The organism is Ruminococcus flavefaciens ND2009 (genome assembly GCF_000621785.1).
In the GTDB taxonomy this organism is placed as follows: domain Bacteria; phylum Bacillota; class Clostridia; order Oscillospirales; family Ruminococcaceae; genus Ruminococcus; species Ruminococcus flavefaciens_C.
Genome location: NZ_JHXI01000017.1, coordinates 1 through 57,671, shown reverse-complemented (window position 1 = coordinate 57,671; position 57,671 = coordinate 1). Strand labels below are relative to the sequence as shown.

The 57,671-nt window shown below is 48.4% G+C and carries 54 protein-coding genes, 2 tRNA genes and 1 rRNA gene (1 of these 57 running past the window's edge); 32 read left to right on the top strand and 25 right to left on the bottom strand.

Annotated elements, in window-relative coordinates:
- The 3 genes in view from T488_RS0105495 to T488_RS0105485 are tightly spaced (at most 26 nt apart) and all read right to left on the bottom strand, a layout consistent with a single transcriptional unit that may run on beyond the window.
- Positions 1–855, bottom strand: partial view of an AAA family ATPase gene (locus T488_RS0105495; RefSeq protein ID WP_028519933.1) — the 5' portion only. It extends 1,536 nt beyond the left edge of the window; only the first 855 of its 2,391 coding nucleotides appear in the window; the start codon lies at positions 853–855; its stop codon lies off the left edge, out of view.
- A gap of 26 nt (positions 856–881) precedes the next feature.
- Complete coding sequence (locus T488_RS0105490; RefSeq protein WP_028519932.1) at positions 882–1,283, bottom strand: (deoxy)nucleoside triphosphate pyrophosphohydrolase; 402 nt, start codon at positions 1,281–1,283, stop codon at positions 882–884.
- A gap of 1 nt (position 1,284) precedes the next feature.
- The gene (locus T488_RS0105485; protein ID WP_028519931.1) at positions 1,285–4,401 is read right to left on the bottom strand and encodes a DUF3427 domain-containing protein; all 3,117 of its coding nucleotides are present in this window, start codon (positions 4,399–4,401) and stop codon (positions 1,285–1,287) included.
- A 1,971-nt stretch (positions 4,402–6,372) separates the two neighbouring features.
- Here T488_RS0105485 and T488_RS0105480 point away from each other — a divergent pair.
- The 5 genes from T488_RS0105480 (at position 6,373) to T488_RS17065 (ending at position 10,806) form a co-directional block, all read left to right on the top strand.
- Positions 6,373–8,145, top strand: coding sequence for a DUF927 domain-containing protein (locus T488_RS0105480; RefSeq protein ID WP_028519930.1), 1,773 nt, complete (start codon positions 6,373–6,375; stop codon positions 8,143–8,145).
- A 144-nt stretch (positions 8,146–8,289) separates the two neighbouring features.
- Positions 8,290–8,763, top strand: a complete 474-nt coding sequence (locus tag T488_RS0105475; protein WP_082320442.1) for a hypothetical protein — start codon at positions 8,290–8,292, stop codon at positions 8,761–8,763.
- Positions 8,764–8,881: 118 nt separating this feature from the next.
- Entirely contained in the window at positions 8,882–9,160 is a 279-nt protein-coding gene (locus tag T488_RS0105470) for a DUF6809 family protein (protein WP_028519928.1), read from the top strand.
- A gap of 121 nt (positions 9,161–9,281) precedes the next feature.
- Positions 9,282–9,473, top strand: coding sequence for a helix-turn-helix domain-containing protein (locus T488_RS0105465; protein ID WP_028518030.1), 192 nt, complete (start codon positions 9,282–9,284; stop codon positions 9,471–9,473).
- A 103-nt stretch (positions 9,474–9,576) separates the two neighbouring features.
- Positions 9,577–10,806, top strand: coding sequence for a site-specific integrase (locus T488_RS17065; RefSeq protein WP_051536333.1), 1,230 nt, complete (start codon positions 9,577–9,579; stop codon positions 10,804–10,806).
- A 403-nt stretch (positions 10,807–11,209) separates the two neighbouring features.
- Here the strand turns inward: T488_RS17065 and T488_RS0105455 are convergent, their stop codons facing one another.
- From T488_RS0105455 to T488_RS0105445, 3 genes are all read right to left on the bottom strand, one after another.
- Entirely contained in the window at positions 11,210–12,181 is a 972-nt protein-coding gene (locus T488_RS0105455) for a hypothetical protein (protein WP_028519927.1), read from the bottom strand.
- Positions 12,178–15,336 (bottom strand): transglutaminase domain-containing protein, encoded by a 3,159-nt coding sequence (locus tag T488_RS0105450; RefSeq protein ID WP_028519926.1) that lies wholly within the window; start codon positions 15,334–15,336, stop codon positions 12,178–12,180. Before T488_RS0105450 ends, T488_RS0105455 begins: the two co-directional genes overlap by 4 nt.
- 374 nt (positions 15,337–15,710) lie before the next feature.
- Positions 15,711–16,712 (bottom strand): DUF6076 domain-containing protein, encoded by a 1,002-nt coding sequence (locus tag T488_RS0105445; protein WP_028519925.1) that lies wholly within the window; start codon positions 16,710–16,712, stop codon positions 15,711–15,713.
- Between the two features lie 948 nt (positions 16,713–17,660).
- On the opposite strand from T488_RS0105445, the gene T488_RS17060 reads away from it, so the two are divergent.
- The 6 genes from T488_RS17060 to T488_RS17045 all read left to right on the top strand — a co-directional run bounded on the left by T488_RS17060 (position 17,661) and on the right by T488_RS17045 (position 22,756).
- Positions 17,661–18,695 carry an AAA family ATPase gene (locus tag T488_RS17060; RefSeq protein WP_196243275.1) on the top strand — a complete coding sequence of 345 codons (1,035 nt, stop codon included), beginning with the start codon at positions 17,661–17,663 and terminating at the stop codon, positions 18,693–18,695.
- A gap of 331 nt (positions 18,696–19,026) precedes the next feature.
- Positions 19,027–19,338, top strand: coding sequence for a plasmid mobilization protein (locus tag T488_RS17055; protein ID WP_051536330.1), 312 nt, complete (start codon positions 19,027–19,029; stop codon positions 19,336–19,338).
- Complete coding sequence (locus T488_RS17050; protein ID WP_051536327.1) at positions 19,338–20,672, top strand: relaxase/mobilization nuclease domain-containing protein; 1,335 nt, start codon at positions 19,338–19,340, stop codon at positions 20,670–20,672. The genes T488_RS17055 and T488_RS17050 overlap by 1 nt, the downstream gene beginning before the upstream one ends.
- Positions 20,673–20,748: 76 nt before the next feature.
- Positions 20,749–21,057, top strand: a complete 309-nt coding sequence (locus T488_RS0105425; protein ID WP_242838302.1) for a DUF6809 family protein — start codon at positions 20,749–20,751, stop codon at positions 21,055–21,057.
- A 132-nt stretch (positions 21,058–21,189) separates the two neighbouring features.
- On the top strand, positions 21,190–21,384 hold the full coding sequence (locus T488_RS0105420; protein ID WP_028519923.1) for a helix-turn-helix domain-containing protein: 195 nt from the start codon (positions 21,190–21,192) through the stop codon (positions 21,382–21,384).
- A gap of 127 nt (positions 21,385–21,511) precedes the next feature.
- Positions 21,512–22,756, top strand: coding sequence for a site-specific integrase (locus tag T488_RS17045; protein WP_051536325.1), 1,245 nt, complete (start codon positions 21,512–21,514; stop codon positions 22,754–22,756).
- A gap of 148 nt (positions 22,757–22,904) precedes the next feature.
- Here the strand turns inward: T488_RS17045 and T488_RS0105410 are convergent.
- From T488_RS0105410 to T488_RS0105395, 4 genes are all read right to left on the bottom strand, one after another.
- Positions 22,905–22,979 (bottom strand) — tRNA-Glu (locus T488_RS0105410).
- Positions 22,980–22,982: 3 nt separating this feature from the next.
- A tRNA-Met gene (locus T488_RS0105405) sits at positions 22,983–23,059 on the bottom strand.
- Positions 23,060–23,251: 192 nt separating this feature from the next.
- Positions 23,252–23,614 (bottom strand): stage V sporulation protein AE, encoded by a 363-nt coding sequence (spoVAE, locus tag T488_RS0105400; RefSeq protein ID WP_028519922.1) that lies wholly within the window; start codon positions 23,612–23,614, stop codon positions 23,252–23,254.
- A gap of 4 nt (positions 23,615–23,618) precedes the next feature.
- Entirely contained in the window at positions 23,619–24,629 is a 1,011-nt protein-coding gene (locus tag T488_RS0105395; RefSeq protein ID WP_028519921.1) for a stage V sporulation protein AD, read from the bottom strand.
- A gap of 240 nt (positions 24,630–24,869) precedes the next feature.
- Here T488_RS0105395 and T488_RS0105390 point away from each other — a divergent pair, with 240 nt between their 5' ends.
- The gene (locus T488_RS0105390) at positions 24,870–25,583 is read left to right on the top strand and encodes a hypothetical protein (protein ID WP_028519920.1); all 714 of its coding nucleotides are present in this window, start codon (positions 24,870–24,872) and stop codon (positions 25,581–25,583) included.
- A gap of 94 nt (positions 25,584–25,677) precedes the next feature.
- On the opposite strand, the gene T488_RS19810 is transcribed toward T488_RS0105390, so the two are convergent.
- The 6 genes from T488_RS19810 to potA all read right to left on the bottom strand — a co-directional run bounded on the left by T488_RS19810 (position 25,678) and on the right by potA (position 31,416).
- Positions 25,678–26,409, bottom strand: a complete 732-nt coding sequence (locus T488_RS19810) for a hypothetical protein (protein ID WP_037297197.1) — start codon at positions 26,407–26,409, stop codon at positions 25,678–25,680.
- 73 nt (positions 26,410–26,482) lie between these two features.
- Positions 26,483–27,439, bottom strand: coding sequence for an AEC family transporter (locus T488_RS0105380; protein WP_028519919.1), 957 nt, complete (start codon positions 27,437–27,439; stop codon positions 26,483–26,485).
- Positions 27,440–27,476: 37 nt separating this feature from the next.
- Positions 27,477–28,748 (bottom strand): ABC transporter substrate-binding protein, encoded by a 1,272-nt coding sequence (locus T488_RS0105375; protein WP_028519918.1) that lies wholly within the window; start codon positions 28,746–28,748, stop codon positions 27,477–27,479.
- Positions 28,749–28,750: 2 nt separating this feature from the next.
- Entirely contained in the window at positions 28,751–29,551 is an 801-nt protein-coding gene (locus tag T488_RS0105370; RefSeq protein ID WP_028519917.1) for an ABC transporter permease, read from the bottom strand.
- A 12-nt stretch (positions 29,552–29,563) separates the two neighbouring features.
- Positions 29,564–30,367 carry an ABC transporter permease gene (locus tag T488_RS0105365; RefSeq protein WP_028519916.1) on the bottom strand — a complete coding sequence of 268 codons (804 nt, stop codon included), beginning with the start codon at positions 30,365–30,367 and terminating at the stop codon, positions 29,564–29,566.
- Positions 30,364–31,416, bottom strand: coding sequence for a spermidine/putrescine ABC transporter ATP-binding protein (gene potA / locus T488_RS0105360; protein ID WP_028519915.1), 1,053 nt, complete (start codon positions 31,414–31,416; stop codon positions 30,364–30,366). Before potA ends, T488_RS0105365 begins: the two co-directional genes overlap by 4 nt.
- Positions 31,417–31,642: 226 nt before the next feature.
- Here potA and T488_RS17035 point away from each other — a divergent pair, with 226 nt between their 5' ends.
- Positions 31,643–34,255 (top strand): cation-translocating P-type ATPase, encoded by a 2,613-nt coding sequence (locus T488_RS17035; protein WP_037297194.1) that lies wholly within the window; start codon positions 31,643–31,645, stop codon positions 34,253–34,255.
- 148 nt (positions 34,256–34,403) lie between these two features.
- On the opposite strand, the gene T488_RS0105350 is transcribed toward T488_RS17035, so the two are convergent.
- The 9 genes from T488_RS0105350 to T488_RS0105310 form a co-directional block, all read right to left on the bottom strand.
- Entirely contained in the window at positions 34,404–34,751 is a 348-nt protein-coding gene (locus tag T488_RS0105350) for a type II toxin-antitoxin system PemK/MazF family toxin (protein ID WP_028519914.1), read from the bottom strand.
- 108 nt (positions 34,752–34,859) lie between these two features.
- Positions 34,860–35,984, bottom strand: coding sequence for an acyltransferase family protein (locus T488_RS0105345; protein WP_028519913.1), 1,125 nt, complete (start codon positions 35,982–35,984; stop codon positions 34,860–34,862).
- Positions 35,985–36,016: 32 nt separating this feature from the next.
- The gene (locus T488_RS0105340; RefSeq protein WP_028519912.1) at positions 36,017–36,289 is read right to left on the bottom strand and encodes a hypothetical protein; all 273 of its coding nucleotides are present in this window, start codon (positions 36,287–36,289) and stop codon (positions 36,017–36,019) included.
- Position 36,290: 1 nt separating this feature from the next.
- The gene (locus T488_RS0105335) at positions 36,291–36,686 is read right to left on the bottom strand and encodes a DUF2809 domain-containing protein (RefSeq protein ID WP_028519911.1); all 396 of its coding nucleotides are present in this window, start codon (positions 36,684–36,686) and stop codon (positions 36,291–36,293) included.
- Entirely contained in the window at positions 36,683–37,882 is a 1,200-nt protein-coding gene (hydF, locus tag T488_RS0105330) for a [FeFe] hydrogenase H-cluster maturation GTPase HydF (protein WP_028519910.1), read from the bottom strand. The genes T488_RS0105335 and hydF overlap by 4 nt, the downstream gene beginning before the upstream one ends.
- Positions 37,883–37,897: 15 nt before the next feature.
- Positions 37,898–39,016: a suppressor of fused domain protein gene (locus tag T488_RS0105325; protein WP_028519909.1), complete on the bottom strand. Its 1,119-nt coding sequence runs from the start codon at positions 39,014–39,016 to the stop codon at positions 37,898–37,900.
- Positions 39,017–39,061: 45 nt separating this feature from the next.
- The gene (locus T488_RS0105320) at positions 39,062–40,141 is read right to left on the bottom strand and encodes a suppressor of fused domain protein (protein ID WP_028519908.1); all 1,080 of its coding nucleotides are present in this window, start codon (positions 40,139–40,141) and stop codon (positions 39,062–39,064) included.
- Between the two features lie 300 nt (positions 40,142–40,441).
- On the bottom strand, positions 40,442–41,617 hold the full coding sequence (locus T488_RS0105315; RefSeq protein WP_028519907.1) for an NAD(P)-dependent malic enzyme: 1,176 nt from the start codon (positions 41,615–41,617) through the stop codon (positions 40,442–40,444).
- A gap of 81 nt (positions 41,618–41,698) precedes the next feature.
- On the bottom strand, positions 41,699–42,643 hold the full coding sequence (locus tag T488_RS0105310; protein WP_037297191.1) for an L-lactate dehydrogenase: 945 nt from the start codon (positions 42,641–42,643) through the stop codon (positions 41,699–41,701).
- 393 nt (positions 42,644–43,036) lie between these two features.
- Between T488_RS0105310 and T488_RS0105305 the strand changes: the two genes are divergently transcribed.
- From T488_RS0105305 to T488_RS0105215, 19 genes are all read left to right on the top strand, one after another.
- Complete coding sequence (locus tag T488_RS0105305) at positions 43,037–44,272, top strand: argininosuccinate synthase (RefSeq protein ID WP_028519905.1); 1,236 nt, start codon at positions 43,037–43,039, stop codon at positions 44,270–44,272.
- 178 nt (positions 44,273–44,450) lie between these two features.
- Positions 44,451–44,873, top strand: a complete 423-nt coding sequence (locus T488_RS17030) for a GNAT family N-acetyltransferase (protein ID WP_155267166.1) — start codon at positions 44,451–44,453, stop codon at positions 44,871–44,873.
- Positions 44,874–44,899: 26 nt separating this feature from the next.
- Positions 44,900–46,279: an argininosuccinate lyase gene (gene argH, locus T488_RS0105295; protein WP_028519904.1), complete on the top strand. Its 1,380-nt coding sequence runs from the start codon at positions 44,900–44,902 to the stop codon at positions 46,277–46,279.
- Position 46,280: 1 nt separating this feature from the next.
- On the top strand, positions 46,281–46,529 hold the full coding sequence (locus tag T488_RS0105290) for a hypothetical protein (RefSeq protein ID WP_028519903.1): 249 nt from the start codon (positions 46,281–46,283) through the stop codon (positions 46,527–46,529).
- A gap of 193 nt (positions 46,530–46,722) precedes the next feature.
- Complete coding sequence (gene argC / locus T488_RS0105285; RefSeq protein ID WP_028519902.1) at positions 46,723–47,676, top strand: N-acetyl-gamma-glutamyl-phosphate reductase; 954 nt, start codon at positions 46,723–46,725, stop codon at positions 47,674–47,676.
- A 27-nt stretch (positions 47,677–47,703) separates the two neighbouring features.
- Positions 47,704–48,132, top strand: coding sequence for a contact-dependent growth inhibition system immunity protein (locus T488_RS0105280; protein WP_028519901.1), 429 nt, complete (start codon positions 47,704–47,706; stop codon positions 48,130–48,132).
- Entirely contained in the window at positions 48,119–49,414 is a 1,296-nt protein-coding gene (argJ, locus tag T488_RS0105275; RefSeq protein ID WP_028519900.1) for a bifunctional glutamate N-acetyltransferase/amino-acid acetyltransferase ArgJ, read from the top strand. The genes T488_RS0105280 and argJ overlap by 14 nt, the downstream gene beginning before the upstream one ends.
- Positions 49,415–49,446: 32 nt before the next feature.
- Positions 49,447–50,007, top strand: coding sequence for a hypothetical protein (locus tag T488_RS0105270; RefSeq protein WP_028519899.1), 561 nt, complete (start codon positions 49,447–49,449; stop codon positions 50,005–50,007).
- A 7-nt stretch (positions 50,008–50,014) separates the two neighbouring features.
- Positions 50,015–50,164, top strand: coding sequence for a hypothetical protein (locus T488_RS19540; RefSeq protein ID WP_155267165.1), 150 nt, complete (start codon positions 50,015–50,017; stop codon positions 50,162–50,164).
- A 12-nt stretch (positions 50,165–50,176) separates the two neighbouring features.
- Entirely contained in the window at positions 50,177–50,722 is a 546-nt protein-coding gene (locus tag T488_RS0105260) for a hypothetical protein (protein WP_028519898.1), read from the top strand.
- 141 nt (positions 50,723–50,863) lie between these two features.
- The gene (locus tag T488_RS0105255; protein WP_028519897.1) at positions 50,864–51,577 is read left to right on the top strand and encodes a hypothetical protein; all 714 of its coding nucleotides are present in this window, start codon (positions 50,864–50,866) and stop codon (positions 51,575–51,577) included.
- Positions 51,578–51,595: 18 nt separating this feature from the next.
- Entirely contained in the window at positions 51,596–52,306 is a 711-nt protein-coding gene (locus tag T488_RS0105250) for a PH domain-containing protein (protein WP_028519896.1), read from the top strand.
- A gap of 27 nt (positions 52,307–52,333) precedes the next feature.
- Entirely contained in the window at positions 52,334–53,200 is an 867-nt protein-coding gene (gene argB, locus T488_RS0105245) for an acetylglutamate kinase (protein WP_028519895.1), read from the top strand.
- 148 nt (positions 53,201–53,348) lie between these two features.
- Positions 53,349–54,518, top strand: a complete 1,170-nt coding sequence (locus T488_RS0105240; protein WP_028519894.1) for an aspartate aminotransferase family protein — start codon at positions 53,349–53,351, stop codon at positions 54,516–54,518.
- Between the two features lie 2 nt (positions 54,519–54,520).
- Positions 54,521–54,985, top strand: coding sequence for a hypothetical protein (locus tag T488_RS0105235; RefSeq protein WP_028519893.1), 465 nt, complete (start codon positions 54,521–54,523; stop codon positions 54,983–54,985).
- Positions 54,986–55,015: 30 nt separating this feature from the next.
- Positions 55,016–55,924 (top strand): ornithine carbamoyltransferase, encoded by a 909-nt coding sequence (gene argF / locus T488_RS0105230; RefSeq protein ID WP_028519892.1) that lies wholly within the window; start codon positions 55,016–55,018, stop codon positions 55,922–55,924.
- Positions 55,925–56,031: 107 nt separating this feature from the next.
- A complete protein-coding gene (locus T488_RS0105225; RefSeq protein ID WP_155267164.1) occupies positions 56,032–56,559 on the top strand; it encodes a hypothetical protein in 528 nt (175 codons plus the stop codon).
- A 15-nt stretch (positions 56,560–56,574) separates the two neighbouring features.
- Positions 56,575–56,997 (top strand): hypothetical protein, encoded by a 423-nt coding sequence (locus tag T488_RS0105220; RefSeq protein ID WP_028519890.1) that lies wholly within the window; start codon positions 56,575–56,577, stop codon positions 56,995–56,997.
- A 439-nt stretch (positions 56,998–57,436) separates the two neighbouring features.
- A 16S ribosomal RNA gene (locus T488_RS0105215) occupies positions 57,437–57,671 on the top strand; the annotation flags it as partial.

The following is a 57,671-nucleotide window of genomic DNA, read 5'->3' as shown; positions in this document are numbered from 1 at the left end:
TGCATTAGATTCCTTTAATACATTCCTTAAATCATTGGTATGATTTAAATTTTCTTGCAATTTTTCCAAAATGAATTGATCCTTGTCATCAACACTAATTTTTTGTAGTTTCTTACTTAATGCACTTATTAACAATTGTTCTTTTTCTCTACTATAATTAGAAATATTTTTAATTGTAGGATAGGAGACTTTTTGATCAGATAAGAGTTGATATTTATTAAATAATACATCAAATTGCTTTTGAAGTTCACTTATTGTTTGATTGCTATTTATAGAGTATATTTCATTTATTATTGCCTCATTAACAGATGAGTTTGCTTTGTTATGTTTGATGTTAGCATCTTTTGCTGCCCAATCACTTTTCAATGCTTTTTCAATTTCTTTTTTTGTTTTCATTAATTCCTTGTTATTTAATTCAATTGAAGTGTTAATTTGATTTCTTCTTTCTTTAATTTCATTGAGTTTTTCGTTAGTTATGTCTATTTCTTCTTCTAATTGATTCTGTTTATCGAATAAGACTATTGTTTCTAACCCATTATCTTTAAACCCAACTTTTTTCATCACGTATTCTTCATTAAAAACATAAATTCTTTCTCTTGAACCAAAATATGAATCACTGTTCGTTTTGCTTAACATTACGGAATTTCTATAATCTAACATATCCAAGCATAATTCTGTGGTTTCACTATACTCAGAATAATTTTTAAATGCTTTTGCAAAAGTGCTTTTTCCACTTCCGTTTTTACCATAAATAATCGAGACTCTTTGACTTTCGTTAGGAAATAACTCTAGCGGTGGATGGGTATCGCCAAAACACATTCCAGATATTTTTACGCTTTTTATCTTCTCAAACATATAATCACTCCATTATTATTTTCTTCTTATATCATTACTATTCGTATACTCTCCACCAGCTCCAAATCCGCCGGCAGCCATTCCACACTATCAAGCTCATCTTTGGTAAGCCACCGTGCCTCCTGAGCTTCAAGCAGAACCAAATCACCGCTGACCACCTCACACCAGAAGCAGTCCATCGACAGATGAAAGGCGGGATAATCATATTCTACCGTGTCAATAAGGTTGCCCACTTTTATTTCAGTAGCAAGCTCTTCACGTATCTCTCTTATCAAGGCTTGCTGTGGAGTTTCACCGGGTTCGATTTTACCGCCGGGAAATTCCCACAGTCCTTTGAACTCACCGTATCCTCTTGCGGTTGCAAAAATGCGTGTCTTTGCTTGAAGTGAGTCGCATATCACAGCCGCCACAACTCTTATCGTTTTCATATCATCCCACCGTCAGCTGATTAGTCTTTTTAAGATACTTCGCAGGGATAGGCTTGCGGAGCTTCCACACAACATTCATTGGCTTCGATCCCTCCGACTTCACATAGTCCGCAAGTCCGAGGAAAGTATACGGCGCAGCACCCAGTTTGTTGCTCTTGTATTCACGGACGAATATCATCACGCTTGTACCCATATCACGATGATGTATGTAGCGCTGACCTGTCTTGCTTTCTGGAGTTGTTGTGCTCTGGCTCTGCCAGTGGAACAGCTCGCTGTTGATGGAATAATCATTGTACATGGTGGTGGGCGAATAGTCCTTGTCCGACTTGTTGAGCGTTACGAACAGTAGGTCGGTCTTTTTATTTTCCAGATACTTCACGCCTTCACGGACGGTATCAGGCTTCATGAAGTCCAGCGCCACAAGTATCTGATCTCTCGTATAACTGCAATGCACATCCAGCGGACAGTCATAGTCCACCTGCACAGGCTCGTCGATGAAGTCTATCTTGTCGTACTTGTAGTACATCAGCTCAAGTATCTCACTGAGCATCACAGTCGACCTTGCTATCTTGCGGAAGCCCTCAAGCAGATCGCTGAAACCGCAGTCCTCATAGGACTTCTGCCAAATGGTGAACTGTAACATCTGCCACATTCTCTGCTGAACGCCGTCAAAATCATTGATGCTGTAATTGCCTATCTTCGGCAGATAATCTATCACAAGTTCAATAAGGCGATGTGAATCAATGTATGAAAGTCGGGGAAGTGCCTTAGTGACAACTTCCTCTATTTCTTCAGTGAAATTCTCTCTTACCTCAGCCTGCACACATAGCCTTGCAAAGCTGTTTTTCGTGCCGTAAATCGCACTGATATCAAGGTTGTAGTAATCAAGGAAATTGGTAAGAGTAAGAGCCTTTCCGCTGTCTTCTGTGAAGTTCGCAAGACGCTTGACAATAGCGCTCTTGTCGCCAACAGCCTGCCTGATGTTGTCGAGAATGTACTTCTGCGCCTGCTTTTCCAGCTTGATATAACAGCCCTTCGGCAGCAGGGGAAAGCCGTTCTCTATCTCGTCCCTGACACTGCGCTGAGTGTTGCCGAGAAGTGCCGCAAACTTGCTCTCGAAATTATACTTCATATGTGCCTGACCGATGAAATCCAGAACCGTCAGGCAGTCCTTGCCGTCGCTGAGACGCAGACCACGTCCAAACTGTTGCAGGAACACAGTCAGGCTTTCGGTAGGACGCAGGAACATTACCGTGTTGACCTCGGGAATATCCACGCCCTCGTTGTACAGGTCAACGGTGAAGATGAACTTTATCTCGCCCTCTGCCAGCTTATGCTGTGCCGAATCACGTTCGTCCTTTTTGCTGTCAGCGGTCAGCGCAATGGACGGGATATTGTTCTGATTGAAACGCTGAGCCATATACTCTGCGTGCTCCTTCGATACGCAGAAGCCCAGTCCTTTGACCTTGTCCATGTCCGCAACGTATTTGTTAAGCTCTTTCAGGATAAGCATCACACGCAGGTCGTAGCCGGTATACAGCTTCGACAGGGCAGTTTTATCATATCCGCCTCTTGACCATTTAACGTCATTCAGATCAACGTTGTCGGACACTCCGAAGTAGTGGAAGGGACACAGAAGCTTCCTGTCTATGGCTTCGGGCAGACGTATCTCCGCAGCGATACGGTCATCGAAATACGGCAGTATGCTCTTGCCGTCCATACGCTCGGGAGTAGCCGTCAGACCGAGAAGTATCTTCGGCTTGTAGTATTCAAGCAAGCGCTGATATGTAGGCGCAGCGGCGTGGTGGAACTCGTCAACGATGATGAAGTCATAGTAGTCGGGGGAGGTTATCCTGTCAAGCGCCTGAGAGTTGAAAGACTCAATGGAAATGAACAGGTTTTCAAGGCTCTCAGGCACGATGCCGCCAACGCAGAGATTGCCGAAATTCGCATCGTGAAGCACTCCACGGAAGCATTTTATACTCTGCCTGAGAATCTCTTTTCTGTGTGCCACAAAGAGAAGTCTTGCACGTCCGTTCTGCTGACGGAAACGCTTATAGTCGAAGGCGGAAATGACAGTTTTGCCCGTACCCGTTGCGGCGACAACAAGGTTCTTCCAGTGATGACGTATCTCACGCTCGGCAGTCAGCTTGTCAAGAATCTCCTGCTGATAGGAAAATGGACGGATATCAAAGCTGTAGTCAGTGCTGTCACCGTGATATTTCTCGGCTTTGAGAGCCTGCATCAGATGCACACGGTCATCGGGAGAATACAGCGAAAAATCGGTGCTGTTCCAGTAGTTTTCAAAGGTCGCATTTATCTTGCGGATAGTGTGGGGCTGGTCGTGGGCTGTTATTTTCAGGTTCCATTCAAGGCCGCTTGTCATGGCGGCGTTAGACATATTCGACGAGCCCACATAAGCCGTAGTGAATCCCGTGTCACGGTAGAAAACGTAAGACTTCGCATGAAGCCTTGTGCGTTCGGTATCGTAGGAGACCTTGATTTCTGTGTGAGGCAGTTTGCTCAACTCTTCGACTGCCTTGACATCGGTAGCACCCATGTAGGAAGTGGTGATAACTCGGAGCTGACCGCCACGAGCTGTGAACTCCTGCAATTCGTCAATGATAAGCACCAGTCCGCTCCACTTGATGAAGGACACAAGCATATCTATCCTGTCGGCGGAGACTATCTCCTTTTTCAGCTCGGTCATCATCTGCGGTTCGTGACCTGCGCCTGTGAACAGAGAGCTTGATGCGAGGGAAGTTTCGGGGCGTGTCATGGTAATGCGGCGCTTCATGGTGTCCGCATTGTTCTGCATATTCGCAACTGCGAGAAGCTGTTCCGCACGCTGGTCAACACTCAGACCATCGAACTCCTCGTCACCCGTAAGCTCGGTAACTGCCGATACTATCCTGTTGGCAAGTCCCAGCTGACCTTCGATATCATCACCTGCAAGCCGTGAAAGACCCTTCTCGATGACCTCGGAGAGATACCCTGCCAGCACCTGCGGAGCTTCGGCCTTGTCGATATTTCGCTTGTCGATAAGCTGACGGCTCTCGTCAAGCTCGCCTGACAGGTCTTTGTTGATGACTTGTTCGTATAGTCCTGGTCTGAGCATAGGGGGACACCTCCGGATAGTTGCATAAATTATGGTTGGATTTAACAGTTGTTATTTGTAATATTATAACACAATTGTATCGGATTTACAATGCTTTTAGGTAATATTTTCAAAACTTGTCACTTCCTTTGAGTGGGAGAAGATAAATGACAGTTGTTGTGCTTTTTGCAACAACTGCCACTGCCGAAAAAGAATAATTATTAGCGCAGCACCTGCAACATACACAATTGCAGGTGCTTTTTTTGTGCGTTTATCCAAAGATTTGAAAAATAGCTGTGCAAAACGGCTTTCCCAGTTCTTTATAAGTAGAGGGCATTGAAAGGCGTCCTCCTCATCGGCGACAATAAGGTGACGATAAAAACGCGAGTTATATTCAACCGGTTTTTATGCAGCTCTACAAATTAAAGTGAAAGTTGTGTGAAATAGGTTATCGAAATGCCTCTCCCATTCCCCTATAAGTAGGGGGCAAAATAATCGGCACATATTTGTCATGTTTTGTGCAGCTATCCAAACTTTTTTAGTCAGACTTCAAAAACACCTTCTCCCATTCCCTTATATATGGAGGCGATAAAAATGAGAACATTGATGAGCAGTCAATTATGCATCTCTACAAAATAATATGAAAAGGGTAGCATATCGGGTCCTTCCAGTTCTTTATGAGTAGAGGGCAAAATAAACAGCTGCCATATGCCTCGGCTTGTGCATAGTCACAAAGTTTTTGAAAACTGGGCTACAAAATGCCTCTCCCAGTTCTTTATAAGTAGAGGGGCATAGAATCTTGACAACTGAATATCCTGCGCAGGAGTGATACACAGCAGTTAAGTGCGCCGCAATAGCATGGAGAGTCTTAGCGCATCGAGCTGTGAAATACTTCTCTCTCGTCACGCAAGGCGGAATGAAAGGAATGGTACTGCGCAAGGGCTCCTGTAAAATAATTGCTAACTTGCTACCAAATGGGCTTAGGCGACGATATATCTTGATTTTCACTGATAGCAAAGTTGATAGTTGTTAGTTTTATGATTGGCAAAATACACGAAGCGGCAAACATGATTCTGTGCAAGCCTACAAAGTTTCAAAATCATGGCCCAAAAGAGCCTCTCTCAGCGGCTACTATATGAAGGACACAAAAGCGGCAGCAAAATAAGTGATCGAACTTGTGCAATCATACGAACTTTTAAAAAAGTTGCTCAAAACAGCCCTTCCCAACGGCTACTATATGAGGCGTTAAAAATAGGAACATTCATAAACCGGCAATTATGCATCTCTACAAAATAATATGAAATTATTATGAAAATGGTTGCCAAAAGGGCTCTCCCAGTTCCCTATAAGTAGAGGGACAAATAATACGGTGCTTGTGCAGTTGTACAAACTTTTACAAAAAGACTGTGCAAAACGCCCTTCCCATTCCCTTATAAGTAGAGGGCAATTTTCAGAAATGGAGAATTTTCTGAAAAATTTGCCGGAAAGGGTTATCAAAACGCCTCTCCCAGTTCTCTATAATTAGAGGGCATAGTATCTTGAAAATTAAATATCCTGCGCAGGAGTGATAACACAGCAGTTAAGTGCGCCGCAATGGCTTGGAGGGGCTTAGCGCATCGAGCTGTGAACTACTTCTCTCTCGTCACGCAAGACGGAATGAAAGGAACGGTACTGCGCAAGGGTCCAGACAAAACAATTGCTAACTTGCTACCAAGAGCGTCTAAACGCCGATATATCTTTACTTCTGCCGATAGCAAAATCGGTAGTTGTTAGTTCTGCGATAGTAAATTGCTAACGCCGGAAAAGCTCTGTATCACGTGCTTTGACCGTGTTTGGTAGTTTGTTAGTAAAATAATATGTGCAGGACGCCGTGTCGCGCGTTTGTGCGCGGTTTGTGCCGTCCTGCGGAGGAAGGAGGGATAACTACACCACACGAGCTCTCAAGGCAAATTTGAGGGCAAATAAAGCAAGTTTGAAAGAAAGGATGATAGGATGACCGAAAACTACGACAACAACATTTACAACGAGCCGTACTGTGTCAAAGACGGCTGCCTTTACGAAACGGTCGAACGGAAGGGGACGGTCACAATGGTCAGGCTGTGCGATTACGTTCCCGTACTAAAGTCGGAGATAACATTTGACGACGGAAGTGAGTGCCGCAAAGCATTTGAGATCGGAGCTGTACATTCCAACGGGACAACAATGCCGATGGTAACTGTCACCGCAGACGAGATGAGCAGCATGAAGTGGCTCATCGAGAAGTGGGGCTCGCTGGGTTCGTACTCTCCTGCGAACAACACGCTCGGCAAGATACGTCATGCGATAATGAGTACGAAAGCTGATGTCGAGTTCAGAACTGTGTACAGTCAGACAGGCTGGCGGCAGATCGGTGAGCGTTATGAGTTCCTGATGCCGTCTGCGGATAGTCAGTTCACTGTGGAGCTGCAAGGCAAGCTGAACGCATATAACTGGAGCGGAAGTGCAAGTTCGGACAAGCTGTTCTATCTCACAGCAATGCTTGAAAACGGTCTGCTGCCGCAGAGAGTTATACTTCCGCTGTTGGCGGTAACGTTTCTGTCTCCGCTGGAGCACTTCCTGAAAGCGGCGAGCTGTGAACCGAAATTCATAACTGCTCTTGTTGGTAAAACAGGTACGCGCAAATCCACCACAGCTGCGCTGATGTGTTCGTTCTTTGGAAACTTCACAGCCAGCACCCTGCCGATGTCGTTCCACGATACAGCGAACAGCATCCTCAGCAACATCTATTCGCTGAAGGACGTGCTGACCTGCGTCGATGACCTGCACCCCAATGGTTTGTACGGCGACTCGGAAATGAAAAGCACTGCACAAAATCTTGCGCGTTTCTACGGCGACCGTATTGGTCGTGCGAGGCTGAACAGTAAAATAGAATTGCAGCCGTCGCGTCCGCCGACGGGTATGTGTCTTGTCACTGCGGAGTACGTTCCCGAGATTTCTCAGAGCGGTCTCGCGCGCTACTTCATTGTCGAAATGAAATCTGACGACATAGATCTTGCATTGATGACTGAGTATCAGCAGCTCGCGGCAGACGGTGTGCTTGCGGCGATAATGCACAGCTACGTTGACTGGCTGCGCGAAACATATCTCTGCAATGATGAAAAGTTCGTACAGGGACTGTCAGATACATTCAAAAAATACCGCACCGAAGTGACGGCGGAACTGTCTGCAAGGTGCGATAACTTCCACACAAGAGTTCCTGATACGCTCGCGCATTTGATGATAGGTTTCGACTTCCTGCTTGCGTTCCTGAATGCAAAAGAAGAAATAGGTGTGCAGGACATGGTGAATTATAAAAGCGCATTCAAAAACATAATCGTCACAAGTTCCGTCAGAAACAATTCCATTATCGAGAATGAAAACTACTCCTATCAGTTCTGCGACAAGCTGAAAAGTCTGCTCGACAGCGGCAGGTGCAGTGTCAATTTCATCGGAAACGATTGCGATATGAACCGCAAAGGCTTCATCGGCTTCGAGGACGACAGTTATTACTACCTCATCATGAATGCGGCGTTCTCAGAGGTTGTGAAGCTGTCGAAGGAAATGGGCGAGAGCTTCCCCATTGGCAAAAACAGTCTGATACAACAGCTGGTCGATGACGGTATCATGGTTGTGAAAGGTAAGCGCAACACGACCACGGTCCGCGTCACCGATGACCGTCAAATGAGCGTTGCCGTGCTGGATAAGTCGAAGATGTTCCCTGATATGGAAGATGCCAAAAACAGCTGAAATCGCTGAGATTTTTTGGTTGCAGGATAAAGGCTGGCGTCAAAGCGCCCGCCGTTCCACATCGGACGGGCAAAGCCCGCCGATATTCCGCGGTTTGTGAGAATAAGCAAATGGAGTCAAAATCAAAACAGGAGGAAAAAGCTGATGTCAAAAAATGAAAAAAGCAAGAAGAACGCCGATACTTCGGCAAATTATGAAGGAGTCTATGCTACGAAAATACGATTTCCGCTTTACATTTATCCCGAGACGATGAAAACGGTTGAAAGTCTCTACAAGTCGGATAATTGCAGTACAAAAACTGAGTTTATGGAGAAGGCTATCCGCTTCTACTGCGCGCACCTTATGCAGAACAAGCCTGAGCTTATCGAGTACCTTGCGCCTCAGATAGCGCATATCGTTGAAGGATATATCATGGGAACTGAGCAAAGGTTGTCCCGTGCGATATTCAAGCTCGCTGTTGAAGTCGGTGCGCAGACACATATGCTCGCGGCGATAAATGATATCGAAAAAAGCACACTTTTCAAACTTCGCGAAATGGTCACAGACGAGGTGCGGCGTATCAACGGTATCATAAACTTCGAGAGTGCTGTCAGATATCAGCGCAGTGAGGAAGAATAAAAGCTGATTGTTGTGTAGTGCTTCTGCTCGGTATCAACAGCCGACATTCGTCCAGTCTGGTGAATGGATTTCGTCTGAGAGCTGTGGTATGATTGTTAGTCAGGAGGTGACCGCGGTGATGAAGTTGCAGGATCTGTATTATGGAAACGTCATACCGTGTCAGCACGACGTGAGACAGGATTCCGACTACGCAAAGGGAAGTCTGGAGCTGCTTGAGATGTGCGACACACTGGAGAAACGTCTGTCGGCTGACGATAAAAAATTGCTGAACGAAATAACGGATATGCAGGGAATGCTGTCCGAGACAATGGTAGCGGAGAGCTACATACAAGGCTTCCGCGACTGCGCCGAACTTATTATAGACGTGATGTTCGGCAGGAGCGAGAACCTGAAATAGCATTATTTTAATGGCATGGGTACGGTTGTCGCCGTGCCCATTTGACCTTTGAAGGGAGTGATAAAAATGACCGCAGTATTCATTCGTAAGAACAACTGACGTTCGGCGAAAGGAGAATAGAATGGGTGAAAACAACGAGGAAAGAATAGTTATGCTGACCATAAAGGAGGCGGCGGCTCTTGTGGAGGGGCTGACAGAGTACCGTGTGCGTCAGATGTGCATAAACGATCAGGTGCCGCACATCATGGCAGGCAAGAAATATCTCATCAACAAGGACTTGTTCCTCAGGTATCTGCGTGGGGAGACTGCGTAAATAAATAGTGTGAAAAGGCGTGTTTCCGCTGGACTTTTCTGCCACGGTGTGGTAGAATGTTGTTGGTAGAAACGCGCCGTATTATTGAACGGAGGTTTTATATATGGCGGCTATCAGAAAAAGAAAAAACGGTTCGTATGAAATAAGAGTCTCCTGCGGCTACGGAGTCGACGGCAAACAGCACAACCAGTACAGGAGCTACTATCCCGAGCCCGGAATGACTCCGCGGCAGATAGAGAGGGAAGTCAACAAAATGGCGGTGCTGTTTGAGGAAGAGTGCATGAGGGGACAGATCACTTCAGCGATAAAGTTCCAGAGATTTGCTGAGCAGTGGTTCGAGGAGTACGCGAAAATTAATCTCAGACCGACTTCCTACGCCCGAATGAAACAGCTCACCAAGCGTGTCTATCCTGCACTGGGACACAAGCGCATGGACAAGTTGACTGCGCGCGACATTCAGCGTTTCATCACAGACATGATGATAAATGGCAGGAATGAGACCACAGGCAAACCGCTCTCGCGCAAGACAGCGGTCCACCACCTGAGCTTCATCAGCGACGTGTTTACATACGCGATACGAATGGGTATGCTGAGCGACAATCCGTGCAGGCGAGTGTTCGTGCCAAAGCAGGAGCAGCTCGAAAAGGAGATATTCACTCTGGACGAGGTGCGGACGCTGTTCGCCAATCTGGACAACGAGCCGATGAAGTATCAGCTCTACCTCATGCTTGCGATATACAGCGGATTCCGTCGAAGCGAAATGCTGGGACTGGAATGGAAGGACATCGACTTTGAAAATGACCTCATCCACGTCAGACGAACCTCGCAGTACACCGCAGAGAAGGGAATATACACGGACACCACCAAGACGCGGAGCTCCAAGCGTGTATCGAAAATGCCCGAGATAATAATGGACCTGCTGAGGCGGTTCAAAACGGAGCAGACTATCGAGGCACGACGGCTCGGGACAAAGTGGGTGGAGAACGACAGACTGTTTACTAAGTGGAACGGCGAGCCTATGAATCCGCAGACACCGTTTGAGTGGCTGAAGGGCTACTGCGGACGTGTGGGAGTGCCCTTCAAAAATATCCACTCCCTGCGTCACCTGCACGCGAGTCTGCTTATATTCGAGGGAGTGGACGTGGTTGCGGTCTCGGCTGATATGGGCCACAGCGTCGTAGGAACAACTCTGAACCTGTATTCCCATATGTTCCAGGAGGCGAGGGCTCGCAACTGCGAGGCCATCACCAACGCTCTGAAGTTCGCTCATCAGCCTGCGGAGTGCGTGAAATATGACGTTCAGAACCGCGGCGGTGAGCAGTTCGGGACATAAAAATGACCGCAGAGCCAGAACTCTGCGGCACACCTGAAAATAGTTAAAAGTGGTAATAAGTGGTCAGTAAGTGGTTACGGGTAGTTGGTTAAAATAATAAAAAACTGCAAATGGCTTAAATCAGCCATTTGCAGTAACCAATTAATGGTGACCCGTACGGGAATTGAATTAATCCCGTGCCTTTTAGTAGTCTTTAGTAAAATACGAAAATGGCTGTATTTCGCGGAATTTTGAAGCTTCATTTATAGTAACTTCAAGCGATTTCAGACGATTTTTAGTACTAATAAGTGCCAAACAAGTGCCAAAAGTGGCGCATTGTCCTCCAAATATAAAGTTAATGTTCTATGAAAAGATAGCAGTGGATACATTATTTTAAGATTGTATCCACTGCTTTTTTCCAATATCACATAGTTATTTCGTACTCACTTATTACTTTTCCTGCCGAATCATACTCAATGCACTTCATTTTATAAGCTAACTTTTTCGGTGCCGGTCTGTTCTCGGAATCAAGATACATTTTTACAAGTTTGACTCCGCCATGCTCAAATTTTCCTGTTTCGATTTCCATATTCGCACTTGACTTGTTGCTTGAAGCCATTTTAAGATAATCTAAATTCCATTGTTCAGCGACCTCATCAATATTTGTGTGCCTTCTGAAAGCCCATTGGCGACGATCAGTTTCTTCGGTATTGAAATCGTTTATATTCTCATACAACTGAATCCTGACCGTTCCATTTTCAAACGTTTCATTTGAAACACACTCCTTAAACGATGTCAATGTTTCCTGCGGAACAAATTTGAAGAAATCCTTACCAAACCACATTATGTATGTACTTGTAAATTCGATACCGCCATATTCATGTCTATGCCTTGAGAATTGTTCTAAATCTAATACTTCATATTTAAAAGGCAGATTAATTACTTTTTTTAGTTTGGAAGCATCTATGCCCATTTTTTCATAAAATGATATATCATTTGAACCACTCAAAAGGCCGTCTAAACGGTCACGAAAAGTCGCATTGATTATCTTAGTGCCGTTCAATAAATCGTTCAACTTATTGAGAAACTCAGATTCATCTATACAATCTTTTGAATGCATCATAATAGTAATAACATTCGATATATCATCATATCTCAGCATAAATGTATTATTAAAGTCTTGTGAAAGGGGGGCTGAAAAACGTATTCTTTTCTCAAAAGAACTGTATAAATAATCATAATATGTAGCTTTATTATAATTTGTTTTCTTATGCAGAGTTGCCGGACTCATTTTCTTTAATTGAAAAGGCAGATTATCTATTACATCTTCAATAAAACCATGCACTGTTTCATCATAATGCATCGATAATTCAAAAGCTATTCCATTTACGTTCATTCAAATTCTCCTATCTTAATTTGGATTCCATTTTCATCTGCAATTGATTTGATAGCCTCTGTATCAATCATATTAGATGTTCCAGGAGGTACACGAATATCTAATATTTTATTATTACATAAATCGTCACCATGATATTGAACAAATTCTCCTAATGCTTCCGCGTACTTATTAATTTTACTAATTCTCGCTGTTTCAGAGTATGACGAAGGATTCATTGTTTTAAAACTTACAATAGTAGTATCCTTTTGAAAATCAATTACAGGATAATATCCATTACTCTCGTCTCCAATATAAAACCAAGTTTTATACTCTGTTGCAGCAGCAGCCCTCTCTATATATTTTCCGCGCACTGTGGAACGAAGCCCCCAAACATTTGTCATATCATCAGGCATTTTCGACATGTTATCAAGTAACATATCTATTCCGTCTGAACCGACTTCCATATAATCCGCAACCGCATCATCACCGAATTCCAATAAATGATATACAGCCTTGTCTTTATCTGAAGCAGAATTCAATATTTCAATTATTTCTGGATTTTGTTTCGTTATTGATTCCAAGCCATGAACGTAGTCATCGCCATACTTAACAGCCTGTGAAACAGTTTCTTTGCTAAGACCGCTATTTAACATTCGTTCACTTGAATGTACTATATCATAGGCATCATCAACGTAATTCAGACTATCCCTTGCGACTTCCGGAGACAGTTCGCTAACAACAATTTTGTTTTTGAAGTAATTATATATATTTCCGCCATACTTTGTCAAAGCAGCGCAAGATGCAACTAATCCAATATCCAAAAGATACCATGCTCGTTCGTCTTGTAGATATTCTTGACAAGCAGCATCACCATTGCAAGCCTCATTTACAATAGCCAAAGTATAAACATAATTGAACACAGCGGTAACAAGTGCATATGTAGCGGCTGCCGCTAAAATAAACATAGGTAATGTTACTGCCGACAGCATTACATACGCATTCACTATGCTATAAAATGCGGCTGCAGAAATTGCTAAATCCAAACTTGTCGCAACCATGGCAATTATTTGATCAAACGATATTCCGGTTGTTGTCGCTCCTCCCGAAGTTCCCACATTTTTAGAAAGCATATAGACAGAGTATCCACTATAAGGATCATACATTATATACCCAGAACCTGTCCAACTATTAATTGTAATATCCTTTTGCGGTACAGTTACGATATATCCAGCATTTATTGCTTCGTCAATTATTTTATTTGCATTTGCATTTACATTAAACTCTGAAAGATTATGTTCGCTTCCGTTATATAGAGTATAGATATCTATATCATTATTCTCAGCATATTTGATAACTTCCATAGTTGATACGCTATCAACATCAAAAAGCTCCTTGAGCACATTACTTTCTATATATGATGACATCATTCCCGATGACGACTTGAAAATTAGTTCGTTGTTATTATTCGAGTCCTTTGCAGAACAACTATAAGTATTTCCTATAACGTCAATCACAAAATTGCCGGACTGTTGAATGCTGTACTCCATGGATACTCCCATTGAGGTCTTTTCAGTTATTTCTGGTTCATATCCGAAAAATGATACGCTTAAATTATGAGAATAATATGTATCGGTTTCTTCGGCTATAGAATGCGTTGCAATATCTAATTGTGTAAAATAATTATATCCCACAAGCTCTAAAATCTTGCCTATGTATTCATCCGAATACAAATTACTTTTACTTATTGAATCGTTTAAAGAATACACATTATTTATAGAGGTAGACGTCTTATATGCCGCAATATTTTGATAATCGAATACAATGGAGTATATTGAGCCTACACACATTTCTTTGGTAAAAATATAATCCTGATTATTTGTATGTAGCTTTACAGTAGTTGTTTGGTATGAGCCAACATTAGCTCCACCACCTTCAAAATATGCCTCTCCATCTATTTTTAATATTGGATGCAAATTGACACGATTTGACCAGCCACTATTAATCAACCCATATACATTATTAGGATGTATATCATATCCTTCGTTCTCGTCTTCGTTTACAGCATATTCTATTGTTATCCTTCTGTTATACAATTCTGCACTTCTAAACTCATGGAACTCTCCATCGAAATAAAAGGATATCTTATCTGAATCATCCGATGCCACATTATCAAATTCTGTTTCAATAGTAGTTTCATAAGGCAATTCAGTAGGAAGTGCATTGTTTTCAATAAGTTTTATTTTTCGATTAGTGAGATATCCCGATTTTACATTCGACTCACTTTTATAGTTTTTCTTCATTGAGTACTTAAAATAATCGGCATCCGCAACCCAATCGTCAAGATTACTATCATATTCATTAAATATCGAATCAACAGACACATATTCCTTGAAACTTGGATCAAGGTAGAATTCATTTGAATCATAAATCAGTTTCACCCAAACATGATTAAATGATGTAGTATTTAACTGCTGATTATATGAAGCTTCCGGATCTCTCAGTCTGATAATATTTAATGCCGAATCTATATCTTTTGCCCCAGTATAATTAATAGCCTGCTGTTCTGTCAACTCAATAGTGCCATTTATATATGAAGCCTCATAATTCAAATGCTTAAGCATAGCTATGAACAAACTAGCAATATCATAATCATTGCCGCCGTATTGCTCAAATGTACCAATTGCACCTTTTCTAGAATCAGGATAGAATTCGAAATTAATACTATTTGAAATGTAATTGTAAATATTAACTGGAGTTGCTAAGCTTTCAGTTATGTCCGCCATTTCTTGTGTTAGGGAAAGTTCTGTCTGTGCACCATCAAGCACTGTTCTATCTTGGGAAATTATATCATCGTATGTGCTACCAGGAAATTGCTTAATCGCTCCAAGAAGAAACTGATTTAACAAGTATAAGTCATAATAGTCAATCCTTCCGTTACCATCCAAGTCTCCAGCTCTATCATAAGGTTTGTCGTATCCAACAATTTGGCGGAGCAGAACCATATCAAAAGTATTGACTATGCAATCGCCATCCAAGTCACCTAATATAACTTCCGCATCTACGGCTTTGGCAGATTTTGATTGAATAATGCCTTCCATATTTGTTGTAGCGCACAAAAGCGAAAAAGCAATGGTGGTAATAAATGAAATAGTTCTTAATAAAACTGATCGCATGATAAACTCTCCTTATAAAGTATAATTATTAGTGTATTAGGATGATTCGGTCATTCCCCATCATATCAAACATTTCTACACTCAATACACAGATTATAACACATTAATTCTTGAAATTCAACCCTTAAAATCTAATGGGAAGAAAAGAGCATAGGGAAAACTAGCGTTGTATCCAAGATAGTTTGAAATCACGTGTTTTCATCTTCGAATAAAAATATATAAGCGTTTATCCAATACTTTATTTTGAAGTTCCGATTATGCTCACATAAATTTTTGAGAACCCTATTTATAATCTTGCTCGCGGCGTTTATTGTCACCATTAGTATATCAGCAATATCTGATACGGGCAATTTAAAATAGTATAATTTGTCCCTTTAGTTAAGACGATGAATAGCATTCCTGAACTCCTCCTCCGACAACTCACCTGACATGAACGCTACTTTAGCAGTATGCAGTTCCCTGAGCCAGTCAGCATAGTCGTTATAGGACAAGTCCTTGCCCTGCTTTTCGTCTCTGAGCTTTAGTTCGTACCGCTCCACTCGCCGGTAATTGCGATTTATAGCTCTGTCATAATCAGCCAGCAGCTCGCTGTGCTGAAGTCTGAATTTATATATCTGCTGCGGACCTATCTGCTTACAGGTGCGTCCGTCCTCAGTCCTGACCCGATCACAGTATCGGGTCTTTTTCTTTGTCTTGGGCTTGAAAAAATGACCGCAGTAGTCGCACTGACTGAAACTCGTATCATATTCCATTGCGTGCAGGAAGATGTACCAAATATAGTCAGGCAGGTTGTCAAAACGGTAACCTCTGCTGTATGGCAGCTTAGGTCTTGTCATCTGAAACATTTCCGTGCCGACATCTGTATGAGCAATGACTTGCTCAAATTGGCACTTGAAAATAGTTTCCCTGCCTAAGAATGCTTTAGTAGTCTTTTCCTCGTGGGTGCCTTCAAATCTGCAATACGCATCTGCGATAGTGAAGAAAATGTTTTGAGTGTGTACCATATCTCGCAGCATTTCAACAGCGTGATCCTTATGCTCAAAAAGCTCTTCATAACTTGATATATCATAACTGTCAACATACAGTTTTGTACATAGCAGAAAGCTGTACACAGGTTCTTCCTGACAAAAGATCTCAGCGGCATATCCAACAGCTCGGCATACGCCCAAAAGTTCATCAGGAGTCGTGTTATCCCTGGTATATGCTTTCAGTTTGTCAAGAAGTCTGTTGAACGGCGTCAGATCGATCTCAAGAAAGTCTATCAGCTGCTGCTCAAATGTTATCTCAGGCAGCTCGGTTGCTTCCTCTCCATCGTACATAAAGCGCCTGATAGTATTTTTATTTGGGAAAACGTACAGTCCACGGCTCAGATACATAAGTTTTGCCTCCAAAGATAGGTTACCACTATTATAACACACATCATATTGAAATGAAAGTGTAAAAAATCTTTTGAGTTTCATTTCGCATTTATTATGCGAAAAAAGTCTGTTATGATTGAAACTGAGGAAGAGTCTTCGGACTTGGACAGAAACTTGAAAATTGAATATGGGATCAGGAGTTACGTTGTTTCCGATGGTGGGGCGGTGAGCCGTACCAGCCCAGAGATACGCGATGACCCGCAAGGCGAGCGATAACATCTCTGGTTTCACATAGCGCAGATGTGAAGTAAGCGATGAAAGTCGGGAACGGATACTTACACTCAGCCACAGTCCGAGCGTGATAAAACCGTCGCAGGCAATGGGAGTGTGCCGGGGCAGCCGAGCATTTAGGTTGTCTATGAGTCCGATGTGCAGTCGGGCGGCTTCTGATTCGGTCAGGCATAGTGCGGCGGATACTGCTGTTCAAAACAGTGTGTCTGCTATGCTGGGACGTACTATGTCCTGATGCGTTCGTGATCTGCAGCCTTAAATAATAGTCAAAAACATACTAAAATGCAATAAGGATACTGCTCCCACATTTTTATTCCGAAATGCTCATTTTTGACTGAAAAACATTCAAAACTGTCGACTTGGCAGTTTTGAGTTGAAATGTCTGCAAAGCTCTATTCTATGCGCTTTGCGGTCAATATCAGTTTCCTGTGAGAAAAGGTCAGTTCTCATGAAAATCAATTTGTGTTTAGGAAAACGTTTCAGAGCGGTCAAAAACATATGCAAAAACAGGTCGATTTGCATAAAGGATACTGCTCCCACATTTTTACCTGTGGAGTGTAGAAATCCGTCCGACACAGCCCACAAAAATAGTTCGCACGAGCAGTTGCCCGTAACGAAAAAAGCTGTCGGCTGTGTTCGGGGATCTTATGAGAAAGGAGGAATGCTATGAGTAATGTGTTACAAACAAAAACCGCAGAAGAAATACTGTCAACAGTATTCAAGCCGAAGGAGTTCATCATTGACGGTCTGCTCACGCAAGGACTGTATGTACTTGCAGGTGCGCAGAAGGTAGGCAAGTCATGGCTGGCAATGGATATCTGTCTCAGCATTGCAACAGGAGTTCCGGTGCTCGGACGAGAAACTATTCAGGGAACTGCGCTGTACTTGTGTTTGGAAGATAACTATCAGCGACTACAGCGCAGATTGTTTCAGATGAACGCCGAACCGATTGAGAATCTGCACTTTGCAGTTGCCGCTGACAAGATTGGTGCAGGTCTTGAAGAACAGATAGAAGCGTTCAAGAAAGATCACGATGACTTAAAGATAGTTGTGATTGACGTTATGCAAATGGTGCGCAGCAATGTTGAGTCAAGTTACGGTGCTGACTACGCTGATCTGATCGCACTCAAACAAGTCGCATACCGCTTAGGTATATGCATACTGATGATTCATCATATGCGAAAAGCTAAGGACGATAATCCGTTCAATATGATGACAGGCAGTACAGGTATCGGCGGTGCAACTGACGGCAACTTTGCGCTCAAGGAAACAAAGTGCGGCTCAGGAAAAGCGATCATGTATTGTCAGGGGCGTGACATTGAATACACTGAACTGCGAATGCATTTCGATACCGATGCAATGTGCTGGATAGTTGAGAATGAGCCTGCGACACAGAAGAGCCGCGACAATATTGTTCTCTCTGCTGTATATCTTTTCATCAGTGAGCGCATTCACTTTGAAGGCACTGCAACCGAGTTGGTTGAAGAGTTAAAATCAGTTACCGATGAAGTCATTTATCCGAACAGAGTTACAAGAGACTTAGTCCAGAATGGTTATGAACTAAGCAAGTACGGTATTGATTTCAAGTACGAAAGAGTTCACAAAGGTCGTGTCATCATCCTTCACTACAACGGCGAGCGTGACAATAGTGACGGTAGAAATGTTACCGTCACGCAGGCGCTGACTGACAGCTCACAAAGCTCTATATAGCTTCATCTGCGGAGCGTGTCGGTAGGATTCCGTGTCGGTAGAGTTACCGTCACGGCAGAGTTACTGTCACGCACAAAAACGCCCATTTTTGCCGCAACAGTCCAAATCGGGTAGTTATCCCACCCGTGTCCACAAAAGCGATTGTCGCGCAACGTGGAGCGAGTGTGGGCGGCATTGGCATAAGGGGAAAACTACCGCTGACGGAGCAGTACAGGCGACGGAAGTATGAAATGCCAGCATCGCATTCGGCAGTCCGCCGAACGCTTGCTGGTCGGGGCGAACCCCGAGCCCCCTCTCAAAAATCGCACAAAGAAGAAAGGAGCGTGATACAATGAGAAAACGCAATCGAACGATCACTATCCGCTGTACTGATGACGAGTACGAGCGGATACACAGCAAGGCTAAGCGGCACAAGCAGTCCCTCAGCGACTTCATTCTCAGATCGGCACTGGATAAGAAAATCGTCGTAGCAGACGGATTGAACGAGGTAGCAAAGCAGCAGAAAGCTATCGGTCGGAATCTCAATCAGATAGCAATGCTGGCTCATGAAGGACGGCTTCACTCCGTTCGACTGGACGAGCTTGTGGAGCAGCACAAGTCAGTGACAGCGGCAGTCTGTGAGATAGCAAAGGTGGTGAAGTGATGCCCATAATCCATTTTATCAACAACAAAACTCAGACCGCTGGCGGCATGAGAAACGTCCTTAATTACGTCAGCAGAAAGGAAAAGACCGTGTCAGAGGACAAGCGTTTCGTGACCGGAGTCAACTGCTCACCCGAGACCGCACTCGATGAAATGACCGCGACTAAGAACCTGTACCATAAACCTGACGGTCGATTGTACTATCATCTGGTGCAGAGCTTCCCCAGCGGATACGAAATCGAACCCGAGCTTGCCCACAAGATAGCAGTGGAGCTTGCGGAGAAAGCATTCAACAAATACGAAGTTGTAGTCGCTACTCACATTGACAGAGAGCATATCCACTCACACTTCGTGTTCAACTCGGTCAGTTTCGAGGATGGGAAGAAGTATCATTCAAACAAGGAGAGTGTCGAGGAACTGATGAAGCTCAGCGATGAGATCTGTCAGCGGTACGGAGTTCATGTGCTTGATACTCCCAAGAAGAAAATGAACAGGGACTACCTCTCCGACAGCGAGTACAGGTCAGCCAAGCGCGGCGAGAGCTTCAAGTGGGAGCTGATGAATGTCATAAACCAAGTGATGAAACAGGCGAAGTCAAAGAAGCAATTCTGTTTCATGATGAAACAGCAGGGCTATGGTGTACGGTGGGAGGACAACCGCAAATACATCACCTACACCTGTCCTAATGGCAGAAGATGCCGTGACAATAAGCTTCACGGCGAACGTTATCGAAAGGAGAATATGGAGTATGAATTCGAAACAAGAAGAATTGCAGCAGATGTACGACAAGGAATTATCAGCAGCGGAGGAAACTCAGCCAGCAGTGTTGGTACTCGATGCCAATTGGAGAGCGCTGATAAAGTTGAACAAACTGATGTCGCAGGAGCAGTTAGAGATACTGGAAACGCTATCGGTGTTGGCGACGAAAGCAGAGACAGAACAGGTGCTGAAAACAGTCCGTTCCGAGCAGAGAGATACCATAGCGAGCTGTCGGGAGCTGCTGGATCAAACGTCGGAAAACACGACGTTAGCAATCGAGCAGTTGAAGAAAGCAACAGCGGACCTGTCATCACAGGCTGGGAAGCTGAACGAGGAATATGGCTCGAAGCTGAAAGAGCTCGACGAATACAAGCACAGGCTAAGATTGAAAGCAGCCAAGTGGATAGTGATCTCGCAGTCAGTTTTGATAGCATTGTCGGCGGCGTTACAGCTGTGGCTTCGATGATTGATGACGAGCCTGCCGACGATACTGAGTACGCTCGGGAGCACATTGACAGCAAAGCTCTTGCTGAGGAACGAGAGCGAAAGGAAGCTCTTGGAATACATATGGGATAGTCCTGTGAGGTGTGCTTTGTTTCAACAGCCGGTTTTCGTCAGGTCTGATGAATGGATTTCGTTTGAGTGCTGTGGTATGATTGTTGGTCAGGAGGTGACCACGGCGATGAAGTTGCAGGATTTATACTACGGAAACGTCATACCGTGTCAGCACGATGTGAGGAAGGACTCCGACTATGCAAAGCGGAGTATTGAGCTTCTCGAGTTGTACGACGCACTGGAGAAACGACTGTCGGCTGACGATAAGAAGCTGCTGAACAACATAACGGATATGCAGGGAATGCTGTCCGAGACAATGGCAGCGGAAAGCTACATACAAGGCTTCCGTGACTGCGCCGAGCTTATCATAGATGTGATGTTCGGCAGGAGCGAGAACCTGAAATAAAATCATAACAATCAAAATGGAAAGGGTACGGACAGAGCCGTACCCTTAAATTTTTAGTAAAGGAAAGATGAAAATGAACACTTTAATTCACACGGGAAACATGAACGAGACAATGAGAAGGAGTATGATTGAATGGTTGAAAACAAAACAGAGACTAAAATCGTAATGCTGACCATAAAGGAGGCGGCATCTCTTGTGGAAGGGCTGACCGAGTACAGAGTCCGTCAGATGTGCATCAATGACCAAGTACCGCACATCATGGCAGGCAAGAAATATCTCATCAATAAAGAGCTTTTCCTGAGATACCTTCGTGGAGAAACAGCGTGAGCGATTTTATCAGTAAAGAAGATTTTTAACACGAACGGCGCATTTCTGATAGACATTTCCGCAGACCTGTGGTATAATGTCGGTGGAGGAAATGCGCCATAGTTTTGAAACGGAGGTTTTTAAATATATGGCGACAATCAGAAAGCGTTCCGAGGGAACGTACCAGATAAGAGTGTCATGCGGCTATGGTGTAGACGGCAAGCAGCGAAATCAGTTCAAGAGCTACAAGCCTGAGCCGGGTATGACACCGAAGCAAATTGAAAAGGAACTCACTCGTCAGGCTGTCCTGTTCGAGGAAGAATGCAAGAGGGGACAGATAACATCAGCTGTCAAGTTCGAGAAATTCGCAGAGCAGTGGTTTGAAGAATATGCCAAAGTCAATCTCAGACCGACTTCGTATGCGAGAATGAAACAGCTCACCAAGCGTGTCTATCCTGCCATAGGTCACAAGCGGCTCGACAAGATAACGGCTCGTGATATTCAGAAGTTCGTGACAGATATGCTTGTCAACGGCAAGAATATGAACACGGGTAAGCCGCTGTCGAGGAAAACGGCTGTGCATCATCTGAGCTTCATCAGCGACGTATTCAGCTATGCCATACGCATGGGAATGCTGACGGACAACCCTTGCAGACGAGTATATGTGCCGAAACAGGAACAGGACGAGAAACAGATCTACACCATAGATGAGGTTAAGAAGCTGTATGAGAACCTGAGAGGCGAGCCGATGAAGTATCAGGTCTACCTGCTGCTTGCAATATACAGTGGTTACCGCCGCAGCGAAATGCTTGGACTGGAATGGAAAGACATCGACTTTGAGAACAACATTATCCATGTCCGCCGTACATCACAGTATACAGCCGAGAAGGGCATTTATACCGACACTACGAAAACAAGAAAGTCAAAGCGAGTGTCCAAGATGCCTGTCTCTATAATGAACTTGCTCAGGCAGTTCAAGGCTGAACAGGAGGCAGAAGCTGAGCAGCTCGGCACTAAGTGGGAAGACCATGACAGGCTGTTCACCAAATGGAACGGAGCACCTATGAATCCTCAGACACCGTTTGAATGGCTGAAAGGCTACTGTGAGCGTATCGGAGTGCCGTTCAAGAATATCCATTCACTGCGACATCTCCATGCAAGCCTGCTTATATTTGAAGGCGTAGATGTGGTAGCGGTATCCTCGGATATGGGACACAGCGTCGTAGGGACTACCTTGAATCTGTATTCTCATATGTTTCAGGAAGCCAAGGCTCGCAACTGCGATGCGATAAGCAATGCACTGAGCTTCACAAACGATATAGGCACAGAGGAAGAAAGTCCTGCCGAGGACGATACCGAAGCTGAGACCGAGCAGCAGGTACTGGCATTATGAGCATAAAAAGTACCGCAGAGCGAAAGCTCTGCGGATACCCAAATTAATAGTTAAAAGATAATAAGTGCCAAACAAGTGCCAAAGCCTGATTTTTAGAAAAAAGAAAGCCCACAAACGGCTATTTTAAGCCATCTGTGGGATTGCTGAATGGTGACCCGTACGGGAATTGAACCCATGATTCCGCCGTGAAAGGGCGATGTCTTAACCTCTTGACCAACGGGCCATTTGGTAGCGGCAGTAGGATTCGAACCAACGACCAATCGGGTATGAACCGAGTACTCTAGCCAACTGAGCTATGCCGCCACAAATAAGCAGGCGTCACCTGCGACTAAATTATTATAGTACAAAAAGGCGGAAAAGTCAAGCAAAGGGAGAAATAAACTTTGAAATTTGGCAACACACACAAAATGACAGCGCTTAAAAATAAAGATGTTGTTGAAAATAGGGAGAGCTTCGGGCGGAGAGGAACAGGCAGCCCGAAGCTATATCGTGAAATCAGGAGCGGTCCTTTTGTTTGAAAATCATGGCTGCGGCAAGTCCGAAGAGAAGCGCCGCTGTAACGCCCCCTGCTGCGGCGGTGAGACCGCCTGTGAATATGCCGAGTAGACCATCGCTGCTGATGGTTTTTCTTATGCCTTCAGCAAGGAGGTGTCCGAAGCCTGTCAGGGGCACGGAGGCACCCGCACCTGCGAAGTCCACAAGGGGCTTATACACGCCAAGCGCCGAGAGTATGACTCCTGCCACCACAAAACCCGTCAGTATTCTTGCGGGAGTCAGCTTTGTAAAGTCGATGAGGAGCTGTCCCACGGTGCATATAGCACCGCCGACCACGAATGCTTTCAATATATCTGTTATCACAGTATCAGTCCTTTCTGAGGTGAACGAGGTGGGAGATAGCAGGAATGGTCTCGCCCTGCTGGAGGGACATGGGAGACATAAGGGCTCCCGTAGCCGCAAAGAGTATATTCCGTACCTCTCCCTTTTCCAGCATGGGGAGGAAGTGACCGCAGAGGACGCTTGCACCGCAGCCGCAGCCGGAGCCGCCGCAGTGGGTGTCCTGGGTGTCGGGGTCAAATATCATAGCCCCGCAGTCCCTGTGCTGAGCTGAGATGTCGATGCCCTGCTTCAGCAGTATATCCACGAGCAGAGGACTTCCCACCAGTCCCAGGTCTCCTGTTACGATGAAGTCATAGTCTGCGGGAGAGGTGCCTGTTGCGGCGAGATAGCGCTGAATGGTATCGGCGGCGGCAGGAGCCATGGCGCTTCCCATATTGTTTATGTCGCTGACGCTGAGGTCCGCTATCCTGCCTATACAGCCTCCTGCTACGCCTACAGTGCCGCCCTCACGGGAGAGTATCACAGCTCCCGAGGCGGTGCAGGTCCATTGTGCGGTGGGAGTCCGCTGACCGCCGTAGGACAGGGGAAAGCGGAACTGCCTTTCGGCGGTGGAGAAGTGAGATGATGTGACGGCGGCGGTATGTTCCGCAATACCGCAGTTCGCCATGACCGAGGCTATGAGCAGCCCCTCCGCCATGGTGGAGCAGGCACCGTAAAGCCCGAGGAAAGGCACAGCCAGCTCCCTCATGCTGTAGGCGGAGCCGATACACTGGTTTATCAGGTCTCCTGCGCAGATAACGCCGATGTCATCTCTTGTGAGACCTGCCTTGTCCAGGGCGAGCCTGACGGCTTCCAGCTGGAAGCGGCTCTCTGCCTGTTCCCAGGTGTCCATGCCGAAGTGGCTGTTCGCCACCACCCTGTCGAAGCATTGTCCCAGGGGACCCTGTCCCTCTTTTTCGCCTGCAACGGCGGCGAAGCCTTTTATTTTTACGGGAGTTTCCATGCGGAAAGCTCCCCTTGCCAGAAATTCTGCCATGATACTGTCTCCTTTCGGAGCTATTATGCACTGAAATGGCAGGAATATTCGCTGAATAGTCTGGCATATTCCATATTGAGCATTTTATGATATATGTTATCAGCGCAGAGACCGCGCTGCCTTTTTCGCGGGGAAGTTTTGCTGAAAGGCAGCTTTTTCGCCGCGCCCCCTTGCTATTATAATGCTTTTATGTTATAATTTGGTTGCAGCAATGCAAATAAAATATAAAAGGAGAAGGATATGAGAAAGATCGCTGTTATAGCAGCAGTTTTCGCACTTACTGCCGCCATTGCAGGGGGCTGCGGCAGTTCGGAAAAGGAAAACTCAAAGAAGACGAAGTCTGAAAAGACCACCAGCGCAGCTGCGGAGGAAGCAACTACCGAGGCTGAGGCTGAGGAGGAGACCACAGAGGCGGCTACAGAAGCAGTCTCGGAGACTGTGGACGAAGCCCTCCAGAGAAAAATGGTGGAGGAGCTCAGCCCCATTGAATGGGCAGATGACGAGTCTGAGCTGAAGACACAGACCGTGGGCGACGACAAGTTCGGTCACATTGACATTCCCGAGGACTGGTTTCTTGACGATGCAATGTCTGCCCTTACAGATGACATACTCGCCTATGAGAACGAGCCCTATGAGGTGAACGGAAGGACAGCTATGGACACCGTTATACTTGAGGTGATGCAGCCCTTTACTCTCAAGGACAGATTTGGCGATATACTCACTTCTGCAGCCAAGGACAGCAGCGTTACCGAGATAGCCACCGTTGCCGAGGAGCTGGACGGAAAGATGTCATCGGGAGTTATCATAAAGTACGATGACCTTCACAAGCTGATACTGAACCTGTTCGTCACCGATGACGCTGAAACTGAGGTCTACTTCATCAATATCGAGACCAGTGACCCCAGAGTCATTGACCTTTACAAGACCTTCAAGAGACCTGCAAAGGAGTCCTGATACTCCTGCGGCTTCAAAAAACTCTGTAAATACAAATATCCCCGAAGCGGTGAGTTGTCGCTTCGGGGACTTTTTTATGCTTATATGCGGACATTTAACCGAATATCTGGTCGTATGCCTCCCAGTAGAGGTTATCCAGATTAGTCTTTTTGTCGCTGAATACCGAGCTGCCGTCCTTTGAGTATTCTCTGGGCTTGTCATCGGTGCCCACGGGCCAGGTGCCTATCATTTCCGTCTTTTTCGTCCAGCTCTCGGACAAAGCGGCATACTCCACATAGCCGTTATTGACTACGATGAAATACTTATACTTTTCGGCACCCTCGAAATAGCGGTCCAGACGGGTATTGAAGTCATCAATATCAAAGGGTACGGCAACATTGTCCTTTTCATCGGAACTGATAATGTATATACCCTTTACGTTGGAGCCTTCCTCGTCAATTTCGATCATAGAAGTTTCTGCTGCCTTCCGCAGCACATTCGCCTGGCTTCTTATGCTTGAAAGCCTTGATTTATGGGTATATCCCAGCATAGCGGGAACGAGTATGGCTGCGGCTATGAGTGCCAGCAGCAGAACTATTCCTATCACCAGAGCTATTACCCAGCCGTCGCTCTTTTTCTGCTGAGCGTAGGGCGGCTGAACGTACTGAGGATAGGGCGGTTGTCCGTAGGGAGCCTGTGGGTAGCCCTGAGGGTAGGGCTGACCGCCGCAGCCGTTGTACTGTGGCTGCTGCGGATAATTATTTTGCGGGGGATTTGTAAAAGCGGTGCTGCATGAGCAGGTCTCGCCCTCAGCGAGAGGCCTTCCGCATCTGGTACAGAATGACATGAACATTTCTCCTTTGAAGTTTATTTTTTAATACTGATATACACCTTTTCTGCGATGATGGCAAGTGCCTGCGTCAGATGTATCCCAGAGTTTTCAGCACGAACAGCCAGCCCGTCAGGGTAAAGGCGCTGAGCAGGGTGGTGAGCATTACCGCAAATGCGGTTATAGTGCCCTTGTGACCTAAGTTTTTAGCCATGACGAAGCAGCTTCCTGTGGTGGCGCTTCCCAGCATTACCAGTATGGCGATGAGCTTTTCACCGCGGAAGCCCAGCTTCACGGCTATGGGCAGGAATACGGCGCAGAACAGCACCAGCTTCAGAGCGGCGATACCCAGCGTAACAGGCAGCTTTCCCTTTGCCTCCTCAAATTTGAAGGAGGCTCCCAGGGCGATAAGTGACAGGGGAGTCGCCATGTTTCCAAGATAGGTCACAGACTTTGAGAGTATGACGGGCTGTGGTATTTTCAGCAGTGACCATATCATTCCCACGGCAATGCCCAGGATAATGGGGTTGGTGACTATGCTTTTCAGCGTATTCAGCGCCACAGCTGATTTGCCGCGGCTCTTGTCCTTTTCGGGAGAGGTCACAGCCAGAGCAGTGACGGCAATGACGTTGTAAAGAGGGACAGTTCCCACTATCATCAGCGCCGCCATAGTTGAGTGGCCGTAGATGTTGTTTACGAAGGCGATACCAAGAACAGCGGCGCTGCTGCGGTAGCTCGCCTGTATTATCTCGCCCCTTTCGCAGCCCTTCCCCACAATGAGGGAATAGACCACTGCCGCGCCTACGCTGAGGAGGGTGGCGCACATACAGAAAAGGACGAATTTACCGTCCCAGACCCTGCGGAAGTCCGCGGTGGACAGATCCATGAAAAGCAGGGCGGGAAGCAGTGTGCGGAACACGAATTTATTTATCTGCGATGTTGCGTTGTCGTCCAGAAGCTTTATCCTGTGGACGAACCAGCCGAACACCATCATCAGGAATACGGGGACGGTGGCGTTCAGGCTGAACATCAGGTTTTTAAGAAACAATGGTTATCACTACCTTGACGGGGAGAGACCGCTCTCCTCAGAATATGTCCTTTTTGCTCTTTATATAGCGTCTTACGAGGACGAATACCATGAGCAGGACGCAGAATATGAGGAACACGGGAACTATCCAGCGGTTGGAGTTCTCGTCCTCGGCGGACTTCATATCCGTCCACAGGGTCTGCATTTTCAGGTTTGCCTCGTCGGACAGGTTTACGAAAACAGTGGTCTTGTCGGCGATGAACTGACTGTCGGGATAGGATACGGGACTGTTCTTCACATCGTCGTCCAGCATATCGTAAGCCGCCTGATGTGGAGTTGAATAGCAGATATAGTCGATATTTGCAAAGGCTATATCCGGCTCACACATGAAGTTTATGTACATCTCAGCCGCTTCCTTCTGTCTTGCGGCAGTGGGTATGCACATGGCGTCCACAAAGAGGTTGGTACCGCTTTTCGGCACCACGAAATCCAGGGAGTCATTGCCCTCAAGTATGGTCAGGGCGTCGCCTGCATAGTATGGCGCGATAAGAGCGTCGCCTGCCTCCATTTTGTCGAATACCTCGTCCATGACGTAGCCCTGGACTATGCGCTTCTGCTTTTTCAGCTTGTTGGCGGCGTCCTCCAGTTCGTCGGGGTCCTCCGTGTTGAGGGAGTAGCCCTGCATTATCTCCGCAATGGCGAAGGCGTCACGGGGATTGTCGAACATGAGTATCTGGTCGGCGTAGTCCTCGTTCCAGAGCAGGTCCCAGTCTATTTCCTCCTTGGGTATATCTATCATGGTGGTATCGTAGATGATACCTACGGTTCCCCAGGTATAGGGGACGGAGTACTCATTGGTGGGGTCATAAGCCTGATTGCGGAAATTGTCCATGATGTAGCTGAAGTTGGGGATATTGTCCATGTCCAGCTTCTGCACCATGCCCTCCTTTATCATCTTGCTTATCATGTAATCGGAGGGGATAATGACGTCGTAGGAAGCCGCTCCGCCCTTGAGCTTGGCGTAGAGCTCCTCGTTGGTGGCATAGTTGGTGTAGTTGACCTTTATGCCGGTCAGCTTCTCGAATTCGCCGTTTACGTCGAGAGTTCCCTCGTCGGCGCCTGTGGAGATGTATTCTCCCCAGTTATAGACGTTTATGGAAAGGTTCTGTCCCTTGAATCGGGTGTAGTAATCAGGGTCGGAGACAGTGAGGGTCTGAGCGGAGCTCTCCTCCCCGGCGTCCTCCTCCTCGGCAGTGTCAGAGGCGCAGCTCCAGAGAGCCGAAACGCCCACAAGGGAAGCCAGAAGCAGTGAAAATACCTTCTTTTTCATGTTCAGTCCTCCTTTGCGCCGCTCTTCTTAGCCGCTCTGTTCTCGATGGCGTTCTTCACTATGAGAACTATGATAACTGCAATGAAGATAAGGGTGGAAAGTGCGTTTATCTCGGGGGATACCTTTCTTCTGGTCATGGAGTATATGGTTATGGGCAGGGTCTGTGAGGTAGAGCCTGTGGTGAAGTAGCTGACCACGAAGTCGTCAAGGGAGTAGGTGAAGGACATGAGGAAGCCGCTTACCACGCCGGGCATTATCTCGGGGAGAACTACCTTGCGGAATGCCTTGAAGGGACTGCACCCCAGGTCCTGTGCGGCTTCATAGAGGTGGGGGTCCATCTGATTGAATTTGGGCATTACATTGAGTATGACGTAGGGCACATCGAAGGTTATATGAGCGATGAGCAGCGTCACGAAGCCGAATTCCAGATTCATTCTTGCGGCGAAGAATACGAACAGGAGCATGAGGGAAACACCCGTTACGATCTCGGGGTTGATGATAGGCATATTGGTGATGTTCATTACCACAGCCTTTGGCACCTTTCTCATGCTGTTTATGCCGATAGCCGCCAGAGTTCCCAGAACTGTTGAGACCACGCTGGCGATGGAGGCGATTATGATGGTGTTTATCAGTGAGGAAATGATTATCCTGTTGTGGAACAGGCGCTTGTACCAGTCCAGCGTAAAGCCGCTGAAAACGCTTCTGCTCTTGGTCTCGTTGAAGGAGAACACGATGAGCACGAATATGGGCACATACAGGAACAGCAGCACCAGTACCAGATAGAGTTTTCCCAGTTTTTTCATAGTGCCGCCTCCTTACATAAGTACCTGATCGTCGGGATCGAACTGATTCATGACGGTCATGATAACGAGGATTATCACCATGAGCACCAGCGAGATAGCTGCGCCAAGGTGGGGGTTGTAGGCGTTTCCCAGGAACTGCATCTCGATGAGGTCACCTATGAGGAGGTTCGAGCCGCCGCCCAGCATACGGGAAATAATGAACGTGGAAATGGCAGGTACGAATACCATGGTGACGCCGGAGGTGATACCGGGAACGCTCAGGGGGATTATCACGCGGAAAAGGGTCTGTCCCGAGCTGCACCCCAGGTCGGAAGCCGCTTCAAACAGTGACTGGTCTATCTTCACCATCACCGAGTACAGCGGCAGTATCATAAAGGGCAGGTAGTTGTAGACCATGCCCAGGACTACCGCTCCCGAGGTGTTTATGAGCTTGTAGGGACCCAGTCCCGCAAGTCCCAGAAGATGATTGATGATTCCGTTGTTGCCCAGGAGAGTCATCCATGCGTAGGTTCGCAGGAGGAAGTTCATCCACATGGGCAGCATTACTATCATGAGCATGGTGCCCTGCTTGTGCTTCTCCATACGGGAGAGTATGAATGAAACGGGATATGCCACCACAAGGCAGATAGCCGTGGCGATAAGAGAAAGCCATATTGAGCGGACGAAGATGTTTGCGTACTGTCCCACGTCGGAGATGTACTTCAGGGTAAATCCGTTGTCGTCGGTGAGGGCGAAAAATCCTATCATCAGCAGGGGCACAAGTATGAATATGACCATCCACACCAGATAGGGAGCGGAGAAATATTTCAGCTTCATTCTGCACTTTCCTCCGTTTTCTTCATGATATGTATATCGAAGGGGTCGAAGGTCATGCCTATCATCTGTCCCACAGGCTCAGCCTTTGTGGAGTGTATCACCCACTTGTGGTCAACGCCGTCAACTATCATCTCGTAGTGAACGCCCTTGAACACCACGGACTCAACTATGCCCGTCAGCTTGGCTTTTTCCGCAGGGATCACCTTAACGTCCTCGGGACGGATAACGACGTCAACGGTCTCGTTTGGGTCAAAGCCCTTGTCCACGCACTCAAAGCGGCGTCCCGTGAATTCTACCACGCAGTCCTCGGGCATACAGCCGTTGACGATGTTGCTCTCGCCGATGAAGTCGGCAACGAAGGCGTTGACAGGCTCATTGTATATGTCCGTAGGGGAGCCTATCTGCTGGATATAGCCGTTGTTCATGACAACTATGCTGTCGCTCATGGTGAGGGCTTCCTCCTGGTCGTGGGTAACATAGACGAAGGTCAGCTCCAGCTCCTGCTGAATGCGGCGGAGCTCTATCTGCATTTCCTTTCTCAGCTTCAGGTCAAGAGCTCCCAGAGGCTCATCAAGGAGGAGCACCTTGGGGTGGTTCACCAGAGCGCGGGCAATGGCGACACGCTGCTGCTGACCGCCGGAAAGACGGTTTATGGAGCGCTTCTCAAAGCCCATGAGGTTCACCAGCTCAAGCATTTCGCCTACGCGCTTGACTATCTCCTTTTCGGGAGTATTCTTGACTCTGAGTCCGAAGGCGATGTTCTCATAGACGTTGAGGTGGGGGAAAAGGGCATAGCGCTGGAATACGGTGTTGACGTTGCGCTTGTGGGGCGGAACTCCGTTTATGCGCTTGCCGTCGAAGAACACATCTCCGCTGGTGGGCTCAAGAAAGCCTGCGATTATGCGGAGAGTGGTGGTCTTTCCGCAGCCCGAGGGGCCGAGAAAGGTAACGAACTCCTTATCCTTGATGTCGAGACTGATGTTTTTGAGGATACGCTCGCCCTCCTCGAACTCCACGATAATATCCTTTAAGCTGACGATGTTTTCCATTTTTCCGGATCCCTTCCTTTTCTGATAAAGTACGGTGCAGCTGCATAGCCGATAAAATATGATTAATTATAGCACATCAGACATGAAATAGCAAGAAACGCGGCGAAAAAACTGCCCTGCGTAAGAACTTTGCCGCGAAAAGGGCAGCGGGGGCTCCCCGCTCATAGAATAATTCCGCAGGGGCAGGCATATCCTTTAAGGACAAAGCTTGCGAAAGGGTGAAAATATGGGTCTTACAGAAAAGGAAGCTGCCGAAAGACTGAAAGCACAGGGTGAGAATACTCTCGGGGAGAGCAGGAGAACGGGTCCCATGAGGATATTCCTGGGACAGTTCAGGGACGTTATGGTGATGATACTTCTGGGAGCTACAGTGGTGTCGGTGCTGCTTGGGGAACTGTCCGACGCGGTGACTATAATCCTCATCGTCTTTCTCAACGCCATACTGGGCTTCGTGCAGGAGTACCGGACGGAGCACACTCTGGAAGTCCTGCGCTCCATGACCTCGCCCACCGCAAAGTGCTGGAGGGACGGGAAGCTGAAGGAGATAGACGCCTCGCAGCTTGTGACGGGGGACGTTATCGAGCTTGAGGCAGGTGACCGTATCCCTGCGGACTGCGCTGTATTGAAGGCGGCAGGCTTCTTTACCGACGAGGCTCTCCTCACGGGTGAGTCCGTGGCGGTGGGAAAGTCAGCGGGAGACGAGAACGACACCGACAACTCCCTCAACAAGAGCAATATCGTCTACTGCGGAGCCTCTGCCACCAAGGGCACCTGCCGCGCGAGGGTCATCGCAACGGGTATGGCTACCCAGATGGGCAGGATCTCGGAAATGCTCCGCGACATCGACAAGGAGCCCACTCCCTTACAGAAGCGTCTCGGGGAGCTGGGGAAGGTGGTCGCCATTATCTGCCTTGTGGTCTGTGTTGCTGTCTTCGGAGCAGGTGTGCTTCGGGGCGAGAATGTCTTCGATATGCTCATGACAGGCATAACCATAGCCATTGCCGCTATCCCCGAGGGACTGCCTGCAACGGTGACTATCGCCCTTGCGCTTGCGGTAAGCCGTATGCTGAAGCAGAAGGCTCTTGTGAACAAGCTCCACAGCGTTGAGACTCTGGGCTGCACCTCGGTGATCTGCTCCGACAAGACGGGCACCATCACCGAAAACCGCATGACCGTCACGGAGCTTTCCACGGCTGAGGGTACCTACCTTTTCAGCGGAATGGGCTATCGGGTCAGCGGAGCCGTTACCAAGGGCGATATTGCAGTAAATCCCGTGACGGAAAAGGCGCTGTCGGCGGCTCTGCGCTGCGGAGTCCTTTGCTCCACCGCGGAGATAAGCGCTCAGGAGGTCCCAAAAAGCCGCAACAGAGGTACTCTTGCAGGCAAGGGAGAGTGGAGCGTAACGGGAGACCCCACCGAGGCGGCTCTCCTCATCGCGGCGGCAAAGGCTGGTATCACGAAGCAGTCCCTTTCCGCAGGATACCGCAGCATAGGGGAGTTCCCCTTTGACAGCGAGACCCGCTTCATGGCGGTACACGTTGCCTGCGGAAGTGAAAAGCGTATATATTTCAAGGGCGCGGAGGAGGTTATCCTGCCGAGGTGCTCAATGTATCTGGACGGCAGCGGTAAGGCTGTGCCCATGACTGCCGCAGTGAGGAGGAGCCTTGCGGAAAGGGCGGAGGAGATGTCGCAGTGTGCCCTGAGAGTCCTTGCCCTTGCGGTCTGCACCTCCGAGGAGCTTGTGCCTCAGCGCCGTGACCTTGTATTCCTCGGCTTTGCGGGCATGACAGACCCGCCCCGTGAGGAGGCAAAGACCGCTATCCGCAAGTGCAGTGCGGCTTCCGTAAAGACTGTGATGATAACGGGTGACCATAAAAATACCGCCGTGGCAGTTGCTAAAAAGGCAGGACTGCTCAGAGGCGGCAAGGCTATGACGGGAGCGGAGCTGGACGGTCTCTCCGATGAGGAGCTGGACCGCTGTATCGGCGAATATACGGTGTTTGCGAGGGTGGAGCCCGTGCATAAGCTCCGCATAGTCCGCAGCTTCCGCCGCCGCGGCGAGATAGTCACTATGACCGGGGACGGCGTCAATGACGCTCCTGCGGTCAAGGAAGCCGATGTGGGCGTGGCTATGGGAGTTACGGGCACCGACGTAACCAAGCAGGCGGCTGACGTCATACTCATGGACGACAACCTTGCCACACTGGTGAACGCCGTGGAGCAGGGACGCTGCGTTTATGCCAATATACGGAAGTTCGTGCGGTATCTGCTGTCCTGCAATATCGGTGAGGTGCTGACCATGTTTCTGGGGCTTCTCATGGGAATGCCAGTGGTGCTGCTGCCCGTTCAGATACTGCTGGTGAACCTTGTCACCGACGGGCTCCCTGCGGTGGCTCTTGGCATGGAGCCTCCCGAGAAGGACATCATGTCCCGACCGCCGCGGCGCTCTGACGAGGGCTTTTTCTCGGGGGGACTTATGAGGCGGATAGTGTTCCGCGGTATTCTCATCGGACTTTCCACACTTGGAAGCTTCGGCACGGTCATGCGCATGGGCGGCTCTGTTGAAGCCTGCCGCACCGCCGCACTCATCACCCTTGTGGTGTCCCAGCTGATACACGTTTTCGAGTGCCGCTCCGAGAAGCGGTCGCTGTTCAGGCTCAATCCCTTCGGCAATATGAAGCTTGTGGGAGCTGCGGCACTATCTGCGGCAGTCCTTGCGGCAGCCGTCATGGTGCCCCAGCTTCAGGTGGTGTTCAGCACAGTGGCTCCCGATATGATGCAGCTCCTGACCGCACTGGGCTTCAGTGTTGCCGTGCCTGTTATCTGCGGGATCATCTGAATTGATTCAGTTGAGAGTTGAAAGCTGAGAGTGGAGAGTTAATGTGTTCGCTTTGCTCGTGTTTAAATATCGTCGCCGCAGCTTTCAACTCTGAACTCTCAGCTATAAACTAAACCGGGACCTTGCAAAGCAGAATCCCGGTTTTTCATCATATTTCAAGTCCGAAGCTTATGGACAGGGCAGTGTCAACCTTGTTCATGGAGTTAAGGTCCAGCTCCCCCATTTTGTCCTTGAGCCGCTTCTTGTCGATGGTGCGTATCTGCTCCAGCAGCACTATGCTGTCCTTGGCGAGACCGCATTTATCTGCCTGCACCTCTATATGTGTGGGCAGTCGGTTCTTGTCGCGCTGACTGGTTATTGCAGCCGCGATGACCGTGGGACTGTGCCTGTTGCCCACATCGTTCTGGACTATAAGTACAGGTCTTATACCGCCCTGTTCCGAGCCTACTACAGGGCTCAGGTCGGCGTAATATATTTCTCCTCTTCTGACTGGCATATCAATTCTCCCGATATATTATGAATTTCAGCTGATGTTCTTATTATTGCCTTTGAGGCTGAGTTTATACAGCTTCTTTTCATTATATGCTTAGGGGAGCGTTTTTGCTTATGCCGCTTTTTTGCTGTCTGCGGTCTTTTTCTTTGCGAAGAAGCCGCATATGAGCTTTTCCGCAGGGGAGGAGATCAGGTATCTGTAAACTATGGCTGCCACGAGAACTGCCGCTGCGTAGCTGAGCCATACTGCCTTGGTTGAGAAGTCAAGCTCCAGGGACATATACTCGTTCAGCACCGCTATGGCGCACTGCACGGGGAAGTGCACAAGGTATATCACGATGGAGAGCTCTCCCAGTATTGCAAGGGGACGGAAGCCAAGTATAGCGCGGAGCCACGGTATGAGCAGCGCCGCAAGTATCAGCGAAGGGGCTGTACCGATGATGAAGGCTGTGGTGACATCGCCTGTGAATTCGGGTCTCAGCCTTGCCGCAAGATAGGACAGCACTGCTATAATGAGACAGACATAGCCAAGCCGCTGTGATCTGAACTTCTCGCGGTATCTGTAGACCTCAAAGAGTATGGCTCCCACGGAGAAGCAGGCGATACCTCTGCCCACAAGGCTGTTCCACAGGGGAAGCTCCTTCTTTGAGAGTATCATCGCCATGCCTATGAGAAAGGTGCCGAAGAAGACATAGCAGGCGCGGCGCTCATTTTTGGCGTGATAAAGTATCAGATAGAACAGCAGATAGCACAGCATACATATGCTTATGCACCATGAGGGTGCGTCAAAGGACCAGTCTGTGCCGAAAACTCCGTCCTGCATGAGCAGCAGGTTCTGGAAAAGATGCTGAAGGTCGAAATTCTTGTATACAAAAGTATCGCCGCAGCGGTGGCGGTATATAAGCTCAAGCACTATGGTCGCCGCCGTGAAGAAAAGGAAGGGCGGATACACCTTTTTAAGCCGTTTAACTATGAATTCGCGGAAGCTTATAAGGTGTCCCGTGACTCGTTCCGAGTAGCCCAGCATCATTCCGAAGCCCGAAAGCATGAAGAACAGCTCCACCATGAGGAAGCCGTTCTTGTAGGAGACGGGGAATACCGAGAAAAAGGGCGAGCCGTTCTGCGGCTTGAAGTGCTGATAGTGCCAGAAAAATGCTATGATACAGGCGCCTATTCCCTTCATGCCGTCAATGGCAGTGAGGCGCCCCTCTTTTTTGTCAGTCTTTTTGAATGCCATTTCTGTTCCTTTCCGTGAGTATGATATTCCTTTTACAGGAACGGGTTGCCGATAGTGCCGTTAAGCCGGAGAACTATGTAGATTATCGCTATCAGGAAGGGCATGATCAGAAATGTTATGGTGCGGTTATTGGCTCTCCATTTCCTGTATTCGTGGTAATCAGAGGAGGGAAAGACAAGGTATTTTGCGGTGCTTTCAAATTCCTCTCTTTTTTTAGTTCTGTCGTGGTGCTTTTTTAACAGGTACAGTGCCAGAACGATGATACCTATGGCAATGATTATGTCAAAATACTGCAAAAATCCCATATCAAGCCTTCCTTTCGTCACTTGCTGCAAGTCTGCGGAAGATGAATATCTCCGCTATGGTTATGAGAGTTCCTGCGGCGTAGCTCCACAGATCCTCCACAGCATAGCTGGTGCCGATGAGTGTGCGGAGAAACGGGTTCTCGACGCCGAGAATATCGGCGATATGCGCCTTCTGGAGGAACTCCACCGCAAAGGAGAACACCAGTATCCCCACGGCGACAGCGTAGGAATTGAACCGTTTCGGCACAAAGCTCCGCAGCAGGCAGTAGATCACCCATACAACTATGACGTCGCCGATGTAGGAGCGGATAAAGTGGTTGAAGCGGAAAACTCCGATACAGACCTCAACTCCCAAAAGCAGGAGAAATCCTGCGATGTAGGGCAGCCGCGCTTTCATTCTATCTCCTTTGCAAGGTTGGGGAACACGCCAAGACTGCGCCTGAGTATGCCGTTCATCATTGCTATGGCGATGCCGTAGTTGGTGAATGGCACGTTCTGGTCTTCGGCGGTCTTGCGGCGGTAGGTCATCTCCCTTTCGTTCAGCATACAGCCTCCGCAGTGTATCACAAGGCTGTAGGGGGACAGGTCCTCGGGGAACTCACGTCCCGAGCTGAGGGCTATCTCTATGTCCTTGCCCGTGTACTTTTTCAGCAGGGCAGGCAGCTTCACACTGCCGATGTCGCCGCACTGGCGGTGGTGGGTGCAGCCCTCGGATATGAGCACCTTCGCTCCGTCCTCAAGGGATTTTATGGCAGCTGCGCCCTTTACGGCGGTCTCAAGGAAGCCCTTGTACCGCGCCATTAGTATGGAGAATGAGGTCAGGGGCACGTCCTCGGGGACTATCTTGCTTACCATGGCGAATGCCTGACTGTCGGTTATGACCATTTTCGGCGGCGCGGAAAGCTTTCCGAGTGTCTCCGCCAGCTGGTGCTCCTTGGTGAATACAGCCATTGCGTCGGCGTCCAGCACATCGCGGAGGGTCTGCACCTGAGGAAGTATCATTCTTCCCTTGGGAGCGGCAGCGTCTATGGGAGTTACCAGCACCACCATATCGCAGGGACTGAGCAGGTCGCCCACTATGCGCTTCTCAGCAGAGGGCAGCTTCGCAAGGGCGGCGATACGCTCTTTCAGCTCGTAGATATTTTCGCCTGTAAGGGCGCTGACTTCAAATTCGTTGTCCTGACAGACACGCTTCTGTGCAATGTCGGACTTGTTGTACACCGTCAGCCAGGGTATATCCTTTTCTTTGAATATGCCGATGAGCTGACGCTCGGTATCGGTGAGCCCCACGGTGCCGTCAACTATGAGCACCGCAAGGTCTGTGCGGTTGAGTATCTGCTTTGTTTTGCGGACTCTCAGCTCGCCCAGGTCTCCCTCGTCGTCAAATCCGGGAGTATCTATTATGACTACGGGACCTAATGGGAGCAGCTCCATCGCCTTGGTGACGGGGTCTGTGGTGGTGCCCTTCACATCGGACACCACGGACAGCTCCTGACCCGTAACAGCGTTGACCACGCTGGATTTTCCTGCATTTCTCCTTCCGAAGAAGCCTATGTGGACTCTCTCCGAGGAGGGTGTATCGTTCAGACTCATTTTATTCACCGGCTTTTAGTTTATGCGTGTAAAATCAGGGGAGAAGGTATGAGGGAGGAATTGGGGCATTCCCGAGAAAATGTGCATAAGCTTGGGTGCGGGACACTGCTTTATAAGCTCCTCGATACCGTGCTGGCGGAGGAAACTCAGCTCTGCTTCGTTTATGGGCACCATCCATAGGGTGTTTACCCTGCCCCCTGCGAAGCTGCGCCATCTGGGCTCCTCCAGCCCCTCGACGTATATGGGATTGATGAACAGCATTGCGGCAAATCCGCGGATATTCGGGAAATCAAAGGTGTGACCGTGCCAGAGGAAGCTGCGCTCGTCCCAGGGCATATCGCCCACGTCCTTCATTACCATGCCCATGAGCTCAAGGATAGCTTCATGCTTGTCGATGGTCGCGAATGCCAGCTCTATGCGGCTCTGGTCGGCGCAGTCGTTGCCGAAAGCCTGTGCCACTCCGGGCATTGCGTACTGGCTGACTCCGATGGTGATATTGAACACCATGTTTGCCTTCCTGCCCTGTACCAGGGTCCTGTGAGGAAATCTCTCCGTGCCTATGGGCTTTGCGGAGGTGTGGGGAGAGCCGAAGAAGCTGTCTGTTATAGCCAGGTAGTCCTGTTCAAGCTTCTGCCAGGTCTCCTCTCTGGGGATTATCTCCCAGAAGGACTTGCAGGTCTTTATGCGGTTTTCAAGGTCGGGACCTTCGGGCATACCCCAGGCGTAGCGGGTCTGACCCTTTGCGAATACGGAGAAGCCGGGGAAGTCGTAAAGTCCTGCTATAGGCGGTATTACGCATATAAGCTTGTTGTCGTGATAGATGGCGCAGGCGTCTCCCGTGTCGAACCACACACAGCTGAGCTTGTCGGGGTCAAGGGTCATGCCCTCTTTGGGCTGGAGCTCCGAGACGTTTTCCCTGCCCAGCACGGGACCCTCGCCCCTGTCAAGGCATCTCAGGTCCATTTCCGGGGGCGTACCATGTCTGTTGCATATCCAGAGCTTATTCAGCACTTTTGCGCCGTACTCGGGTGAGCAGAAAAAGTAGAGATAGTATGCGTTCCTCTCCTGTGCTATCAGAGCGTCGATGTGGCAGATAGGGGAGCTTGATTCAAATATATATTCGCGGTCTTCCATGTTATTCTCCTTGAAAAAGTGTTGGTTTTATGCGATGTCGGACGGTCAGAGGCTGAATTTCGGTCTGCCGTCGAAAATGTGAAGGTGCTGAGGGTCGGGGCACTTCTTCAGAAGCTCAGCAATGCCCATCTCGCCGAGAGCTGCGAATTCCTGAGCGGTTATGGGCACCAGCCACAGCAGGTTCACGCGGTTTCCGATGAATTTTCTCCACTTCGGGCACTCCATGCCCTCTATGTAAACGGGATTTATCAGGACTATCTGTGAAAAGCCCTTTATATTTGGGAAATCAAATGTATGACCGTGCCAGAGGAAGTTCAGCTCGTTCCAGGGCATATTGGCAACATCTGACATCACCGAGAACATCATCTGTGTCAGGGGCTCATGGCGCTCCTGTGCCGCAAATCCAAGCTCTATGCGGTTGCAGTCGTTGTAGTGGCTGCCGAAGACCATTTCCGAACGGGGCATAGCGAACTGGCTTACACCTAAGGTGATACCGTAGACAACGCCGTCTCTTCTGCCCTGTGCAAGAGCCTTGGGCGGGAAATCTCCGCCGTCTATGGCATAATACTTCTCGTGCTGACTGCCGTAGAATTCCTCAATGACTCTCAGGCATTCCTCCTGTATCTCCGGCCATGAGTCGTCGGCAGTGATATTATCCCAGAAGGTCTTCAGTCCCTTTGCGCGCTCTGCAAAGTCGGGCTTTTCGGGCATTCCCCAGGCATAGCGGGTCTGACCCTTTGCAAATACGGAAAATCCCGGGAAGTCATGGAGACCTGCATAGGAAGGGATAGCGCAGAGCAGCTTGTCTCCGTAGAAAATGGCTGCACTGTCGCCGCTCTCATACCAGTAACAGGAAAGCTTTGCAGGATTGAGGGTTATGCCAGCCGCAGGGTGTATGGGAGCCAGGTTCTCCTTTGCCAGCATGGGAGCCTTTCCGTCCTTCATGCACTGAGGGTCGAATACCTCGGGAGCGGGGCGGCGGTTGCACACCCACAGCGCCTTCAGCAGCTTCACTCCCGTCTCGGGGGCTGTCATAAGGTACATATAGTATGTGTTGTTGTCTGCTTCGATAACTGCGTCAATGTCGCAGATAGGGGAGCGCGATTCAAAGATTATCTCACTCATTTTTTTCTCCTTTTACCTATATCATTAAACAAAAGCCGCGGAGCAAGGCGCTCCACGGCTCAATTATAACATATATTTTTGTAAATAGCAAGATGCGCGGCAGTTTCCCGGACTATGACCTGCTGCCCTGTAATAGCAGAGGCGCGTGAAAAGAGCTGTGCTTCGCTGGAACTTTGCCGCGAAACAGCCCGCGGGGGCTCCTCATGACTATAACCTGTGTCCTGTGATAGCGGAGGCGCGTGGAAAGAGCTGCGCTTCGCTGAAACTTCGCCGCGAAAAAGCCCGCGGGGGCTCCCCGCCTTATATTCTTGCTACGCCTGTGTCCTTTGCAGCCTGTGCAACAGCCTTTGCAACTGCCTGTGCTACGGACTTGTCCAGTGCGCTGGGGATAATATAATCTGCGCTGAGCTTGTCATCTGTTACGAATGAAGCGATAGCCTTTGCAGCAGCTATCTTCATAGCGTCGTTTATATCGCTTGCGCGGACGTCAAGAGCTCCGCGGAAAATTCCGGGGAATGCCAGAACGTTGTTTATCTGGTTGGGGAAGTCGCTTCTGCCTGTGCCCACTACTGCTGCACCTGCCGCCTTTGCCTCCTCGGGCATTATCTCGGGAGTGGGGTTAGCCATGGGGAAGAGTATGGGGTTGGGAGCCATGCTCTTTACCATTTCGGGAGTCACACAGCCGGGAGCTGATACGCCGATGAATACATCTGCGCCCTTGATAACTTCTTCAAGGCTGCCCTTTCTCATCTGCTGGTTGGTTATCTCAGCCATTTCGTCCTTCATGGGGTTCATGCCCTGGGGTCTGCCCTTGTAGATAGCGCCGTTTCTGTCGCAGAGAACAACGTCCTTGAGACCCATGGAGATGAGGAGCTTGATGATAGCGATACCTGCTGCACCTGCGCCGCTGGTAACGACTCTTATCTCGTCCAGCTTCTTGCCTACTACCTTGAGGGCATTGAGCATAGCTGCGAGAGTAACTACTGCTGTACCGTGCTGGTCATCGTGGAATATCGGAATATCACAGCACTCCTTCAGCTTCTTCTCTATCTCGAAGCAGCGGGGAGCGGAGATGTCCTCCAGGTTCACGCCGCCGAATGAGCCGGCAAGGAGACGGACAGTATTAACGATGTCGTCAACTTCCTTTGAGCGTACACACAGGGGAACTGCGTCAACGTCGCCGAATGCCTTGAACAGAGCGCACTTGCCCTCCATAACGGGCATACCTGCCTCGGGACCGATGTCACCGAGACCGAGAACAGCGGTACCGTCGGTAACTACTGCTACAAGGTTTGAACGGCGTGTGAGCTCATAGCTCTTGTTAACGTCCTTCTGTATCTCGAGACAGGGCTGTGCAACACCGGGGGTGTAAGCCAGTGAGAGGTCATCTCTTGTCTCAAGGGGAGCGCGGCAGATAACTTCGATCTTGCCCTGCCATTCATAGTGCTTTTTAAGTGATTCTTCTGCGTAATTCATATGTTTATTCCTTTCGTTATTACAGTTTTAAGGCGGAGAACATAAGCCCTCCGCCGATGATTTACATATTGGGGACGGCGATCAGAACTCGATCTGGTCGATAACGCTTCTCAGTGCCTTTGCGCTTGCCTGAAGCTTCTCTATCTCTGCGTCGTTGAGCTTGGGAGATACCTCTCTCTCGATACCGTTGCTTCCGATAACGCAGGGAAGGCTGAGGCATACATCGCTGATGCCGTATCTGTCATTTATCATAGTTGAAACTGTGATGATGTTCTTTGAGTCACGGAGAACAGTGTCACAGATCTTGTTTACGCTCATTGCGATAGCGTAGAATGTAGCGCCCTTTCTCTTGATGACCTCAGCGCCTGCCTTGCGGACCTCATCAATGATCTCGTCCTCGTCAAGGTTTGCGTGATCCTGATCAGCGCAGTACTCATCAACAGGAACGCCTGCGATGTTCATGATGGACCAGGGAATGAATGAGGAGTCACCGTGCTCGCCGAAAACGTAAGCGTGGATGCTGTTGGGAGAGAGTCCCACATGATCGGCGATGATGGAGCGGAGACGTGAAGTGTCGAGGGCTGTACCCGAACCGATTACCTGATTGGGCTTTAAGTCCGTGCACTTGAGTATGGTGTATGTAAGGATATCAACAGGGTTGCTGACAACTACATAGATAGCGTCGGGAGCGTACTTAGCCACCTGGGGCATAACTTCCTTGATGATATTGACATTGGTCTGAGCAAGATCAAGACGTGTCTGACCGGGCTTTCTTGCAAGACCGAGGGTAACAACTACGATGTCTGAGTCCTTGGCGTCCTCATAGCCGCCGTCGAATACCTCAACGTTCTCGCCGAAGGATACGCCCTGGCGGATATCCATAGCCTCGCCCTTTGCCTTTGCCTTGTTTATGTCAACGAGTACGATGTCGGAGCAGGTACCTGCAACAGCGAATGTGTAAGCCACAGATGCGCCTACATTGCCTGCGCCGAGTATAGTTATCTTCGTTCCGTTCTTTTCAGCCATAATATAGACCTCCATACTTAAAAATAGGGAATACTCTGCCTTTTATCTCTATAGTCTTTAGCGCTTTGCAGAGCTATATACAACATAATTATAATCGTAAAGAATAAAAATATCAAGTTAAATCACCGGTTCTTACGAAAAATCGGAATTTCATACAAAACACTACTTGATTTAACAAAGCTTTTTCACTCTGAGATTAATGAGAGAGAAAATTGGTACTACCTGATCGCCTGCGGCTTACAAATGAATAATATTCGTATAAACGTGAATATTTATTGCTAAAATGAATATTTATGCAAATACTCTTGACATTATCTTCATATGTTGTATAATAGAGTTATATCGCAAATACGCGCTGTGGATACGGCGCTCAATATCCAGGAGGTAATAACAATGGTTAATAAGAAGGACATCAAAAAGGTAGTTCTCGCATATTCCGGCGGTCTTGATACATCTATCATCATTCCGTGGCTCAAGGAAAACTACAACAACTGCGAAGTTATCGCTGTTTCAGGCGACGTAGGACAGGGCACAGAGCTCGACGGTCTCGAGGAGAAGGCTATCAAGACAGGCGCTTCCAAGCTCATCATCGCAGACCTCAAGGAGGAGTTCATCCAGGACTATGTTTACCCCACAGTTCAGGCAGGCGCTATCTATGAGAACAGATATATGCTGGGTACATCATTCGCTCGTCCCATCATCGCAAAGCGTATCGCTGAGATCGCTCTGGCTGAGGGCGCTGACGCTATCTGCCACGGCTGCACAGGAAAGGGCAACGATCAGGTAAGATTTGAGCTGGCTATCAAGGCTTTCGCTCCCGAAATGACTATCATCGCTCCCTGGAGAGAATGGGACATCAAGAGCCGTGACGAGGAGATCGACTACGCAGAGGCTCACAACATTCCTCTGAAGATAAACAGAGAGACAAACTACTCCAAGGACAAGAACATCTGGCACCTCTCACACGAGGGTCTCGACCTTGAGGATCCTGCAAACGAGCCTCAGTACGAGAAGAAGGGCTTCCTCGAAATGGGCGTTTCACCTATCGACGCTCCCGACAAGCCCACATACATCACTCTCCACTTCGAGAAGGGCGTTCCCACAATGCTGGACGGCAAGAAGCTCAACGGCGTTGAGATGGTATCCGCTCTCAACAAGCTGGGCGGCGAGAACGGTATCGGTCTTGCTGACCTGGTTGAGAACCGTCTCGTTGGTATGAAGTCAAGAGGCGTTTACGAGACTCCCGGCGGTGCTATCCTTTACCATGCACACGAGGTTCTCGAGACCATCACTCTCGACAAGGAGACAGCTCGTGTTAAGCAGTACCTCGGAATCAAGTTCGCTGACATCGTTTACAACGGTCAGTGGTACACACCTCTCCGTGAAGCTCTCACAGCTTTCGTTGACAAGACTCAGGAGAGAGTTACAGGCGACGTTAAGCTCAAGCTCTACAAGGGCAACATCATCAACGCAGGCGTAACTTCACCCTATACTCTCTACGATGAGGAAGTTGCCACATTCGATGAGGATGAGGTTTACAATCAGGCTGACGCAGCAGGCTTCATCAACCTTTTCGGTCTCCCGATAAAGGTTAGAGCTCAGCTTGACAAGAAGAGAAACAACAAGTAATTCTCTTTCAGCCGCAATATAAGTATATATCAGTTTCAGGCAGGGGAGCCTTCTCCTGCCTGTTACGATTTAATAGAATGCATAATTCATAATGCATAATGCATAATTGGAGCGTTAGCTGAATGAATTATTATGAATTGAGCATTATGAATTATGAAATAAAAAGGGGGGCGAGAATATGGTAAAGATAAGACTTATGACCATCAATGACTGGGACGGCGTAAATGAGTGCTGGACAGACCACGAGGGCACAAATCCTGTGGACGATAGTGCAGAGGGCTTCACAAGATACCTGAAACGCAACCCCACAACAAGCTTTGTTGCCGAGGAAAACGGTAAAATAATCGGCACTATCCTCGCAGGTCACGACGGACGAAGAGGTATCTTTCACCATGTTGTTGTAGCTCCCGAATACCGCGGACAGGGCATCGGCAGAATGCTGGTGGAAAGCGCTATGGAGGCTCTGAAAAAAGAAGGCATACAGAAGGTTCTCCTTGTGGTGTTCACCCACAACGAAAACGGAAATCAGTTCTGGGAGCATATGGGATTCACTGTCCGTGAGGACCTTTTCTACAGGAATAAATACATTGAGATATTATAAGAATAGACACATAAAGGAGTAAAACTATGGCAGATATGATGTGGGCAGGAAGATTTTCAAAGCAGGTGGACGCAGGCGTCAACGCTTTCAATTCTTCAATAGCCTTTGACGGACGTATGTACCGTCACGATATAAAGGGCAGTATCGCCCACGCTACCATGCTGGGAGACTGCGGCATTATCACTAAGGAGGACAGCCTCACTATCATTGAGGGGCTCAAGGGCATTCTCGCCGACATCGACAGCGGCAAGCTGGAGCTTGACCCCAACGCCGAGGATATCCATATGTTCGTTGAGGCAGAGCTTACAAAGCGCCTCGGCGACGTTGGAAAGAGACTCCACACCTCACGTTCAAGAAACGATCAGGTGGCAGTTGACCTGAGACTCTACCTCCGCGACGAGATAGACGAGATATACGCTATGGTGAAGGAGCTTGCTGTTACTCTGGTGAATATGGCTAAGGATCACACCGAGACCATAATGCCCGGATATACTCATTTACAGAGAGCACAGCCCATCACACTTGCACATCACCTTATGGCGTATGTGTGGATGCTCCTCCGCGATATGGAAAGACTTCAGGATACCGCAAAGAGAATGAACTACTGCCCCCTTGGCAGCGGCGCTCTTGCAGGTACTACATATAAGACCAACAGAAAGCAGACCTCTGAGCTTCTCGGCTTTACGGCTCCCATGCCCAACAGCCTTGACGGCGTTTCCGACAGGGACTACTGTGTGGAGCTGGGCTGCGCTCTGTCACTGCTCATGACACATCTCTCACGTTTTTCCGAGGAAATAATCCTCTGGTGTTCATGGGAGTTCAAGTTCGTGGAGCTTGACGACGCCTTTGCAACAGGCTCCTCCATCATGCCCCAGAAGAAGAACCCCGATGTTACGGAGCTTATCCGCGGAAAGACAGGCAGAGTGAACGGCGACCTCATGACCCTCCTCACCATGATGAAGGGACTTCCCCTTGCATACAACAAGGATATGCAGGAGGACAAGGAGGCTATATTCGACGCCGTTGACAACGTGAAGCTCTGCGTAAAGACATTCACTCCCATGCTGGCAACTATGCGCGTACTCAAGGACAACATGAGACACGCTGCCGCAAAGGGCTTCATAAACGCTACGGACTGCGCAGACTACCTGGTAAAGAAGGGTATGCCATTCCGTGACGCTTACAAGATAACAGGAACCCTCGTTGCACAGTGCATCGAGAAGGGGCTCACTCTCGAGACCCTTCCCCTTGAGGACTATCAGGCTATGACAGACCTCTTTACCGAGGACGTTTACGAGGCTATCAGCCTTGATACCTGCGTCCGTGAGCGCAAGTCGGAGGGTGGTCCCTCTCCTGACGCTGTAAAGGAGCAGATAGCTCTGGCGGAGAAGGCACTGGGTCTCTGATATGAAGAAAAAGGACATCACCTTTACTATCGGTCTCGCTATCCTCATGGGCGTTATATGGGGACTGGGCGAGCTGGTAATGGGACTCTGGGTGGCAGTGATACCCAGCGCCCACTTGTTCTGGTTCGGTCTCATAGTAATAATCACGCTGAGCATAAGCGTATGGCACTCAATGATAGAGGACAAGTCCGATACCAAGGACCCCAAGCGTGCAAAGTATGAGAGAAAGGTCGGCAAGCGCAGGAAGTGAACTTTTAGCCATTAGCCTTTAGCCCTTAGAAGACGGTTGAGCATATGAAAAGGATTCCAAAGGGGTCACTACCCCTTTGGTCAGGTCAAGGGCTGACAGCCCTTGCAGGGTTCGGGGCAGAGCCCCGGATACAACAGGCACTTCGCAGGTGAAGATGCCCACTATGAAAGACATGAAAACGGAGGAAAATACAATGTCAGTTAAAGTATATATAGACGGTCAGGAAGGTACCACAGGTCTCAAGATACAGGAGCGTTTCAAGGGAAGAAACGACGTTGAGATCATGAAGATCAGCGAGGAGCTGAGAAAGGACCCTGCCGAGCGTGCAAGACTTATAAACAGCGCAGACTATGTTTTCCTCTGTCTGCCTGATGCCGCTTCCATAGAGGCTGTGTCCTTCATTGACAAGGACAACGACCATGTCCGTATCATCGACGCCTCTACGGCTCACCGCACAAATCCCGACTGGGCTTACGGCTTCCCGGAGCTCTCTCCCGCACACAGGGCAAAGATAGAGAACTCCAACAGAGTAGCTGTTCCCGGCTGCTATGCAAGCGGCTTTGCTTCAATAGTATATCCGCTGGTAAACAACGGTATCATTCCTGCGGACTTTCCCGTATTCGCCTATGCCACATCGGGCTACAGCGGAGCAGGCAAGAAGGCTATCGCAGTATATGAGGGCGAGGATAAGCCCTATGAGTTCAACAGCCCCCGTCAGTACGCACTCTCTCAGCAGCACAAGCACCTGCCGGAGATGAAGGCTGTTTCGGGACTCACCTACACTCCCATGTTCAATCCCATGGTCTGCGACTATTACAGCGGCATGGTGGTAAGCGTTCCCCTCCAGACGAGAATGCTTGACAAAAAGGTCACCGCAGAGCAGGTCCATGAGATGTATAAAAAGCATTACTCAGGCGCAAACATGATAGAGGTCATGCCTCTTATGTCCGCAGAGGAGCAGAAGAGCTTCTTCCTTGCATCGAATACTCTCAGCGGACAGAACAAAATGCAGGTATTCGTTTTCGGCAATGACGAGCAGATACTCCTCTGCTCACGTCTCGACAACCTGGGAAAGGGCGCAAGCGGCGCAGCCGTTCAGTGCCTCAACATCATGATGGGTATCGACGAGACAACAGGTTTAATATGATGTGATTTCATATCGGGGGGAATAACAATGAGTAAAAAGCTTAGAGAGATCTATGAATACGATCTCATCGAGGACGACGGTATCGACTATACCGTTGACGAGTGGTTCAACACTATCATGGAAAAGACAAAGGATCAGCTCAATGTCTCTGACGTCAGCCGTATGCTCCGCCAGAAGATATGCTCGAAGGTGGCTATCAAGAGAGCTATCGAAATGCTCAGCGATGATCCCTTCATCGGTGAGATGTTCGAGGGACAGCTGATGTACAACCTCTTTATGGGCAAGGAGAAGTATCTCAGACTCTACTATCAGCAGGTACAGCCCGTTCTGGAGAACGCTGCCCTCATGGCAAAGTCCCACAACTGGGAAAGTGAGTCGGCAAAAGAGGAATATATGGATATAGTTGCGAAATTCGCAAAGAAGATCAAGGAGGAAACAGAGCATGAAGCTGGTTGATGTAAAGGGTATCACCTTTGTTGAGGGAGGAGTTTGCGCAGCCAAAGGCTTTAAAGCCAACGGTGTTCAGTGCGGTCTTGCCCACAAGCCCCTGAATGACATGGACGGGGCAAATGCAGCTGCAAACAACGCACTTCCCACAGCCAAGAAGAAAAACGACCTTGCACTCATAGTTGCAGACAAGATGTGCAGCGCTGCTGCTGTATATACAACAAACAAGGTAAAGGGCGCTCCCATACTCGTAACAAAGGAGCATATCAAGGACGGCAAGGCAAAGGCTGTTATCGTTAACTCGGTAAATGCCAATACCTGCAACCCCGACGGCGTTGAGAAGGCAACAAAGATGTGTCAGCTGGCTGCAAAGGCTCTGGGCATCGACGAGAACGACGTTATCGTGGCATCCACAGGCGTTATCGGTCAGGTGCTCCCCATCGAGCCCATCGCAAACGCTATGGACGACCTGGCAGGCGGTCTTACCTACGACGGCAACAAGAGAGCTCTTGAGGCTATCATGACCACCGATACCCGCGAGAAGGAGATAGCTGTTCAGTTCGAGCTGGGCGGAAAGACCTGCACCATGGGCGGTATGCTCAAGGGAAGCGGAATGATCCACCCCAATATGGCTACCACACTTACCTTCCTCACCACCGATGCCGACATTTCTCCCGAGATGATACAGCTGGCTCTCAGCGACATCATCAAGGTTACTCTCAACCGTGTAAGCGTTGACGGAGATACCTCCACAAACGATATGGTCTGCATCATGGCTTCCGGCGAGGCAGGCAACAAGCCTGTAACTGCCGAGGACGGCGAGTATGAGAAGTTCAGACACGCTCTCTACGCTATAATGATGAACCTTGCAAGAATGATGGCAAGGGACGGCGAGGGCGCTACAAAGCTCATCGAGTGCGCTGTAAGAGGTGCAGAGACCGACGAGATCGCAGAGACCGTGGCTAAATCGGTCGTCACCTCAAGCCTCATCAAGGCTATGATCTTCGGCGAGGACGCCAACGCAGGACGTATCTACTGCGCACTTGGCTATGCCGACGCCGATTTCGATATAAGCAAGGTCGACGTGGAAATGGCTTCTGAGGGCGGAGTTATCCCTCTCGGACGCAAGGGCTGCGTTATAGAGTTCTCCGAGGAGATAGCCAAGAGGATACTCAAGGAGGAGGAGATCAAGATCCTTATCTCTCTGGGCGACGGCAAGGGCAAAGCCATCACCTGGGGCTGTGACCTCACATATGATTACGTAAAGATAAACGGTGATTACAGAAGCTGAGTTACCACCTTTGGGATAAGTGGGGGATATGTATGGCGAACAGCATTGACGAAGTATATGAGAGGTTCCTTGACGATGACGAGCATATCCTCTGGAGCAAGGAGCCCGACAGGATAAGGCTGCATCTGGACGGCGGCTGTATTTCCGTGGTAATGATCATCGCATTCAGCGGCTACGGTATTTTTTCCCTTATCACAGCACACAATACAGCGGTCGACTGGGTAATGGGCGGACTGTTCGTTCTGATCGGTCTGATGTTCCTGCTGGTTAGTGTAAAGCGCACGGCTGCTTATTATGTGACGGATAAAAGAGTGCTCATACTGGGCAGTCTGAGCGTAAAGGAACTGAAATATTACGATATTGCTTATGTTAATGTGGAAAAGCAGAAAAAAGGCAGTCTCGGCAATGTGGTTATGCTGAAGTCAAAACTGGTGCGGAATGGTCATTCGCGCACAAGAAATAGCACCGTGTACACAGGGTATACGCTTTTTGATCTTGAGGACGCTGAAAGGGTAAAGGAGCTCATTCTCCAGCAGAAGGATATGCCCCGGGCATATGCAAAGGCGGAGGAGATAGAGCAATATCAGCGATAGTGATATTATGTCGGATATTAAACATGAGCACGAAAGCCGTGAGCTTGAAATGACCTTCCGCGGGCTGCTTTTTCCCGATGAGGAGCTCATCTGGTGCGCAAGCTCAAAAAAGGGCGCTACCTGTAAGGAACAGAAAAAACAGCGAGGACTGAGATAAGGTGGAGTGTGTATGGCAGCTAACATCGACATCATCGACACTGAGTATGAACAATACCTTGACGATGATGAAAGAGTTCTCTGGAGCAATACCAAGGGCAGCAAAAGACCTCATCTGAGGCTGGAATTACTGCTTCCCTTTGCTGTGGTCTTTCCTCTGCTGGGGATAGGCGCGCTGAATTTTGTGGAATTCAATATCAATGAAGGCATTATTATTGCCCTGACCATACTGGGCTCATGGCTTCTTGCGGCAGTTGTTTCTCTGGAACGTCCGCGCACGTATATACTCACCGATAAGAGGCTCCTTATATTCCATCGCTCCACATACAAGATCATAGATTTCGGTCTCATAACATACGTTTATGTCAGGAAGAAAAGAAGCGGGAAGGCTGATGTGATCCTGAGTATAAGAAAAGGCAGTACGCCTTCCATGGGATCCCAGACCATGTACGACGTTGATGACCCTGAAATAGTCAGGGATATATTGAAAGAGAAGACGGACGTTGTGGCAAAGACCCGAAAAAAGCAGGAAGAGATCGAACGCTGGCAGTGGTGGTGATACTATGGCGGTTATCAGATATGAGTATGAGAGCTGTGAGCTTTCGCAGGAATTCCGCAGGAAGAGAAAACGGACTTGGCGAGATCAACCTCCCGCCGAGTGATCGTATAGAAGAATTCAGACATTGGGGCAGGTGAGGAGATGTTCGGAAGAAAAAAAGACGAGGACTACGATGACTATAACGAGAAATACGCCGCGAAATATGACGATGATTATATAGCTCCCTCAAAGGAATACAGGAGCGAATGTGACCACAGTCATGAGCAGTCCTACAGCAATATCAACGATGTGAGCGAATGTGGACACAGTCACGAGCAGACCTACGAGGACGCGGACTCAGAGCAGAAGCCCTACGATGACCGCGTCAGCCTTGAGAGCAGCATGGAAAGGCTGCTGGCTCCCAACGAGCACCTGCTCTGGACAGGCGGCAGCATAAGGGCTGCATCAAGTAAAAATAACAACGGATCCGGTGTTTTTGCCGCAGGTATCGTCATGTTCTTCATAGGCGGATTGCTTGTGTGGTGGATCTCACTGCTTGGTATGGCAGTGCTTTGTCTGGGCGTATGCCTTATGGTAAGGAATTCCGCCAGCGCCTATGCGGTAACGGATATAAGAGTAATAGTCGTGAGAAACGGCAGAAATATGTCGGTGCCTCTTGCGTGGATAAACAGAGTGAACGGCGGAGATTCAAGCGCCAGCAGCTTCCTTGCGCTGTCTCTTGATTACCCTGTGAACACCTATCCCGGAAGCAAGGACAAGACCAGGTCACTTATGATGTACAGGATAAGCGACGCTCCCAGAGTAAAGCGCATAATAAATGACGCTGTTATGGGAGCCCGTATGAGAAGAGAGTAACGGAGAGGCGGTGCTGATATGTTCGGCAGAAAAAGCGAAGACCTTGACGAATACAATGAAAGAGCTTCGGCGGCTTACGATGACGAGTATATTGCTCCCAACGAGGAATACCGGGCTGACACTTTCAGTTCTGACTCTGTCTCTCATGAGAGAGAGAATAATGCACTGGGAGAGGAAACATCCGAATACCTGAGAGGTGCCTTCGCACCCTATCTCAGGGAAGGCGAGCGCCTGCTGTACACTTTCGGCAGAGACAGCAGAACGGATTCTGGGCTTAATAAACAAAGAAAGAGCATGAATAAAATTATTGGACTCAGTATTCTGGGCATGTTTATTGTTTGCTTCTTAACGTTTTTCATCGGCTTCTTCACTTCCGGGAAAGCTTCATATATATTTATATTCCTGCTGTTTCTGTTAATGCCCATTGCGGTTTTGGGCGGAGTGACAGCACTGATAGTGTGGGCGGTGAAGCTGAACAATAAAGCGGATTATGCTGTTACCGACAGAAGGATACTGATGCTTATGAGCAGTTATAATAACGAAATGCCGTACGACAACGTTACTTCTGTAACCTTTTCTGTCAAGCGTGACGGTACAGGCAAGGTCAGGATCGTTTCAAAAACCGGCAATCAAATAAGTATCCTTACGATACCCTGTGTAAAGGAGCCTGAGCGTTTAAGCAATATAATTGCCGAGGCTGTAAGAAATTACAGGTCCTCTATACATTAAAACATAAAGAAAAGGAAGTAAAGGAAAATGGAAAAGATCTCAAATAACGAAAAGTCACAGGTGCTTATCGATGCCCTGCCTTATATACAGAAGTACAATAACAAGATACTTGTTATCAAGTACGGCGGAAACGCCATGACCAACAAGGAGCTCAAGGACGCTGTTATGACGGATATAGTCCTCCTCTCACTGGTAGGTGTAAAGGTAGTCCTTGTACACGGCGGCGGTCCCGAGATAAGCGATATGCTGAAGAAGCTCAACATCGAGAGCAGATTTATCAACGGTCTCAGATACACCGATGACGCCACTGTTGACGTGGTAAAGATGGTGCTCTCGGGCAAGGTCAACAAGGAGCTGGTACAGCTTCTGGCTCAGCACAAGGGCAGCGCTGTCGGTCTCTGCGGCATTGACGGCGAGATGCTCATGGCTGAAAAGAAAAAGACCGACGACGGTCAGGACCTGGGCTGGGTAGGCGAGATAACAAAGGTGAACACCAAGCCTATCACCGACGCTCTTGCAAACGGAAATATCCCCGTTATCGCCACAGTCGCCACCGATGAGGAGGGCAATACATATAACATCAACGCCGATACAGCTGCTGCAAGAATTGCCGCTGAGCTGGGTGCCGAGAACCTTATCCTCATGACCGATATAGCAGGACTTCTCCGCGATAAGGATGACCCGTCCACACTTATCCCCGAGGTAAATGTCAGCGAGGTTCCCTTCCTGAAGAGACAGGGCATAATCTCAGGCGGCATGATACCCAAAATTGACTGCTGTGTTGAGGCTGTAAGACGCGGCGTCAGCAAGACCGTTATCATCGACGGAAGAGTTCCTCACTCTATCCTCATCGAGATACTTTCCAACGAGGGCATCGGTACACAGTTCGTGTGAGGATTGCTTCTCATAAAATAATTTACTTGTATACAAAAAATTTACTTATAATAAAACTTCAAACATTGATTTTGACTGCCTTTCAGCGTTATAATAATAGTGTGTCTGAAAAAGTCCGATAGGCAGTCTGCCATAAGGAGGACTTTAAATGAATACAATAGATAAGTTCAATTCGCACGTTATGCAGTCCTACGGACGCTATCCGCTGGTAATGGAAAAAGGAAGCGGCAGGCACTGTAAGGACGAAAACGGCAGGGAATACATCGACTTCGGAAGCGGCATCGGTACAAATTCCCTCGGCTACTGCGACGAAAAATGGGCTGACGCGGTATGCGCTCAGGTGCGTACCCTCCAGCACAGTTCAAACTACTACTATACGGCGGTTCAGGCGGATTTCGCCGACAGGCTCTGCAATATCTCGGGCTATAAGTCGGTATTCTTCTGTAACAGCGGTGCTGAGGCAAATGAGTGCGCTATCAAGGTGGCAAGGAAGTACAGCTTCGATAAATACGGCAAGGGCAGACATACTATAATAACCCTTGTGAATTCCTTCCACGGCAGGACTATCGCTACCCTTTCCGCTACAGGACAGGATGTGTTCCACAATTACTTCTTTCCGTTCGTAGAAGGCTTCGTGAATGTTACCGCAAATGACATCGATGACCTTGAGGCTAAGCTTGAGGATAAGTCGGTTTGTGCGGTAATGCTGGAGTACGTTCAGGGCGAGGGCGGCGTCAATAAGCTGGATCAGGCTTTTGTTGACGCGGTCTATGACCTCTGCGCTCCCAGGGACATACTGGTCATCGCCGATGAGGTGCAGACAGGTGTGGGACGTACAGGCAAATTCCTCGCAGGAGACCACTTCGGCAGAAAAGCCGACATAACCACACTTGCAAAGGGTATCGCAGGCGGCGTCCCCATGGGTGCCTGCCTTGTGAACGAGAAGTGCAGCGGAGTCCTGACAGCAGGTACTCACGGCTCTACCTTCGGCGGCAACCCCATTGCCTGTGCAGGCGGTCTGGCTGTCCTTGACAGGATCGAAAGCGAGGGCTTCCTGGATGAGGTCGGCAAAAAGGCTGAGTTCATCAGGAGCGAGCTTGAAAAGTGCAGCGAGGTGGCAGGTATCAGCGGTATAGGTCTCATGATAGGCATTACCCTGAAGTCCAAGGACGCCCACGATGTAGCCGCAAAGGCTCTGGAGAAGGGGCTGCTCATACTCACCGCAAAGGAGAAGGTAAGGCTTCTCCCGCCGCTGACGATTTCCTACGACGAGCTTAAGGACGGACTGAAAATTCTGATAGAGATACTGGAGGAATGATTATGGAGCTGCAGGTAACAGGCAAGGGCAACAAATACGTAGCCACTGACAGAAACGGCAAAGTCTTGTACAGTGTCAGAAAAAAAGGCTTCAGTTCGAGATATAATCTCATGGATGCAAGCAACTATTATAACCTTTATACTCTCGTTCAGACAGGTGATGACAAAAAGCCTGCATTTACCATAATACTTAACGATAACGTTTTCCTTTCCATGGAGTGCAAATCCCTTTTCCTCGACCCCACTATCGTGGCAAGAGGCAAGGAGTTCACATTCGAGCTCAGAAGCAAGGACAGAAAGGAATTTGAAATAGTAAAAAACGGGAACAGTGTCGGTCATATCCATACGCTTTCGGCTGTGAACGGTGAGTTCCAGTACGGCATAGAGATAGAAAATACTGCCTTTGATGATTATATCCCGCTTTTCGCCGTGGCTATAGACAGAGCCTTCGGCGAGATGAACAAGTAAACATACAGAATTTCTGAAAGGATAAATATTATGAAACACTTACTTAAAATGCTCGATCTCAGCACTGAGGAGATCATTGACATACTTAACCTTGCAGACCAGCTCAAGTATGAGCTCAAGCACGGTATCCCGCATCCCCACCTGAAGGGAAAGACTCTGGGAATGATCTTCCAGAAGGCTTCCACCCGTACCCGTGTTTCCTTCGAGACAGGTATGTACCAGCTGGGCGGATACCCGCTGTTCCTCTCCTCAAACGATCTCCAGATCGGACGCGGAGAGCCCGTTCAGGATACAGCACGAGTTCTCTCGCGCTACCTTGACGGTATCATGATCCGTACCTTTGAGCAGAAAGAGGTGGAGGACCTGGCTCAGTACGGCTCTATCCCGATAATCAACGGACTTACCGATTTCTGTCACCCCTGTCAGGTACTGGCTGACCTTATGACTATCCGCGAGTTCAAGGGAAGCTTTGACGGACTGAAGATGTGCTTCATCGGTGACGGAAACAATATGGCAAATTCTCTCATCGTAGGCTGCCTGAAGGTGGGCATGAGCGTTTCCATCGCCTGCCCCGACGACTATCAGCCCCCTGTTGAGATACTTGAGTTTGCTGCTAAGTACGGCGATAAGTTCGAGCTCACAGATTCTCCTATGGTGGCAGCGAAGGACGCTGACGTTCTCATCACTGACGTATGGGCTTCCATGGGTCAGGAGGGCGAAGCCGAGAAGCGCAGGAAGGCTTTCGCAGGCTACCAGATCAACGATGATCTCATGGCTCAGGCTCATGCAGACGCTATGGTACTTCACTGCCTCCCCGCTCACCGTGAGGAGGAGATCACAGAGAAGGTATTCGAGTCTCACGCAAACGAGATCTTCGAGGAAGCCGAGAACCGTCTCCACGCTCAGAAGGCTGTAATGGTAAAGCTCATGGCAGACTGAGCCGTCAAAGACGGACATTAGCAGGGAAGATCCTGCGCAAAGGGGTAAATTCAAGCGGACAGTTTACGGGCTGTCCGCTTTTTGCAAGTGATATGGGGGTATCATTTATGAAAACATTAAGAATAAAATACATACCGCCAATGATAGTGGCGATAACGGTGGTGCTGTCTTTCGGACTGTGTCTGCTGCCGATATGTCTTTCTTACAATGAAAAGACGGCGGACTATGCGTTGGTGGGCAGTTTAGTGGGAATGCCAGTCGGTGTAGTGCTGCTGGTGGGAGTGTGCTCGATAAAGACCCTGGTAAAGCTTGGGGACGACGGCGTTATCAGGTGTATATGGCTGTTTTACAGCTGGGAGATAGACCTTGCAAAGACGGAGAGCTTTTCCTGCTGCGTACAGCCTCACCGTGCAAGGGGAGGAACGGTGTATTCCCTTGATCTGGTGTTTATAAGCAATAAGGACGGCTATGAAGACGAGAGCAGTCTGAAGGTGAACGTCGGTGCGTCTGAGCTCAGAAAGCTGCTGAAGGGCGAAGCCGATGACATTGATATTATGAAGATATACAAGTACGCCGAGGCTCTGTACCCGGATAAGGCAAAGGGGCTGGACGTCGGCGAAGAAAGCATATTCTGATAAATGAGGTGAAATATGAGAGACATCATACTTGCCTGCGTGGGCGGCATTATCGCTCTTGCAGGGGGAGTTTATCTTGCGCGGCTTCTTTATTATAAGAAGTTTGGCGTGATAGCAAAGGCTGAGGTTGTTGACTCAAAGTCGGTCCTCAGATATCGGGGCATAGGACTTATAGGCAGGCTGATGCGCGTGGCAAAGCGCGTTTCCCACTACACTCATATCATGAAGTATGAACTTGACGGCAAGACCTATGAGGCTGAGGATAAGGCGGGCTATACCCAGCCTTTGAAAATAGGTTCGACACACCTTATACTCTGCGATCCAAAGAATCCGAAGAAGTTCAAGTTCGAGGCAGATGTCAGCAGACACATCACCATTGCGGCAGTTCTGGTGGTCATGGCGCTGATATTCATGGCAAGATTTCTGCTGCTGAAGTGATTACGGCATATGAAACAGCATATGGAGTAATAATAGATAAAAAGCTCACAATTCAACCGCTGCTTTTTTAGTTGACAAAACCTTCCTGCCGTGCTATAATAATTAAGTCGCCTCGGGGGGACGCAAACAGTAAGCCTGCTGGCGCAGCGTGGGAGCGTAACCGAGAAGAGGGAGACGAAAAAAATCACAGAAAAATTTTCAAAAAGGTATTGACAAAGAAAAGGAACTGTGATATAATAGTTAAGCTGTCTCGAAGAGAGATAGCGAAGACAGCATCTTGAAAATTGAACAATGCGAATAAAAAGTAACGACCCTTGAGATTCCTTTATGAAGATAAAGGGAAGTCAAGAAAAGACTTTAAAAAAACACGAAGAGTAATAACGCAAGCGTTATGAATTAGGATCGATATCTAAATCCTGAGGGATTTAAATATACAACTTTAATAAAGAGTTTGATCCTGGCTCAGGACGAACGCTGGCGGCACGCTTAACACATGCAAGTCGAACGGAGATAATTTGAGTTTACTTAGATTATCTTAGTGGCGGACGGGTGAGTAACACGTGAGCAACCTGCCTTTGAGAGAGGGATAGCTTCTGGAAACGGATGGTAATACCTCATAACGTATTGAGACCGCATGATCTTGATACCAAAGATTTATCACTCAAAGATGGGCT

Bases quoted from the DNA above. Each gene is read 5' to 3' on its own strand.
- T488_RS0105490 (WP_028519932.1), bottom strand. From the start codon at position 1,283: ATGAAAACGATAAGAGTTGTGGCGGCTGTGATATGCGACTCACTTCAA.
- T488_RS0105485 (WP_028519931.1), bottom strand. From the start codon at position 4,401: ATGCTCAGACCAGGACTATACGAACAAGTCATCAACAAAGACCTGTCA.
- T488_RS0105480 (WP_028519930.1), top strand. From the start codon at position 6,373: ATGACCGAAAACTACGACAACAACATTTACAACGAGCCGTACTGTGTC.
- T488_RS0105475 (WP_082320442.1), top strand. From the start codon at position 8,290: ATGTCAAAAAATGAAAAAAGCAAGAAGAACGCCGATACTTCGGCAAAT.
- T488_RS0105470 (WP_028519928.1), top strand. From the start codon at position 8,882: ATGAAGTTGCAGGATCTGTATTATGGAAACGTCATACCGTGTCAGCAC.
- T488_RS0105465 (WP_028518030.1), top strand. From the start codon at position 9,282: ATGGGTGAAAACAACGAGGAAAGAATAGTTATGCTGACCATAAAGGAG.
- T488_RS17065 (WP_051536333.1), top strand. From the start codon at position 9,577: ATGGCGGCTATCAGAAAAAGAAAAAACGGTTCGTATGAAATAAGAGTC.
- T488_RS0105455 (WP_028519927.1), bottom strand. From the start codon at position 12,181: ATGAACGTAAATGGAATAGCTTTTGAATTATCGATGCATTATGATGAA.
- T488_RS0105450 (WP_028519926.1), bottom strand. From the start codon at position 15,336: ATGCGATCAGTTTTATTAAGAACTATTTCATTTATTACCACCATTGCT.
- T488_RS0105445 (WP_028519925.1), bottom strand. From the start codon at position 16,712: ATGTATCTGAGCCGTGGACTGTACGTTTTCCCAAATAAAAATACTATC.
- T488_RS17055 (WP_051536330.1), top strand. From the start codon at position 19,027: ATGAGAAAACGCAATCGAACGATCACTATCCGCTGTACTGATGACGAG.
- T488_RS17050 (WP_051536327.1), top strand. From the start codon at position 19,338: ATGCCCATAATCCATTTTATCAACAACAAAACTCAGACCGCTGGCGGC.
- T488_RS0105425 (WP_242838302.1), top strand. From the start codon at position 20,749: ATGATTGTTGGTCAGGAGGTGACCACGGCGATGAAGTTGCAGGATTTA.
- T488_RS0105420 (WP_028519923.1), top strand. From the start codon at position 21,190: ATGGTTGAAAACAAAACAGAGACTAAAATCGTAATGCTGACCATAAAG.
- T488_RS17045 (WP_051536325.1), top strand. From the start codon at position 21,512: ATGGCGACAATCAGAAAGCGTTCCGAGGGAACGTACCAGATAAGAGTG.
- T488_RS0105395 (WP_028519921.1), bottom strand. From the start codon at position 24,629: ATGGCAGAATTTCTGGCAAGGGGAGCTTTCCGCATGGAAACTCCCGTA.
- T488_RS0105390 (WP_028519920.1), top strand. From the start codon at position 24,870: ATGAGAAAGATCGCTGTTATAGCAGCAGTTTTCGCACTTACTGCCGCC.
- T488_RS19810 (WP_037297197.1), bottom strand. From the start codon at position 26,409: ATGTCATTCTGTACCAGATGCGGAAGGCCTCTCGCTGAGGGCGAGACC.
- T488_RS0105375 (WP_028519918.1), bottom strand. From the start codon at position 28,748: ATGAAAAAGAAGGTATTTTCACTGCTTCTGGCTTCCCTTGTGGGCGTT.
- T488_RS0105370 (WP_028519917.1), bottom strand. From the start codon at position 29,551: ATGAAAAAACTGGGAAAACTCTATCTGGTACTGGTGCTGCTGTTCCTG.
- T488_RS0105365 (WP_028519916.1), bottom strand. From the start codon at position 30,367: ATGAAGCTGAAATATTTCTCCGCTCCCTATCTGGTGTGGATGGTCATA.
- potA (WP_028519915.1), bottom strand. From the start codon at position 31,416: ATGGAAAACATCGTCAGCTTAAAGGATATTATCGTGGAGTTCGAGGAG.
- T488_RS17035 (WP_037297194.1), top strand. From the start codon at position 31,643: ATGGGTCTTACAGAAAAGGAAGCTGCCGAAAGACTGAAAGCACAGGGT.
- T488_RS0105350 (WP_028519914.1), bottom strand. From the start codon at position 34,751: ATGCCAGTCAGAAGAGGAGAAATATATTACGCCGACCTGAGCCCTGTA.
- T488_RS0105345 (WP_028519913.1), bottom strand. From the start codon at position 35,984: ATGGCATTCAAAAAGACTGACAAAAAAGAGGGGCGCCTCACTGCCATT.
- T488_RS0105340 (WP_028519912.1), bottom strand. From the start codon at position 36,289: ATGGGATTTTTGCAGTATTTTGACATAATCATTGCCATAGGTATCATC.
- T488_RS0105335 (WP_028519911.1), bottom strand. From the start codon at position 36,686: ATGAAAGCGCGGCTGCCCTACATCGCAGGATTTCTCCTGCTTTTGGGA.
- hydF (WP_028519910.1), bottom strand. From the start codon at position 37,882: ATGAGTCTGAACGATACACCCTCCTCGGAGAGAGTCCACATAGGCTTC.
- T488_RS0105325 (WP_028519909.1), bottom strand. From the start codon at position 39,016: ATGGAAGACCGCGAATATATATTTGAATCAAGCTCCCCTATCTGCCAC.
- T488_RS0105320 (WP_028519908.1), bottom strand. From the start codon at position 40,141: ATGAGTGAGATAATCTTTGAATCGCGCTCCCCTATCTGCGACATTGAC.
- T488_RS0105315 (WP_028519907.1), bottom strand. From the start codon at position 41,617: ATGAATTACGCAGAAGAATCACTTAAAAAGCACTATGAATGGCAGGGC.
- T488_RS0105310 (WP_037297191.1), bottom strand. From the start codon at position 42,643: ATGGCTGAAAAGAACGGAACGAAGATAACTATACTCGGCGCAGGCAAT.
- T488_RS0105305 (WP_028519905.1), top strand. From the start codon at position 43,037: ATGGTTAATAAGAAGGACATCAAAAAGGTAGTTCTCGCATATTCCGGC.
- T488_RS17030 (WP_155267166.1), top strand. From the start codon at position 44,451: ATGGTAAAGATAAGACTTATGACCATCAATGACTGGGACGGCGTAAAT.
- argH (WP_028519904.1), top strand. From the start codon at position 44,900: ATGGCAGATATGATGTGGGCAGGAAGATTTTCAAAGCAGGTGGACGCA.
- T488_RS0105290 (WP_028519903.1), top strand. From the start codon at position 46,281: ATGAAGAAAAAGGACATCACCTTTACTATCGGTCTCGCTATCCTCATG.
- argC (WP_028519902.1), top strand. From the start codon at position 46,723: ATGTCAGTTAAAGTATATATAGACGGTCAGGAAGGTACCACAGGTCTC.
- T488_RS0105280 (WP_028519901.1), top strand. From the start codon at position 47,704: ATGAGTAAAAAGCTTAGAGAGATCTATGAATACGATCTCATCGAGGAC.
- argJ (WP_028519900.1), top strand. From the start codon at position 48,119: ATGAAGCTGGTTGATGTAAAGGGTATCACCTTTGTTGAGGGAGGAGTT.
- T488_RS0105270 (WP_028519899.1), top strand. From the start codon at position 49,447: ATGGCGAACAGCATTGACGAAGTATATGAGAGGTTCCTTGACGATGAC.
- T488_RS19540 (WP_155267165.1), top strand. From the start codon at position 50,015: ATGTCGGATATTAAACATGAGCACGAAAGCCGTGAGCTTGAAATGACC.
- T488_RS0105260 (WP_028519898.1), top strand. From the start codon at position 50,177: ATGGCAGCTAACATCGACATCATCGACACTGAGTATGAACAATACCTT.
- T488_RS0105255 (WP_028519897.1), top strand. From the start codon at position 50,864: ATGTTCGGAAGAAAAAAAGACGAGGACTACGATGACTATAACGAGAAA.
- T488_RS0105250 (WP_028519896.1), top strand. From the start codon at position 51,596: ATGTTCGGCAGAAAAAGCGAAGACCTTGACGAATACAATGAAAGAGCT.
- argB (WP_028519895.1), top strand. From the start codon at position 52,334: ATGGAAAAGATCTCAAATAACGAAAAGTCACAGGTGCTTATCGATGCC.
- T488_RS0105240 (WP_028519894.1), top strand. From the start codon at position 53,349: ATGAATACAATAGATAAGTTCAATTCGCACGTTATGCAGTCCTACGGA.
- T488_RS0105235 (WP_028519893.1), top strand. From the start codon at position 54,521: ATGGAGCTGCAGGTAACAGGCAAGGGCAACAAATACGTAGCCACTGAC.
- argF (WP_028519892.1), top strand. From the start codon at position 55,016: ATGAAACACTTACTTAAAATGCTCGATCTCAGCACTGAGGAGATCATT.
- T488_RS0105225 (WP_155267164.1), top strand. From the start codon at position 56,032: ATGAAAACATTAAGAATAAAATACATACCGCCAATGATAGTGGCGATA.
- T488_RS0105220 (WP_028519890.1), top strand. From the start codon at position 56,575: ATGAGAGACATCATACTTGCCTGCGTGGGCGGCATTATCGCTCTTGCA.